At 33.9% G+C, this 57671-nt stretch carries 53 protein-coding genes and 1 tRNA gene (1 of these 54 running past the window's edge); 26 read left to right on the plus strand and 28 right to left on the minus strand.

Annotation, left to right across the window (positions count from 1 at the left end):
• Positions 1-97 precede the first annotated feature (97 nt).
• Positions 98-1276, minus strand: coding sequence for a response regulator (locus tag ACFFVB_RS06665; RefSeq protein WP_382381939.1), 1179 nt, complete (start codon positions 1274-1276; stop codon positions 98-100).
• 170 nt (positions 1277-1446) lie between these two features.
• Between ACFFVB_RS06665 and ACFFVB_RS06670 the strand changes: the two genes are divergently transcribed.
• From ACFFVB_RS06670 to ACFFVB_RS06680, 3 genes are read left to right on the plus strand one after another with little or no spacing between them, the layout of a single operon-like run.
• Positions 1447-4536, plus strand: a complete 3090-nt coding sequence (locus ACFFVB_RS06670; RefSeq protein ID WP_382381940.1) for a putative glycosyltransferase family protein — start codon at positions 1447-1449, stop codon at positions 4534-4536.
• Entirely contained in the window at positions 4536-5753 is a 1218-nt protein-coding gene (locus ACFFVB_RS06675) for a hypothetical protein (RefSeq protein WP_382381941.1), read from the plus strand. Before ACFFVB_RS06670 ends, ACFFVB_RS06675 begins: the two co-directional genes overlap by 1 nt.
• On the plus strand, positions 5747-7264 hold the full coding sequence (locus ACFFVB_RS06680) for a glycoside hydrolase family 2 TIM barrel-domain containing protein (RefSeq protein WP_382381942.1): 1518 nt from the start codon (positions 5747-5749) through the stop codon (positions 7262-7264). The genes ACFFVB_RS06675 and ACFFVB_RS06680 overlap by 7 nt, the downstream gene beginning before the upstream one ends.
• On the opposite strand, the gene ACFFVB_RS06685 is transcribed toward ACFFVB_RS06680, so the two are convergent.
• Together ACFFVB_RS06685 and ACFFVB_RS06690 are read right to left on the minus strand one after the other, a co-directional pair.
• Entirely contained in the window at positions 7254-8471 is a 1218-nt protein-coding gene (locus ACFFVB_RS06685; protein WP_382381943.1) for a glycosyltransferase, read from the minus strand. The two genes, ACFFVB_RS06680 and ACFFVB_RS06685, sit on opposite strands and share 11 nt — an antisense overlap.
• A gap of 110 nt (positions 8472-8581) precedes the next feature.
• Positions 8582-9835 (minus strand): oligosaccharide flippase family protein, encoded by a 1254-nt coding sequence (locus ACFFVB_RS06690; protein ID WP_382381944.1) that lies wholly within the window; start codon positions 9833-9835, stop codon positions 8582-8584.
• A gap of 165 nt (positions 9836-10000) precedes the next feature.
• Here ACFFVB_RS06690 and ACFFVB_RS06695 point away from each other — a divergent pair, with 165 nt between their 5' ends.
• A complete protein-coding gene (locus tag ACFFVB_RS06695) occupies positions 10001-12061 on the plus strand; it encodes a tetratricopeptide repeat protein (protein ID WP_382382232.1) in 2061 nt (686 codons plus the stop codon).
• Between the two features lie 912 nt (positions 12062-12973).
• Here the strand turns inward: ACFFVB_RS06695 and ACFFVB_RS06700 are convergent.
• From ACFFVB_RS06700 to ACFFVB_RS06750, 11 genes are all read right to left on the minus strand, one after another.
• Entirely contained in the window at positions 12974-15559 is a 2586-nt protein-coding gene (locus ACFFVB_RS06700) for a DUF6923 family protein (RefSeq protein ID WP_382381945.1), read from the minus strand.
• Between the two features lie 109 nt (positions 15560-15668).
• Complete coding sequence (locus ACFFVB_RS06705; RefSeq protein ID WP_382381946.1) at positions 15669-16379, minus strand: LytR/AlgR family response regulator transcription factor; 711 nt, start codon at positions 16377-16379, stop codon at positions 15669-15671.
• 9 nt (positions 16380-16388) lie between these two features.
• Positions 16389-16706 (minus strand): Hpt domain-containing protein, encoded by a 318-nt coding sequence (locus ACFFVB_RS06710; RefSeq protein WP_382381947.1) that lies wholly within the window; start codon positions 16704-16706, stop codon positions 16389-16391.
• Positions 16693-17760 (minus strand): sensor histidine kinase, encoded by a 1068-nt coding sequence (locus ACFFVB_RS06715; protein ID WP_382381948.1) that lies wholly within the window; start codon positions 17758-17760, stop codon positions 16693-16695. Before ACFFVB_RS06715 ends, ACFFVB_RS06710 begins: the two co-directional genes overlap by 14 nt.
• Positions 17760-18890, minus strand: coding sequence for an FIST signal transduction protein (locus ACFFVB_RS06720; protein WP_382381949.1), 1131 nt, complete (start codon positions 18888-18890; stop codon positions 17760-17762). Before ACFFVB_RS06720 ends, ACFFVB_RS06715 begins: the two co-directional genes overlap by 1 nt.
• Before the next feature lie 2 nt (positions 18891-18892).
• Positions 18893-20869: a PAS domain-containing sensor histidine kinase gene (locus ACFFVB_RS06725; protein ID WP_382381950.1), complete on the minus strand. Its 1977-nt coding sequence runs from the start codon at positions 20867-20869 to the stop codon at positions 18893-18895.
• Positions 20869-21408, minus strand: coding sequence for a heme NO-binding domain-containing protein (locus ACFFVB_RS06730; RefSeq protein WP_382381951.1), 540 nt, complete (start codon positions 21406-21408; stop codon positions 20869-20871). Before ACFFVB_RS06730 ends, ACFFVB_RS06725 begins: the two co-directional genes overlap by 1 nt.
• Position 21409: 1 nt before the next feature.
• Positions 21410-21820 carry a response regulator gene (locus ACFFVB_RS06735; RefSeq protein WP_382381952.1) on the minus strand — a complete coding sequence of 137 codons (411 nt, stop codon included), beginning with the start codon at positions 21818-21820 and terminating at the stop codon, positions 21410-21412.
• 432 nt (positions 21821-22252) lie between these two features.
• On the minus strand, positions 22253-23191 hold the full coding sequence (locus ACFFVB_RS06740; protein WP_382381953.1) for a C1 family peptidase: 939 nt from the start codon (positions 23189-23191) through the stop codon (positions 22253-22255).
• 104 nt (positions 23192-23295) lie between these two features.
• Positions 23296-23436: a DUF3784 domain-containing protein gene (locus ACFFVB_RS06745; RefSeq protein WP_382381954.1), complete on the minus strand. Its 141-nt coding sequence runs from the start codon at positions 23434-23436 to the stop codon at positions 23296-23298.
• 454 nt (positions 23437-23890) lie between these two features.
• A tRNA-Pro gene (locus tag ACFFVB_RS06750) sits at positions 23891-23965 on the minus strand.
• An 89-nt stretch (positions 23966-24054) separates the two neighbouring features.
• Here ACFFVB_RS06750 and ACFFVB_RS06755 point away from each other — a divergent pair.
• The 12 genes from ACFFVB_RS06755 to ACFFVB_RS06810 all read left to right on the plus strand — a co-directional run bounded on the left by ACFFVB_RS06755 (position 24055) and on the right by ACFFVB_RS06810 (position 35530).
• Positions 24055-25161, plus strand: coding sequence for a PQQ-dependent sugar dehydrogenase (locus ACFFVB_RS06755; protein ID WP_382381955.1), 1107 nt, complete (start codon positions 24055-24057; stop codon positions 25159-25161).
• Between the two features lie 34 nt (positions 25162-25195).
• Positions 25196-25804, plus strand: a complete 609-nt coding sequence (udk, locus tag ACFFVB_RS06760; protein ID WP_382381956.1) for a uridine kinase — start codon at positions 25196-25198, stop codon at positions 25802-25804.
• A gap of 2 nt (positions 25805-25806) precedes the next feature.
• On the plus strand, positions 25807-26130 hold the full coding sequence (locus ACFFVB_RS06765) for an FtsB family cell division protein (RefSeq protein ID WP_382381957.1): 324 nt from the start codon (positions 25807-25809) through the stop codon (positions 26128-26130).
• Positions 26123-27499 (plus strand): methylmalonyl-CoA mutase subunit beta, encoded by a 1377-nt coding sequence (locus ACFFVB_RS06770; RefSeq protein ID WP_382381958.1) that lies wholly within the window; start codon positions 26123-26125, stop codon positions 27497-27499. The genes ACFFVB_RS06765 and ACFFVB_RS06770 overlap by 8 nt, the downstream gene beginning before the upstream one ends.
• A gap of 17 nt (positions 27500-27516) precedes the next feature.
• Entirely contained in the window at positions 27517-28917 is a 1401-nt protein-coding gene (locus ACFFVB_RS06775; protein WP_382381959.1) for a methylmalonyl-CoA mutase family protein, read from the plus strand.
• Between the two features lie 8 nt (positions 28918-28925).
• On the plus strand, positions 28926-29399 hold the full coding sequence (locus tag ACFFVB_RS06780) for a hypothetical protein (protein WP_382381960.1): 474 nt from the start codon (positions 28926-28928) through the stop codon (positions 29397-29399).
• Between the two features lie 131 nt (positions 29400-29530).
• Positions 29531-29953, plus strand: a complete 423-nt coding sequence (locus ACFFVB_RS06785; protein WP_382381961.1) for a DoxX family protein — start codon at positions 29531-29533, stop codon at positions 29951-29953.
• Positions 29954-30306: 353 nt separating this feature from the next.
• Positions 30307-30741: an RrF2 family transcriptional regulator gene (locus ACFFVB_RS06790; protein WP_382381962.1), complete on the plus strand. Its 435-nt coding sequence runs from the start codon at positions 30307-30309 to the stop codon at positions 30739-30741.
• A 78-nt stretch (positions 30742-30819) separates the two neighbouring features.
• On the plus strand, positions 30820-33066 hold the full coding sequence (locus ACFFVB_RS06795) for a nitric-oxide reductase large subunit (protein ID WP_382381963.1): 2247 nt from the start codon (positions 30820-30822) through the stop codon (positions 33064-33066).
• Between the two features lie 12 nt (positions 33067-33078).
• Entirely contained in the window at positions 33079-33801 is a 723-nt protein-coding gene (gene ric, locus ACFFVB_RS06800; RefSeq protein WP_382381964.1) for an iron-sulfur cluster repair di-iron protein, read from the plus strand.
• Between the two features lie 141 nt (positions 33802-33942).
• Entirely contained in the window at positions 33943-35097 is a 1155-nt protein-coding gene (locus tag ACFFVB_RS06805) for a hypothetical protein (protein ID WP_382381965.1), read from the plus strand.
• Positions 35066-35530, plus strand: a complete 465-nt coding sequence (locus tag ACFFVB_RS06810; RefSeq protein WP_382381966.1) for a hemerythrin domain-containing protein — start codon at positions 35066-35068, stop codon at positions 35528-35530. Before ACFFVB_RS06805 ends, ACFFVB_RS06810 begins: the two co-directional genes overlap by 32 nt.
• Positions 35531-35673: 143 nt before the next feature.
• Here ACFFVB_RS06810 and ACFFVB_RS06815 read toward each other — a convergent pair whose 3' ends face one another.
• Genes ACFFVB_RS06815 through nirK form a run of 3 tightly spaced genes read right to left on the minus strand, consistent with a single transcriptional unit; the run spans position 35674 to position 38513 of the window.
• Entirely contained in the window at positions 35674-36291 is a 618-nt protein-coding gene (locus ACFFVB_RS06815) for an SCO family protein (protein ID WP_382381967.1), read from the minus strand.
• 11 nt (positions 36292-36302) lie between these two features.
• Positions 36303-37079 carry a formylglycine-generating enzyme family protein gene (locus tag ACFFVB_RS06820; protein ID WP_382381968.1) on the minus strand — a complete coding sequence of 259 codons (777 nt, stop codon included), beginning with the start codon at positions 37077-37079 and terminating at the stop codon, positions 36303-36305.
• Positions 37080-37094: 15 nt separating this feature from the next.
• Positions 37095-38513, minus strand: a complete 1419-nt coding sequence (gene nirK / locus ACFFVB_RS06825; protein WP_382382233.1) for a copper-containing nitrite reductase — start codon at positions 38511-38513, stop codon at positions 37095-37097.
• A gap of 529 nt (positions 38514-39042) precedes the next feature.
• Between nirK and ACFFVB_RS06830 the strand changes: the two genes are divergently transcribed.
• The 7 genes from ACFFVB_RS06830 (at position 39043) to ACFFVB_RS06860 (ending at position 44707) form a co-directional block, all read left to right on the plus strand.
• Positions 39043-39807, plus strand: coding sequence for a ParA family protein (locus ACFFVB_RS06830; RefSeq protein WP_382381969.1), 765 nt, complete (start codon positions 39043-39045; stop codon positions 39805-39807).
• Between the two features lie 8 nt (positions 39808-39815).
• Positions 39816-40727 carry a ParB/RepB/Spo0J family partition protein gene (locus tag ACFFVB_RS06835; protein WP_382381970.1) on the plus strand — a complete coding sequence of 304 codons (912 nt, stop codon included), beginning with the start codon at positions 39816-39818 and terminating at the stop codon, positions 40725-40727.
• The gene (locus ACFFVB_RS06840) at positions 40717-41376 is read left to right on the plus strand and encodes a DUF5683 domain-containing protein (RefSeq protein WP_382381971.1); all 660 of its coding nucleotides are present in this window, start codon (positions 40717-40719) and stop codon (positions 41374-41376) included. Before ACFFVB_RS06835 ends, ACFFVB_RS06840 begins: the two co-directional genes overlap by 11 nt.
• A gap of 3 nt (positions 41377-41379) precedes the next feature.
• Positions 41380-42084: a 4-hydroxy-tetrahydrodipicolinate reductase gene (gene dapB, locus ACFFVB_RS06845; protein WP_382381972.1), complete on the plus strand. Its 705-nt coding sequence runs from the start codon at positions 41380-41382 to the stop codon at positions 42082-42084.
• Between the two features lie 98 nt (positions 42085-42182).
• Complete coding sequence (gene lepB, locus ACFFVB_RS06850; RefSeq protein ID WP_382381973.1) at positions 42183-43763, plus strand: signal peptidase I; 1581 nt, start codon at positions 42183-42185, stop codon at positions 43761-43763.
• 15 nt (positions 43764-43778) lie between these two features.
• Positions 43779-44399 carry a WbqC family protein gene (locus ACFFVB_RS06855; protein WP_382382234.1) on the plus strand — a complete coding sequence of 207 codons (621 nt, stop codon included), beginning with the start codon at positions 43779-43781 and terminating at the stop codon, positions 44397-44399.
• The gene (locus tag ACFFVB_RS06860; RefSeq protein WP_382381974.1) at positions 44399-44707 is read left to right on the plus strand and encodes a DUF6122 family protein; all 309 of its coding nucleotides are present in this window, start codon (positions 44399-44401) and stop codon (positions 44705-44707) included. Before ACFFVB_RS06855 ends, ACFFVB_RS06860 begins: the two co-directional genes overlap by 1 nt.
• On the opposite strand, the gene ACFFVB_RS06865 is transcribed toward ACFFVB_RS06860, so the two are convergent.
• From ACFFVB_RS06865 to ACFFVB_RS06915, 11 genes are all read right to left on the minus strand, one after another.
• The gene (locus tag ACFFVB_RS06865) at positions 44699-45724 is read right to left on the minus strand and encodes an endonuclease/exonuclease/phosphatase family protein (protein WP_382381975.1); all 1026 of its coding nucleotides are present in this window, start codon (positions 45722-45724) and stop codon (positions 44699-44701) included. The genes ACFFVB_RS06860 and ACFFVB_RS06865 overlap by 9 nt on opposite strands.
• A gap of 2 nt (positions 45725-45726) precedes the next feature.
• Entirely contained in the window at positions 45727-46608 is an 882-nt protein-coding gene (locus ACFFVB_RS06870; RefSeq protein ID WP_382381976.1) for a rhomboid family intramembrane serine protease, read from the minus strand.
• A gap of 3 nt (positions 46609-46611) precedes the next feature.
• Complete coding sequence (locus tag ACFFVB_RS06875) at positions 46612-47370, minus strand: rhomboid family intramembrane serine protease (RefSeq protein ID WP_382381977.1); 759 nt, start codon at positions 47368-47370, stop codon at positions 46612-46614.
• A gap of 21 nt (positions 47371-47391) precedes the next feature.
• A complete protein-coding gene (gene mutL / locus ACFFVB_RS06880; protein WP_382381978.1) occupies positions 47392-49263 on the minus strand; it encodes a DNA mismatch repair endonuclease MutL in 1872 nt (623 codons plus the stop codon).
• On the minus strand, positions 49263-49553 hold the full coding sequence (locus ACFFVB_RS06885; RefSeq protein WP_382381979.1) for a riboflavin synthase subunit beta: 291 nt from the start codon (positions 49551-49553) through the stop codon (positions 49263-49265). The genes mutL and ACFFVB_RS06885 overlap by 1 nt, the downstream gene beginning before the upstream one ends.
• 8 nt (positions 49554-49561) lie before the next feature.
• Entirely contained in the window at positions 49562-49780 is a 219-nt protein-coding gene (locus ACFFVB_RS06890) for a hypothetical protein (RefSeq protein WP_382381980.1), read from the minus strand.
• 521 nt (positions 49781-50301) lie between these two features.
• Complete coding sequence (gene trxA / locus ACFFVB_RS06895; RefSeq protein WP_382381981.1) at positions 50302-50598, minus strand: thioredoxin; 297 nt, start codon at positions 50596-50598, stop codon at positions 50302-50304.
• A 173-nt stretch (positions 50599-50771) separates the two neighbouring features.
• The gene (locus ACFFVB_RS06900; protein WP_382381982.1) at positions 50772-52184 is read right to left on the minus strand and encodes an MBL fold metallo-hydrolase; all 1413 of its coding nucleotides are present in this window, start codon (positions 52182-52184) and stop codon (positions 50772-50774) included.
• Between the two features lie 57 nt (positions 52185-52241).
• Positions 52242-53042 carry a sulfite exporter TauE/SafE family protein gene (locus ACFFVB_RS06905; protein WP_382381983.1) on the minus strand — a complete coding sequence of 267 codons (801 nt, stop codon included), beginning with the start codon at positions 53040-53042 and terminating at the stop codon, positions 52242-52244.
• A gap of 99 nt (positions 53043-53141) precedes the next feature.
• A complete protein-coding gene (locus ACFFVB_RS06910) occupies positions 53142-53774 on the minus strand; it encodes a Crp/Fnr family transcriptional regulator (protein ID WP_382381984.1) in 633 nt (210 codons plus the stop codon).
• A 111-nt stretch (positions 53775-53885) separates the two neighbouring features.
• Positions 53886-54986, minus strand: a complete 1101-nt coding sequence (locus ACFFVB_RS06915) for an aldose epimerase family protein (protein WP_382381985.1) — start codon at positions 54984-54986, stop codon at positions 53886-53888.
• Positions 54987-55345: 359 nt separating this feature from the next.
• On the opposite strand from ACFFVB_RS06915, the gene ACFFVB_RS06920 reads away from it, so the two are divergent.
• The 3 genes in view from ACFFVB_RS06920 to ACFFVB_RS06930 are tightly spaced (at most 22 nt apart) and all read left to right on the plus strand, a layout consistent with a single transcriptional unit that may run on beyond the window.
• A complete protein-coding gene (locus ACFFVB_RS06920) occupies positions 55346-55846 on the plus strand; it encodes a GbsR/MarR family transcriptional regulator (protein ID WP_382381986.1) in 501 nt (166 codons plus the stop codon).
• A gap of 22 nt (positions 55847-55868) precedes the next feature.
• Positions 55869-56999 carry an efflux RND transporter periplasmic adaptor subunit gene (locus ACFFVB_RS06925; protein ID WP_382381987.1) on the plus strand — a complete coding sequence of 377 codons (1131 nt, stop codon included), beginning with the start codon at positions 55869-55871 and terminating at the stop codon, positions 56997-56999.
• Between the two features lie 13 nt (positions 57000-57012).
• On the plus strand, positions 57013-57671 hold the 5' portion of the coding sequence (locus ACFFVB_RS06930) for an efflux RND transporter permease subunit (protein ID WP_382381988.1). The gene runs 2485 nt beyond the window's last position; only the first 659 of its 3144 coding nucleotides appear in the window; the start codon lies at positions 57013-57015; the stop codon falls past the right edge of the window.

Genomic DNA, 57671 nt, shown 5'->3' on the forward strand with positions numbered 1-57671 from the left:
ATTAAAGTAGTCTTGAATGTTTAGATTCGACATAAATATATGCCCCCTAAAACAACTACTCATCCTCTTTCCAAATCACGTCTATTAATCTTAGGGATTAAGTCGTTTGTAATACTGTTTTTTTAGAAATTGGAGTCTTAACTTTTCGGTATACCCAAGCTATTTCTCCCAATTGAAATATAATTTTCACAGAATCTTTCATAGATAATTTAGAACCATCGGCATGAATCCAGCGCTTAAGCGGTTGCTCACACAGCATGGCCTTCGCTTGTTGTAATCCGAAATACTGACTCATACGTTTAAAGATTTCGACATCGAAAATCCACTGCGTAACAAATTTTTCGCCGAAAGCGACTTCTATAACATCTTTACTAAAGATTTTAGCACCACATTGCGTGTCTTTAAAATCCATCTTTAATATGTTCCTGATGATGAAATTAATGCTTAAGCTAATTATTTTTCGAGCAGATTCTTTGGTAATATTCGCACCCATTCTAGAAATTCTAGAGCCACTTACAATTTTAAAATCGGAGGTTTCAATGGTTTTCACTAAATCATCAAAATCGGCTAAGTCTGTAGACAAATCAGCATCTAAAAAACCGATATAATCTAAATCTGCTTTCTTAGCCATAAACAACATTCCTAGACGCACAGCTTCTGCTTTTCCGCCGTTCTTTTCGCAATCGTACACCGTTATAAAATCTTCTCTCCCTTTTTGCAAGTTATAAAGGACTTCTAGAGTTTTATCTTTACTGCCATCGTTTACAAAGCATAAATGATATCCAGAATGCTTATCTATATAGTTAGTAAATTCTTCACTTAATAACCGTTCTTCCTCATTATAACACGGAATAACAACACCTACACAACGCTCCTGAATGACAACATTGCTTACAGATACCGTGTCTTGGACTTCTGGAGCTCCAATTAAACGTTTTACACGCGCGCTGATTTCATTAAGACTTAGCGGTTTTTTCATATAATCGTTTATCCCTAAATCGAAACCTTCTGTAATCGTATCATCTGTAGTATTTCCGGACAACACCATTATGGGTGTCTCGGCATTATTAGATTGTCTTATATGTTTTACAATATCCAATCCAGAAACAAAAGGCATATTAATATCTACAATAACTAAATCTGGAATAAATATATTATAAGCGGCTATTCCCTTTTGTCCATCGACTTCTATTTTCACCTCATAACCCAATTCAGTTAAGCGCTTTTGCAATGGAAGTAAAACGAGTTGCTGATCGTCTATGGCTAAAATTTTCATAATACCTTGTTTTATTAATTTTTGATACTCCAAAAGTACCTTAGAAGTTACCCTGAAAAATCTATTTTAGTTTAACCGATGCTCTTGTATCGATGAATGGTAGATTGCTATAGATAATTAAAAAAGAAAGCCCTACTTAATTTATTTATCTTTACCGTACTGATAATTCAATGAAAGAAACCTCAAACAAATACTTAATTGTAGCCATCCTTTTAGGACTTGCTTTTCATGGTAGTGCCATATTTTTCACATTGGAAACCACTTATGATGCGTTAATACATCTGTTTTTTGCAGATCATTATGCACACAGTTGGTTTGAACCCTGGAATTATAAGTGGTACACCGGATTTACAGTACAGAGCTATCCGCCTTTAGTACATCAATCTATAGCGCTATTGTCTTTAATTGGAGGTTTAAAATTTGGGATGTTTAGTGTAGCACTAATAGCTATTGTCTTATTTATTACTGGTGTTTATCGTTTTTCTTTAATGATGACAGCTAACAAAACGATAGCTGGTTATGCCACTATTCTGGCTGTATTTTCATCGTCATTTATAGAAACCCTACACCTTTTTGGTCAACTACCTAGTATTATTGGTGTTTCCGTATTAATGCATTCCTTGCCAGAGATTTACCTTTGGCTAAAAACGGGTAAACGCTGGTACTTAGCAACCTCACTATCTTTAATTGCTGTTACCGTGACGTCTCACCATGTCACTCCCATTTTTGGAATGATATTTTTCATCTTCCCTTTAATTGGGATGGTCATTATGGATGTATCTCGCGAGCAGGTTGATAGTATGAAAGCGGTGACTTTTAAATTGTTTTTAAATAGTTTTTTAAAGCTCGTTAAACGCATTTTAAGCTTTGGTCTTTTATCACTGGTTTTAATTATAGGATGTATTCTGCCGTATTGGTTAAACTCGAAAGCAAACCCCATTACTCAAGTGCCTATTCCGCATGGATCGCGAGACAATTTTCTTGAGGTTACATCCTCTGGATTGGTTTTCTTTTTAATTCCTTGGGGTATTTTATTGGTGCTATTACCTTATATATTTTACAGGTATTATAGTAAACGTTATCTCTTTTTCGGATTATCGGTTACCATTTGCACCATATTAGGTACCGGAGGAACCACATCTATTCCGTTAAAAATGTTAGGAGAAACCGCTTTTAATATATTAACATTAGACCGGTTTACACTTTGGGCCTCAATCTTATCTATTCCCATGATGGGAGAATTTGCCTATCGCTTTGTAGAAGGCGATTTAAAAACGTTAATTCAAGCAAAATTCGGAGCTATTTACCACAGGATTGCTGGTGGTATTCTAGCAGGACTTATGGTTTTTATGGTGGTATTTACTATGAGTTTAAATTATTTTAGACCCTCACAGCCACAGAAAATAAAAATGCTTCCTATCGTGAATTTCTTAAATCAAGACGATCATGATAAATGGCGCTTTTTAACGCTTGGTTTTGGTGACCAAATGGCGTGGTTAAGTGCACAAACAAATGCGATGACAGTAGATGGTAATTACCATTCGGCACGACGCCTTCCGGAGTTAACCACCCGCCCCATAGAACGCTTAGAGAATTCAAAATTTAAAGGTGTTGCTGGGATTGGTTCCCTACAGCAGTTTTTAACCACACCAGAAAAATACAATCTCAAATACATTTTTTCTAACGATAAATTTTACGATCCTATTTTATATTTCTGTGGGTGGCAACGCTTGCGACAATTAGAAAATGGCATTATGGTTTGGGAACGTTTAAATATTCCTCCAGTATCCTCTATATTACCAAAAGAAGATGTGGCGCAATGGTTAAAAATCCACTGGGGCATCGTTCCTTTTTTAACCGTTCTGATAGCCTTTATTTTAAACATACAGATGTTTTGGATAAACATGCTAAAAACACGTTTTAAACCCCTTCCTGATTTTTTAAAATTCCCTATATCCTATACTAAATTTAATAGGACAGTGCTACGCATAACACACTTATGGTCTCTGTTATTAGCCAGTGTAGTTTGTTATGGCCTCTATATATTTTACTTAAAGAATGACACCCAACGCAGTCCTGAACAAGCCATTATAACCTATTATGATGCCCTCGATTTTAAAAATTTCGAAAAAGCGCACAATTTAATCGATCCCGAAAACGACATGCCAATAGCACAATATATGCTAGAAATCTCGGTTACAGATGGCTTACTTAGTAGTTATGCGAAAATGGACGCTATTACAACTGAAATCACCCCGCTAAACGATAGTACCGTGTCTGCAAAAGTAATCACGCAATGGATTACACCACTAGAAAAGATTGAAAAAGTAGATTATAAATCCTTATCCAAACGTAAAGGCAAATGGTATTTACATGCCGACGATTTAAATCATGATTTGCCACCAGATCAATTGTATTCAGATCAAGCTACAACCTATTACAATCAGGGTAGGCGCCGTATTACCACAGAACAAACGCATCACGAAGACATATTAAAACAACCCGTTTTAGAAGTCGTTTCGGCTAAATTGGTACATTACAACGGGAGTTATGCCATTATTGGAGAAATTCAGAATATAGATAACGTCCCTGCCGATGTGGTTTTAAAAGGAACGTTATACAACAACGCTAATAAACAACTGGCAACCTACAATGCAAAATATCATGTTAAACATAAATTAATGCCAAAAGAGTCAAGTAGTTTCCGAATTAACTTTGAAGGAATTGCTTGGTCCAAAACACAAGATTCTATTCCAGAAACCTTTAATCCTGATGAATTTACGCCCGTAGCGTTTGAAGAGCAACCTACCAAATTTAACCTGCAAGTGGCTGGAAATGTTACAGGATCTGATTTATATAAAAAAGGCGTACTTAGTGCACTAACAGTTAATAATGAAACCATACACGGTAACCTCTTTAATAGTGGGATTCAGGAAATAACAATACCTCAGCTTCTAATTACCTATTACGACGCCAACAAAAACATGGTTTGGGTCGATCACTTATTTGTAAAAGCAGGCATAAGACAGCAACGAAAACAAGATTTTGAGTACCACATCTTAAAAGCAGGACCAACAGAAATAATAAATACAGACATGTCTAATATTTTTGTAAATGGTTTGCCCAATGCTGCAATAGCTTCTAAAATTGTACCTCAAAGAATTATAAATCATAATAACGAACACTTACAACCGATAAATCATCCAGATTTTAGTTATATTAAAATAGAATTGAACACCTATTTAGGAAACCCCCATTAATGCTTTTGAAACGGACATACATACTCTTTTTAGGACTGATATTATTATCATCGTTCGCTATAGTGCAAGAACAAGCGACCGATACAATTATGCGCCTATTAACAACATCTACACAGTATGAAGTAGGCACACCTGTAATTCTAGAATTCACAGCTTCACGACAAAAAACACCACTACTCTATTGTACAAGCAGTTTTGGATCGACGTTGGTATCTTCTCGTTTTAAAGACGACAAGCTTCAGTATATAATTCCGAAAAACATATGTAATAAAATTGGTGTGGTGCAATGGACCTTATTGACAGATCACGATTCAATATCTGGGCAATTTCATGTAAATCCGAAAGCCGAAGTCGCTACTATGGAGACCTATATTGGTCCGCCGAGTATTGAGGCTGGAGGTACAGATTATGCCATGTTGGTTATTATTCCAACAGACTCTTTAGACAACCCTGTGCCGAAAAACACGGTAGTTAATGCAAAATATCAATTTTTAAACACCGAGGAACAAGACCCCATTTTTACAAATAATATAATCGCTTATAAAAATATATATTCTAAAAATGACAGTGGACGGATTTTAGTTTCTTCGGAAAGTTTAGGCATTAACAGTAAAGAATTCACCATTAATGTTTGGGCTGCTATTCCTACAGATTTCACCATTTCTGCCAAACGCCCACATGTTTATGCCGATGGCAATCAGATTACAACATTTAGTACGTCCGTATTAAAAGACAAACACGATAATCTGGTTAGCGATGGGACTTTTGTCACCTTTTTTATTACCAACGACGCTGGAAATATTCTTAAAACTACAGGAACTACAATTTCAGGTGTTGCACATGCTAAGATGATTCATCCAGATTTTAAAGACCAGTGGCAGGTCAAAGCAGCTGTAGATGGCATGTCCGAAAGTCAGACATTAACCGTAAACTACCAAAGTGTTATCGAAGATTTTGAAGTTGCATTTTCCAATCATAATCGCGATATTTTAGTTGGTCCTTTACAAAGTTTTATGCAACAAATGATTCCTGATGGATTACAAGTTAATTTATTAATTTATAAAGAGGATACGCTTGTACATCGCATCACTAAAACATCGTTTAATGGTTATATTAATTTTCATTTAAAACCCGCAATCTATGCCAACGAAACGTATACATTCCGAGTTGAAACCGCAGGAATAGACAAAACATTTAATGACAAAAAACTATGGTAGGTCTTAACAAAAACATACTCCGATCCATTATAATCCTCTCATACATTATGATTATTGCTTTAATACTTTCTGGCATAAGCGCCCTTTTTAGTTATCTAAATACGGGTGCCGACAGAAGTAGCATGCTACATACCGAAATACAAAAGGTAGCACAATACACACCAAAACTAACTTGGACTCCCTTACAAAACGAAGGACGGCACATGGATAGCCAGAATTTAATAGCCTTACAAAACGATTATTTAGACGCTTGGTATGTAAAACACATAGCTTATAAAACCAATAAAACAGCTGGCATAAAAGATTATTATACAGACAGTGCCAGAACACATTTGTGCGATTTTATAGCGTTAAATAAAGACCAAAATATTACGATTGAAGCGACAACATTAAGCCATAATCCAACCTTAGATTTTTTTAGTGAAGACGGGCAATTAGCAGTGATTACAGACCGGGATGTTGTGGAATATAAGCGGATATTTAAAGACAATGAACCTATTTTAGAAACTACAGAAACCGCTACTTATAAAATCGTGTTTTTGTTAGAAGATGGCTTTTGGCGCATTCGCCATTTGATTAAAGAAAGCCAAATGCCTTTTAAAGCAAAAATATCAAAAATTGAAACAAATAACCTGAGTATTAAGGGCATTAACTACTATCCTAAAGATACACCATGGAATATGTTTGGCGATAAATTCTCTAAAGACATTATTACAAATGACTTTAAAATTATAAAACAGGCAGGTTTAAATACAGTCCGAATATTTGTTCAGTATGAAGATTTTGGAAAAGCAGAAGTAAAACCCAAGAAACTAGAAAAATTAAAACAGACGTTAGATATAGCAGAAGCTCAGCGTTTGAAAGTAGTACTCACACTGTTTGATTTCTATGGAGATTATTCCGTTATGGATTGGACCTTAAACCAACGCCATGCCAGTACTATTGTAGATACATTTAAAAATCACAATGCTATTGTTGCTTGGGATATTAAAAACGAGCCTAATCTCGATTTTGAATCGCGAGGTAAATCCAATGTCGTGGCTTGGCTAGATGCCATGATTCATTTAGTGAGGTCTACCGACTCTATACACCCGGTAACTATCGGGTGGTCTAACACAGCAAGTGCTTCTATTTTAAAAGATAAAGTCGACTTGGTTTCCTTTCATTATTACGAAGATATAAATGAGTTGGATACAGCCATAAAAACGTTAAAAAAGAACATCCCTAACAAAAAATTAGTATTACAAGAATATGGCATATCTTCTTATAGCGGACTCTGGAAACCCTTCGGATCTTCGGAAGAAGACCAAGCAAATTATCATAAAAAAATCCAGGATATTATTGCAGACAATAACCTAGAATTTATGTCTTGGACGCTTTACGACTTTACAGAAATACCAAAAGAAGTCGTTGGACGACTTCCTTGGAGAAAAAATATTCAGGAACATTTTGGTTTTATTAAGCAAAACGGAGAACGAAAACCCGCTTTTAGATACATGGCTAAACCATAATTTTTTCGGCTTTGTTATCTTTTAAAATATTCTTTTGTTCGATTATCGTTTTAAAAGTATCTAAATACATATCTGCTATTTGCGACATCGGATGCGCCGTGGCAGCTTTGTAATTTATTTGTCCCAAACCGATTCTATAATTGCTATTTGTTACTATCGCTTCAATAGCATTCGCTAAACTTATTATACTATTGGGATCAAAAAACTCACCATCATAACCTTCGTCTTGAACCAACAGCGCTAAATCTCCCAAATCTGGCATTACCACTGCCTTACCATAACTTCCTGCCTGATGCAATACCCCTGAACTCCCCGTAGTTGATGTATATGGAAAAACAACTACTGCACTTTCATTAAATAATTTTGGCACCTCATGCTCTTCTACATAACCCGTAAATCTTACTTTAGGAACGTGTTTATACGTTTTTTGCACTTGGTCTAAATAACCTGGTACATTCGGATTATCTGTTCCTGCAATAACGACTTCTAAATCTAAACCCGTTTTTGCTCTCACCAATTCCACTGCTTCAATCATGCCTTCTACTTTCTTATAGGTTCCAAACTTTCCAAAGGTCATAATTTGCATAGGCCCTTCTGGCAGTCTATAATTAGGTTCTTCCGGAATCTCGAAAGTACCATGCGGTATTAATTTTATATTCAATGACAAATATTTAATTTCCAAAATATCAACATACTTCTGCATGGTTACAGCAACCATATCGCTTTGCAGTATTAACTTGGTTAACGAAGTCCCAATAGAGCCATAAATCTTTTGCATTATTTTATTTGATGTAAAACCAGCACTTCCCAAATCGACTTCTTCCAAAATATTATGAAGCAACACGATATTAGGTATCTTTTTTATTTTACAAACCAAAGGCAACATCAACCCCAAAGCAGCTGCAATTTTTTTGTCACCAAATTTCATAAACTGTAAATTAAACAAAACAGCATCTGGCTTGGTCGAATTAATAGCTTTAGTCACGTTAATTAGGTTTGTATAACTATTAAATTTCCAGCACTCTTTTACCGTTATTTTACAACCGGCCTCTGTAAACTCTAAATCTTTTTTACCCTCAGTTTTATCTGTTAGTAAAACCAGTTCAGTAATCATTTCCTTTTGTCTGAATTGTTTCACTAAATGAAATGCATATTCATTTAAGGTGACTTTACTTGGAGGATACGCGGTTACTATTGCTAATTTCATGAGACTAGTTAATTTTAATTATATCACAAATTTGAGATTATTTTATGTAGATTTTGTTGAATTACGGTTGGCGGGCTAATTACTGTAGACGAATGGTAACTTACTATAGATTAACCCTTTCTAACACTTAAAACCTTGTAATCCAGAACAAACCACACCAATTGGATACCTAATAACAATGCCATCGCTATTATTTGCATATGTACCACTTGCTCTAAACTTTCGTGAAACCAAACCACTAAAAACATTTGTAAAAGCCCGAATAATCCAGAGATCACAACCGGGATATATTGCGCTAAAGACAAATAATAATATGCAAAAATATTAGACACCGCGAATAGACCCGTGGCTAAGGCATATTTCCATAATAAAGGTGCAACTGATAAATAACTTTTACCAAACAATAGAGTAATTGCCGTTTCTGGGAATAAAGCGGTTACACATACAATACCAAAAGCTATTGCGGCGATATACCCCACGTATTTAAATAAAATAGGAGCCGTTTGCTTACCTTCTTTTTTTAACTGAACAACGGTTGGTAACAAGAGCATGACAAACATCCAAGCTATAAAATAAACGATGCGACCAATTAAAGCTAAAGAAGCATATAGGCCAGCTTCGTAAGATTCGAAATAATGTTTTACCAATAAAATATCACTATTGTTTATAATGATTTGTGTGAGTTCGTAAAACGCAGTTAAGATAAAAAAGCGTCTTATTTGTTTGCTATGCTCATTATTTACAAAAGTCTTTTTAAAAGATATATGTTCGGTTTTAAATGGAAATAACCCAATGATAAAGGATACAAATATACCGATAGCTATAGTGATTGAAGATTGTAAATTAAATAGAAAAATAAGCCCCAATGTAATAACTAATCGGCTTAACATTTCACCTTGATATGTAAGCGATAACGCTTTAAAATCTTGCTTACCTTGAAAAACACCTCTATTTACACTCATTACAAAATATAGCGGTACTCCTAATCCAAAAACAACAAACATACTAGACGACGTGGTATGAAACAGCTGCTGTAATTGTTTTGAAAATAGCACCGTAAGCACACCTAAAATAACACCAACCCACGTGGCATTTTTATAAATTCTAGCAATAAAGCCACTAAACACATCTGTTTCTAATTCCACCGAAAATTTAGCGGTGACCAACTGAAAAGTCATCGCAACAAAAGACAACACCAATAACAACGTAATTAGTACCGCAGCATCTGCGAACTGGGCAGGACCTAATAATCGACCAAGAATAAGATTGTAAAAATAATTCCCGCCATTTACAGCCAATACACTAAGCATAAATAGTTGTTTTGGTTCTAATTTCTTACCTTTTAAAATTGAAATGACTTGCATGCTCTGTTACAAAATTTGAGTTAACTAATTCGTTATCGTTTTTAATTTCTGCTACAAATATCTTCCTATAATCAGTCAATGGTAGATCAATTTCGATGAATGGACAGTTGCTATAGATGAATAATGCAACCTCTATGCTTAACTTGCAATATGAAAAATCACGAAATGAAACTCACATATTATTTAACGTTATGTCTGGCTTTTTTCACCCTTTTGGGATTCTCTCAAAATATGCAAGAAGGCTTTACTTATTTAGAAACTGGAAAATACGAAGCTGCCGAATCTTTTTTTAAAACGGTATTAGAAGACCATCCTAATAATAAAACGGCCCGTTTATGTTACGGCCGCGCTATTGGTTTACACAACAACCCAGAACAGGCAGAAACTTTATTTGAGAATCTTTTGAATGATTTCCCTAATGATTTTGAAGTCAAACTAAATTATGGTGAATCCTTATTATGGAACAGTAAATTTGAAGAAGCTAAAAGTTATTTCAAGACGCTTATTATAGAAGATCCTAAAAGTTTTCCTGCTTTATTAAGTTATGCCAATACCTTATCTAATTTAAAATTGTACGAAGACGCTTTAACTTATGTAAACAAGGCCTTAGCTGTTTCTCCTGGCAATCCCAATGCATTAACATCTAAAAAATATATCTACTTGGGGTATGCCTACCAGCAACAGCAAGCTCAGAATTACGATAAAGCAGAACATTTACTTTTAGAAAATCTTACTCTTTTTAAGGAAGATGCAGACACCCAAATAAATTTAGCCAACTTATACCTTATTGCAAACAGGTTGGAGGATGCTACTGCCGTATACCAAACCTTAGAAGCAAAACCGCAATACAATATAACGGGTTTAAACGGACTGGCTTTAGTCGCGCATTTAAATGAAAAAGATGCCGAGGCCTTAGAGTTTAGCAAACAGGCATTCTCTAAATTAAATTCAGATAGCGATGTTAAAATAAAACAGGCAACGACAGAACGCTATATCCAAGCCTTAATTTGGAACCGAAAGTATACTGAAGCAGACACTAATATTTCAAGCTTAATAGAAACGCATCCTAACGAAAATTGGGTTCTTGCCTTAAGAGCCACATTAAATATTTATAAAAGTGATTTTAAAAAGAGTGTAACAGATTATAACCGAATTTTAGTAAACGATAGTACTTCGTTCGATGGAAACTTAGGAAAAGCCAATGCTTTAAAAGCCTTGGGATATTATGATGATGCTTATATCTCGGCAGAAAACACCTTGTCTTTCTATAAGAATCAAAAAGATGCGTCTCAATTTATAAAGACTTTAAACACCACTTTTACGCCATCTTGGGAGACTAAATCCTACTATTCTTTCGATAATGGAGATAATAAAGCATACGCCATACAAACAGGTTTAGAAATTCCAACCTCGACAAAACTAAAGTGGTTAGCGACTTACGGTTTTCGTTCTACCAGCAATAAGGTTACAGATAACGAAGCTCAGTCTAACAATTTTGCATTGGGATTAAGCTATCAAATCTTACCCAATATCACATTTAAAGGTTTAGGAGGTATCACCGATGCCAAAGCTAGCACGAATGACTATACCCATTTTGTGACCGATGTATCTTTAAATATAAAACCTTATAAATTACAAGTCTTAGATTTAGGTTACAAAAGAGAAATACAGAATTTTAACGCCGAATTATTAGATCGTGAAATTGTAATGAATCATGCATATGCGAATTACAATTTAAGTACTAATTTTAAATTGGGCTGGTTTACGCAGTATTTTTACACGTGGCAAAGCGACGAGAATACAAGAAACTTATTATTCACATCGTTGTACTACAACTTGTTTAATAAACCAGCTTTAAAAGTAGGATTAAACTATCAATACATCACCTTTAAAAACCAGGTACCAGATATTTATTTTAGTCCAGAATCATTTAACGCCTTCGAAATCTTTGCGAACGTGATAAAAAACGAAGAGACTACCAAGCCAAAATCATGGTTTTACGAACTTACTGCGGCTACAGGTTTGCAATATATTGAAGACGATAGTAGCCAGATAACTTATCGTATTCAAGGAAAACTAGGTTACAAATTCACCGACCGTGCGTTGATAAACCTTTATGGTACTCAGAGTAATATTGCTTCGGCAACGGCTGCTGGGTTTAATTATACTGAAATTGGACTGCGTTTTAAATGGTATTTGTTCGACAAACCTTTATTTAGAAAATAGTTGACTCCGTTAACCGGGACAAAGACACAACTCCTTAAAAACACACGAGTTACAATAAAATAAATTCAATCTTTAAAAGTATTCCTAAAAGTCTATCAAAGATCCTACTAAAAAGAAGCCACATGTATCATATAACATGTGGCTTTTATGGTTTCTTATATTAAGAAGTCTACTTCTCTGCCTACTCATATTCAGTCAACGATGTGTCATAGGTAAACAAATAACGATTAGGCTTATCTGATTTATAGTATTAAATTTACTAGTCATAATTATGACTAACAACAGGTTTATGGTTTATAATATTGACATAAATCTGGAGTACTCCACCTCTATCTCGCACTATATTTTTCTTCTAAAGAACTCTGGTCTTTCTTGTATTCTTAAGCGTTAAAAAACTATATACTTATTGCGCTTATTATAGTATATTGATAGCGCTTCTAAGTTAAGCATCCTATATTAATATGGCCATCATATACAAACAAAAGCGGCTTAGACTTACCGTATTACAGTGTTAGATTTACAACACTTAAATAAGACCAACAGCAGATATCCGATTTCTAGTATTGATATAAATATCAAGCACCTCATTATCCCTTGCAAGCTATCTTTCTTTTCTCAGAGCATATATTAGCGAATTTTAAACAATCTTATCAAACTCATTGGGTTTCTGTCTACGCTATTTCACGAAACGCGATAACAAAAACGCTAACGACTATTAGTTTTATCTTTTATTTCATGCCCATCGCAATACTAGGGTTAACTTTTAGAACTTAGTGTTTGAAACCACTTATAACACCTCAACAAAAATGTTTTATGAAATAGATTTATGAAGCCTAAACACTGAAAATTAGAAATAAAAAAAGGCAAAAAACATATGTTTTTTGCCTTACCACTAAAATAATCAGCTATTAATTAATTTACAAGTAGTTTTGTGGTTTTATACTGTGTAATCTTACTTTGTACTTTACATAAATATAATCCTGAGGCCAAATTAGATCTGTTTAACAGTATTTCATTTTTACCGGCTTTAGCTTGAAATGGAATTTCTCTTACAAGTGCTCCCATCTGATTATACACCGCTAATGTTACACTTTCAGATTGCTGGGCTGTAAAATGTATGATTGTTCTTGTCTGCATAGGATTTGGTACTGCAATAGGATTTAATAATTCATCCTGATTAACACTACTTACACTTAAAGTTTCACTAGTTGAGAATCTAAGCTGTTGTAAATCCATTATTTTTGTTTCTTCAGTACCATTTTCAGCAAGCATTGTAAACACTAAAGAGGTAATATCTGTAACTTCCAGAGGAGAACCGTTACTCGATTCAAATTCAGAAAAAGGCAAACTAAATTCGCTAAAATCAGCTGATAAAGAAACACTTGTTTTGTATTGTGTTTCCCAATTCTCAACACTTTCTTTTACCAATCTCACGATAAGCGTTCCTGTTCCTTTGGCTTTAAATTTCAAGCTGTTGTAAGCTGTTAAATCTATCGGATTAAACTTTGGTGTCAAGGCTCTATAAGCCGCAATATATTCGCTGGTCGTTGCTTCTAGACTTATATTACGTTCTACTGGATATTCGTCGCTTTCAAATGCATCGTAATTCGTCTCGACAGTATACTTTGTAACCTCTGTAGATGGTGCAGCATCGTCGTATCCCCAAGGTCCATCGGACATAAATAAATCGTCTGGTGTTTCAACCCCATCGCCTATTCTAAATCCGATATCGAATAAATTTCCAGCATCAACATCGATAGTAGAAATATAGTTTCCGTTTAAATCGATCCGTGTCGATACATAATCTAAAACATCGGTTTCTGTGGTTCTTAATCCCCCATCGAAAGATACAGAAGCACTTTTATTTGTATTTACAATTTCTAAATTTAATAGACCATTGTGATACGTTCCTTTTTTCACAAATACTGTAGGAGCTGTAGAATTATTATAGTTAGAAATCGGTTTTACAATCTCCATCAATCGGATGGTTTCTTCTCCTAGTAATATTAAATCGTCTAAAGAGTTAGACCAAATTTGAAAATTATAGAATCCAACATTATCTTCGTATTTATCTAAATTCCAATGACTCTCTACGCCATATTCATTACCGTTATTAATAGTTTTTACAGAAAAGCTTAAAACAAACTCCAGAGAACCATCGATATTTTTAATTAATGCTTTTATAAATTGTTGCTCATTAATTTCTATAGTCGATACCGATAACAATTCGGCGCCTAATAACCTGTCGCATATATATTTGGTATGCTCGTAAACACCACTGGTTGTTTCTAAGACTAATACCGAAGCTACAGCTTCATCTTTTCTAATATAATCTACAGAATACACATTGGTTGCATTAGTAATTCCTACTAAATCTGATGGAGAAGATTCGATCACCACATCTTCGTTTATAACTTCTAAAGGCACAAAATCTGATAATTGTAAAGCTCCCCTTGATGTTGCCATATTACCATATAGTGACGTTTTTGACACTAATTTCGCTGTTGACTTATCGAATTTATAACTGCTTTTAGTTCTATTAAAATTTCGTTTACTAATCTTATCTGCCAATCTATTATTACTTTCTAATCCGCCTGCATTACCACTAGACGCTGTACTTTGCTCTAAAACTGGACATCCAGAATATCCCGAACAAGAAGGATCTTCACAATCTATTAATCCATCGCCATCATCATCAATTCCGTTATCACAAATTTCTTGAGCCACTGGAGCAGTAGGACAACGTGCACCGTCATTACTAGCACTAGATGGTCCAAAGGCAAACAAATTAGACTCCATTGCATTTGCCCCCGTTAAGTCTTGCACTTTCTGAATCATGTAAATAGTTCCTGTTTGATTTGCCGACACATAGAAGCGTCCGCTAGCATCAAAATACACAGCGCCATAGGTGTAATTTAATCCGGCTAAAGTAGGTATAACGCCTAAAGACAAAACATTACCATTTTCAGGATTTATTCTATATAAAATATTGGTCTTTTTCTCTACAGCGTATAAGTTTCCATCTACAGCATTAAAAGCCCAGTCATGAATATTAATATTTTCGGATAAATTATCTGTTCCTAAATATTGGGTATAGTTTTTAGATTCTGGATTTAAATCTATTGTATAATATGTCTTTCCACCTCCTTTTAAATAATAAATACCATCTGTATTTATATCGCCTACATAACGATTGGATTCGGGTAATTCATTAATAGTATAGATTGTAGTGTTGAAGTTTTTCCCGATGCGAACAATAGATTTCTGAGGACTTGTTAACGAACCCCAAATAAACCCATCTGCAGGATTGTATCCCGCTGCATTAATATTGCCTTCCGTAATATCTGTTGCCACAGTATAAGAATTCCCAGAAGCTAAATCGACAGCATACACATCATTATACTGAAACAAATACGCACTGTAGTCACAATTAAAAGGCACATCTTGTGCATAGGTGCTTATACCTAATAGAAGAAAAATATGTAGTAATTTTTTCATGATATAATAATTTATATCACAAATGTATAGGGTGAAGCGTGTTAAATATTTAATTTTCGCCTGATGAAAACGAAGTGTAGACGAATGGTTTATTAAGCCCGTTAAGTGTTTACAACAAGTTTAAACGTTTCATTAATTCTGGACGATTTGATCGACTTACAGGAATTACATCTTTTTTAATAAGCACACTATTATCCTCAATGTCAACTATTTTCTTCACATTGATAATAAACGAACGATGTACTTTTAGAAACAAATCTTCAGGTAATTTTTCAGACATTTTCTTTAAGGTAGAATGAACCGTATAGTTTTTATCTTCGGTTTTAACATGAATATAATCGCCTTTGGCTTCAACTAAATAGATACTTGGAATATCAATCTTAATAAGTCGTCTATCTATATTAACGTATAAATGATTTCCAGAAGCCGCCACGTCCTTTTCAGAATTTGGAATCTCGACTACTGTTCTCGTCATGTTCTCGGCTTTCGCAATGGCTTTTTGAAAACGATCAGGGGTAATAGGTTTTACAAGATAATCTACTATACAATCATATTCAAAGGCCTGAATAGCAAAATTAGCATCGGAAGTAGTTAGTATTATTTTTGGCGGATTTTTAATAGTTTCTATAAAATCGAAACCTGTAAAATCTGGCATATGAATATCTAAAAATATTAAATCGACATCATTCTGATTTAAAAATTTTATAGCCTGGAGCGCATTAGGAAATTCCTCTAAAACATTCAGACTGTTTAAACTCGTGCATAACTGACCAATTATAGCTCTAGCTGTGGCTTCATCATCAATAATAATACAATTCATAAATACCAATTATAACTTTTGTAGGTAATTAGTTATGGTATTTAATATAGATTCAAATTGATCGTTTAGGGTTGTATTACCCTGAAGTAAATTTTCTTCAAACGCTACAGCAATCTCATAACTTTTCTCAAGCCCTAAAATACTAATTTTATGCTTAAGTTTATGAACATTCTCTGCTGTTAATTTAAAATTTCGGGCATTTAAATTTACGTAGTATACCGTTTTCTCCTCAGGAAACTCTAATTTTATAATGTCTATAAGTTTCTGTTCGAAGGCTAAATCGCCACCAGACATACTTTTAATGTAAGATAAGTTAGGCTGTTCCATGAGGTTCTTTTTTTAAAGTGAAGTAAAATGTAGTGCCTTTACCAACGGTAGATTCTAACCAAATTTCGCCTTCGAATAGGAGCACTATTTTCTTGACAATAGATAAACCTATCCCTGTAGATGTGGGGGTGTTTTCTAGTTTTTTAAAGGTTTCAAAAATCTTTTCAAAATAGATCTTGTCTATTCCTTTACCATTATCTTGTATGTAGAATTGCCAGTACTTATCTTTATCTTCAAACCCAACTTCGATACGTCCTTTCTCTTTATCGTTATATGTTATGGCATTGGTAATTAAATTCTGAAACAATTGTTGCAATCTATATTTATCTCCTTTTACTACTGGTAAACGTTGCTTTTTTTGAATTGAAATATGCTCTGGAATTTCTATAATATCCAATATATCGTAATAGAGTTTATCGACATCGACTCTATAAAACTCTACCTTATTTTTACTTATGGTTGAATATTCTAAAATACCATTAATTAGTAAGTCCATTTTTTCGACATTATTCCTAATTAAGTCTAAATTCTCTTTTCCTTTGGTATCTACAACAGCCTCATAATCTTCTTTTAACCATGCCGTTAACGCATCAATACTACGTAATGGCGATTTTAAATCGTGAGAGACCATGTGCGCATAATCGCTAAGCTCCTGATTTTGGTATGCGAGTTCGCTAAATAATTCTTCGCGTTCTTTGTTTATTAAAATGATTTCGTTTGTCTGGTTTTCAATAAACTCAACCAATTTTATACCATCTAATTCCTTATTATCTGCACTTTTTTGTTCTGGAAGTTCGTAAAATTTCAAGGTTTCAATAACACGCTTTAGCTTCTTAATAACGTCTTGTTGTGCTTGAGCCTCTTGTCGCAATTGTAGATTAGCATCAAACAATTCATCCGAACTCAATCCCATAGCCCGTTGTTGCATGCCATATTGCTCATCGAAATTATTGTACGAGCGATTAACAGCATCTAGAAATGGCTCTAAATCCTTATCGGATGCCTGCACATCGCTTAAATATTTCCGTATTTGTCTTTTTAATAAAGAATTCATTATTCGCTTATTAGCGTTATGGTCATGGTTTGATTATGTAACTGACAGTTGTTTTCACCATGAAATGGGGCAATTTCACCATAAGAATAGAATCCAGAAATAGTGGTATCGTTGCCTACAACAGCCACAACTTCGTCTATTTCTTCTTCTACGCGCTGATCTAAAATTAATTTTCTACCAATACAACTTACCAAAAGCGCCAACTCTGGTTTATTTTTTCTTAATTCTAAAGCTTGTCTCGCAGCCCGTTCTGAAGCATTGGCAATATTATCTACATTTGTCATCATTAACTGCACTTTAGCATTTTGGGTGATATCACCTGCTAAAACAATGGCATTTTCAGCTTCATTAATATTTAAAATACTTCTAACTATAGATTGATTTTCATCTTCTGTGGTTACATTAAGTGGATATAACAAGGCCGCTCCAGGCAACGCTTTAGATTTTTCGCCTAAATATTTCTTATACAAATCTAAAGCCGGTAAGTTGTCTAACTCGTATAAGACATTCCCTTCAGATTTTGTTACGGTACGCTCTGGCCCAAAAGGTGTCCAGCCGCCATGAATTGAGAATGTAACTTCTAAAGTTTCACCATAAAAACCAACAGCTACAATTTCTCCAGGTTTAGGATTCTCGTTATAAGCGGCAAGGGTTTTCTCGAATCTGGCTTCGTCACCACAAAGTCCACCAGTGATTAAAACATTATTTTCGGTCCCGGCATTCATCCCCTTTGTTAACTGACTACCGTTAATAAAACTGCCTTCGGAAATAACATAAATAAATTTTAAACCTGCTTGCGGAAACTGTTTAACAAGTTCTTTACCTGTTTTAAAACTATCTAAATCCGCATGTAAAACATTACTTGTTTTTATTAAAAAATGACTTTTTTCTAACTCTAATGCTGTAAGTGAAATACTTTCGTCATCTACCGTACCACCAGCTATATCGCCACAAGTCGATCCGAAAACAATATGTCCGTCAGGAAAAAGATTTTTAATATCGCTATAAATACTGGGATCTTCTAATTGGAATCTATTTCCGAAAGCCAATACCAATGGATTTTTTAAATCTTGTTTAGGCGATAAATACTCCCACGTATCTCCTTTCTTTTTTAATTGAACCGTTTTCATTTTTATTTTTTTAATGTAAAATAGAATGTTGTACCCGCTTCAACCTGACTATCTAACCAAATTTCACCCTCGTGTAACTCGACAATTTTTTTAACTATAGACAATCCTATTCCTGTAGATTCTTTACTTTTATTTAAAGCGTGAAAGATTTTAAATATTTTATGATGGAATTTTTTATCGATTCCAACCCCATTATCTTTTATAGAAAATTTATAATGGGTGTCTATGTCTTCAAAATCAATCTCGATATACCCAGTCTCCTTTTCAATAAATTTGATGGCATTACTTATTAGGTTTTGAAAAACCTGTTGCAGTTTCGTTTTATTACCAACTACAATGGGTAAAGTATTTAATACCCGCACCTGGATATGCTCTGGCACGTAAAATAATTGAATGACATCTGCGACCATTTTTTCGAGATCGACATGGGTTGTAAGATTTTCCTCGGAACCAATACTAGAATATTCCAAAACATCTGTAATTAGTTGTTCCATTTTTTCTAAAGTATCTTCTATAAGCGCAAAATTTTGCAGACTCATATCATCCAGCTTTCCTACATTATCGGACTTTAACCATGAGACTAATGCATTTATACTACGTAAAGGCGATTTTAAATCGTGAGAGACCACATGGGCATATTCATGTAACTCATCATTACTTTTTTCTATTTTTTTTAATAAGTGTTCTTTTTGGAGTTGCAGGTTTTTAATATCTGTAAAATCAAAATTCACACCAATTGACCCAGATATATTACCTTTTAAATCGTAATTGGGTGCTGCACTTACCAGCCAATATTTAATTTTGCCTTGTTTATTTTTAATTCGCAATTCGTAAGAATCTGTTTTACCTTGTTTTCGTTCAGAAACTTTAGTTTTCAAAATATCTCTATCGGCTTGAGAAGGCAATAAATCTTTCCCCTTAACACCTATAAGCTCTTCTTTGGAATAACCAGTCATATCTATAAAACTCTGATTCACCATTAAAATCCGATCTTGTTTATCGAGCTCTACCAACCCTAAATTCATATTAGAAATTATGCTGGAATACTTTTGTTTTTCGGCTTCTAAACTTTTACTATATGTTCGGTTTAAGGTGACATCTTTAAAGGTCCACAGATATCCTTTCGACACACCTTCTTCTACAATTGGCAGGTAATCACGTTCTAAAATCTTGCCATCAATCATTTCTAATTCATCGCCTAAAACGGTTTCCTTTTTATCGTCTATATCACGCATACGTTTTAAAAACGCTTCCGGATCCTTAAATGAAACACTATTTTGTTCGGCAGCTGTTTTACAGTTCTTCCCAATTAAATCTGTAGGCGACACATCGATATTAAATAGTTGTGTAAACTTTTTATTAGTCAGCACAATGCGTCTATTTTCATCTTCCAAAACAACACCACTGTCTAAATTAAGAATTAATGTGGCTAATCTATTTTCGGACTCTCTAAGCCTGTTTTCACTCGCTTTCTGCTTAGTTATATCCCTAACAATTCCTTGTGCAGCAACCGCAACGCCTTGATCGTAAATTACACTAGCATTAATATGCACTAAAATATGCCTATTATTTCCCGTTATAATCTTAACATGAAAGTCCGTTAAAATACCATCTCTAAATAAGTTTTCAAACGATATTTTAACCCGTTCGATTTCACTAGGATGCACCATCTTAATCAGATTAAAATACTCATCTTTATATGTATAACCAAGTAAATCTTCTGCGGCATCATTCATTTTCAAAATATTACCTACCAAATCGATAATGACATAAGAGTCTACAATATTTTCGAAAACCCCTTGCAACTGAGAATCTGTTCTGGTTAATAATGCTTCTAAATCTTTATTAGATTTTTGTAATTTTTGATTGACCTCGTAAAGTTCGGCTGCTTTATTTTCTAATATTTTCTCCGCTTGTTTTCTCGCAGCACGTTCCCGTTCAAGCGCACGTTTTAATATATCGATTTGCTGCTGACTCATTAGTTCTTCTGAATTATAAACTTAACTTCGGTACCATCTTTTTTAATTTTTTCAAGCTGAATTGTAGCAGTTGAATTAAAATGCTCAAAAGTTTTATTCATTAATCCCAATCCGAAATAATGCATAGATTTGCTAGATTTATAAATCATTACCAGCGAATTTTCTGTTTTCTCTATCACTTCAAAATTAGGTAATTCTGCATCTGGATAGATTTTTCTAACTTCTATATGAATATGATTTTCTATAGAGGCTAACATCTCTATAGGGTCTTTGTAAGAATCAATTAACCCTGGATAACTTTCTGCTAATACAGCAAAAAAATGTTCAGCATATACGAGTAATAAATCGTCTATAGAAATATTTGTATTTTGACTTAAATGCTGTAAAAGTTGAAGCATTTCTGAAAACTGATATGTACCTACAGAGGTGTAAACACCATTAGACTCTAAATTAGATTCGGTTATAATTTTATCGACCATTTCTAATCCAAATTTAGCCTCTACTAAATCCAAAAACTCAGTAAATACGATACCTTTCATATTACATTTTCTTTAATTCATTAATACTCCAATATCCTAATAATTTTTCAATTTTTGAAACATATTCCTCATATTTTAAAGGCTTAAGCACATAACCTGCTATGCCAATTTCGTAACATGCTAATAAATCACGCTGATTGCTTGACGTGGTCAGGATTATTGTAGGAACATATTTTAAAGTAGGATCGTTTTTTAGAATACCCAAGAATTCGATACCATTTATTTTTGGCATATTTAAATCCAGTAATATAATGTCGGGTATATTATCTTTTTGTGCGAGTAAGTTTAACGCATCTTCACCATTATTGGCTTCTATAATTTTATGAGGTAATTCTAGCGATGAAATTGCCCTGTTTAATTTCATGACTTCAATCATGTCATCTTCTATTAATAATATTTTAAGCGTTTTCATTAACATACCATTTTTCTTAAAAAAAATAAAGATATTACTATTGCTTCAAACTGATTTGTCTTTTAGATAAGCTTTGTATTAATGTAGATGAATGGTCACTAAGTATAGACGAATGGTTTTATAGAAATATGCTAGTGTTCCATTTTGGACTAAAAACAATAAAAGAAGGCCCTAGATTATGCCCTTTTTTAATTCTCACAGACTTTTTACGTGAAGGCTTTAAAGTAGTGCCTATCCGTGTTTTCAAGAGTTTTACACGAGGTTATTGGCAATAAATTATTTTCAGAATGCGTTAATCATTAATCGATTTTAAAAACGAATAAAAAGGGAGAATTTAAAATCTATGCATACGAATTTCAGTCTCCATTTACCTTAGAGACAAAACTTTATACAAAAGCAAAACTCATTTAAGTCTAGTGTACTAAAATGAGTTTATAAATCGTAGGCCACAATCGCCGAACTAATTACACGAAACCCAGCTGTATCATCAGTCACATTATCAAATGCAGCATAATCAATCCAAACAAATCCGTTGTCTCCCCAAGCTTGCCCCCAAGAATTCACAACTTTAAAGGCATTATTTTCGTTTGAATATCCTACAACTAACATGGCGTGGCAAACGCCTTCTACATCATAATCGACGTCATGCTCTTGGTATTTTGTTAGGCCATTTTCATCTGTTTTACCGAATTCAGAATCTAAAAAGGTTGAAATTAAGACAGGAGTTTGATTATTTAGCAAGGTTTTCATTTCTAATACCATATTATCGCCACTTAAATACTTATAATCACTCATTTTATTTGGTTCGGCTTCTAAATCTTGATTTCCCGTAGGCTGAATATTACATGAACTATCTGAATAAGGAAATGATTCTAACGAAATTGCCCCCTTATCAATTAATAAATCTAAGGTGTTTTCGAATGAAGTACCTTCGCAAGTCCCCATCGTAATTTGATTATACGTATAAGCAGGACTCATGATATTATCCGGATTATAAGATAAATCACCTGATTCTAGATGCTCTTGAAATGATTTTAAATAGTAAGTTGCTGCCCAAGACACACAAGATCCTTGTCTCCCCTGGTCTCCTATTGGAGGAAGAAACGACGACAAATCTAAAACTTCGGGTAGAGTTGTTGGAATTACCAGTGCCTCTAACACTTTATCTTCATCAAAAACATAACTTCCATCTCCTGTACAATTAGAAGCTCCTGTAAAATATACCGTGCCATCTTCCGATGTAAATTGGGTCTCGGTAGACTCATAATCTATCGGATTTTGTTGCTCTACCGATAAATTATCATTAAAATCTGTAGCACAAGATGCCAATAAACAGGTTAATATTATACATATAAAGATTTGATTTTTCATGTTATGATATTTTTTAGCGTCTTGATTAGACAACGTATTTTTTAACTGAATTATTATACTTTCGTTAGCGCTCTCTTATGCCGAACAATAGATTTATGCAACATCTATTTTAATAATACGGAATGTAAGATGATAGGTCTACTTTTTTTTTGAGTGTCATCGCTCATGGTGTTATAACCAGAAAGTAAATATTTTGCATTATTTTCTGTAACAATAAACTCTATTATTATAAAAAGGATACTCATTCCAATTAAAAGATAAATCCTAGATAATGTTGTAGAAGCGTATTAGATCAGCCTATTTAACACCCTAAATTAGCAATTATTTTTCGATTATTCTCAAACTTTATTAATGTGCATTACGTAATAAAGAAGTCGCCTTAAACTAATTTCTGATTGTTTATCACCTATTGTATCAAATACAGAGATAGAAAATGAATTAAATTTAAGCCTTGATTTACTGGAAGAGAAATTACTGTAAATGGGTTTGAAAATTTCATATCAAACTGACTTGAAATAAACATAACGTGTTAATTGAAACTCAAATCTGACTAGAAAGTGCTTTAAACAACAACACAATATACGACCTATTGCACACCCAAATTTAGTTAAAAATGAACATTACAGAATGTGTTAAAAACAAAAAACACTGAAAATCAAAAGATTAACAGTGTTTTTGTTTAACCTAAAACTAGGTTAGTCGGGGTGGCAGGATTCGAACCTGCGGCCTCCACGTCCCAAACGTGGCGCGATAACCGGGCTACGCTACACCCCGAAAAATTATCGAGGTGCAAATATACATGTTTTATTCAAAAATCAACTATATTTTTTAGTAAATTGTAACTAAATTTTAAAATAATTATCATGACCTACATAAAGCGCTTGTTATCAATAGTTTTATTTCTTCATTTTACAGCTTGTGCCCAAGATAAAAAATCATCTTTAAACGATTATGCCTTCGAAACTATAGTTTCCGACCTAAATAATCCTTGGGGGTTTGTGTTTCTTCCTGACTCGTCTATGCTTATAACAGAGAAATCTGGTGAATTAATTCATTTTAAAGATGGTAAGAACATTAATATTTCAGGATTACCTGCAATTAAACAATTAGGACAAGGTGGATTATTAGATATTGCTTTACACCCTAATTATAAAGATAATGGTTGGATTTATTTCACTTACGCTTCTGCAGAAGGAGCAGGTTCTGGTGCAAATACGGCACTTATGCGAGCAAAAATCAGTAATAACACTCTAACTAATAAAGAACTCCTTTATAAGGCAACTCCAAACTTTAGCGGTGGTAATCATTTTGGTTCTCGTATTATTTTCGATAAAAACAATTACCTATTCTTTAGTATTGGAGAACGTGGTGAGCGCGACGAAAATCCTCAGGACATCACCAAAGATGGTGGTAAAATCTACCGCTTAAACGACGATGGATCTATTCCGAAAGATAATCCATTCGTAAATTCTCCAAATGCTAAAACAGCCATTTATTCTTACGGACATAGAAATCCGCAAGGCATGATTATGAATCCGGTAACAAACAAAATTTGGGCACACGAACATGGTCCAAAAGGCGGAGATGAAATTAATATTATATCGGCTGGAAAAAATTATGGTTGGCCATTAGTCACTTTTGGTATTAATTATTGGGGAACTTCGATTACAGATTACACAGAAAAAGAAGGTATGGAATCACCAATTCATCACTGGACACCGTCTATTGCGCCTTCAGGGATGTGTTATGTAACCAGTGATAAATATGCCGACTGGAAAGGAAATGTATTAGTAGGCTCTTTAAAATTTCAATATGTAAACCGTTGTATTTTAAAAGGAAATAAAGTTGTAAAAGAAGAAAAACTATTACAAGATATCGGGCGTGTTCGCTCTATTGTCCAAGGTCCTGACGGTTATATTTACGTAGGTGTAGAAAATCTTGGAATAGTTAAAATTATTCCGAAGAATTAGCCTTAAATTTGTCCATTCATAAAACAAAAAATCAATGCTCATTATAGGCCTTACAGGAGGAACAGGTTGTGGAAAAACAACTGTTGTAAATCAAATTTTAAATGAACTTCCAGACGCGGAAGTTGGTATCATATCACAAGATTCCTATTATAGCGAGACCTCTCACCTATCCTATGATGAACGAAAATTAATAAATTTTGACCACCCAAAATCTATCGATTTCGATTTATTAGTCAAACATTTAAAACAACTTAAGGCAGGAAAACCAATCGAGCAACCCGTCTATTCTTTTGTAAAACACAACAGGACTGGCGATACCATTTTAACACATCCTAGAAAAGTAATGATTGTCGAGGGGATTTTAATATTTACACACCCCGACATTCGTGATTTATTCGATATTAAAATATTTGTTCATGCCGATAGTGACGAACGATTAATTCGTAGATTAAAGCGGGATATTGCTGAACGTGGCCGTGATATGGATGAAGTTTTAAACCGTTACCTGACCACTTTAAAACCCATGCACCAACAATTTATCGAACCTATGAAAGAGTATGCGGACATTATAATTCCGAATAATAAATTCAATACGGTTGCTATAAATATCGTTCGTACCATTATTAATGAAAAACTATTATAACGTTGAAATTTTTCAATAATAAATATATAAAACCCTTTAAAAATCCCTTTGTTATTCCAGGGATTGGCTTTGCTATTTGGATGTTATTCTTCGATAGTAATTCGTATTTAATTCATAACGAATTGAATAACGACATCGACGATCTTAACAAGCAAAAAGAGTATTATATAAACGAAATTACGAAGGATCGCAAAGCGTATAAAAAACTAAATACCGAAGACGGTCTTGAAAAATTCGCTCGCGAAACCTATTATTTAAAGCGTGAAAAAGAGGATATTTACATTATAGAATACGAAGACAGTTTAAATATAGAATCTGATGAGTAACACAAATTTGTTTGAAGAATTTAATTCGGTATCGGCAAAAGCGTGGAAACAAAAGATTCAATTCGATTTAAATGGAGCCGACTATAACAAGACGCTTATTTGGCATTCGAACGAAGACATTAACGTTAAGCCTTTTTACAGCAAAGAAGATTTAAAAGCGATTCCATTCAATTTTAAATCTCCTTCAAACACGTTTAAAATTACGCAAACGATCTATGTTAATTCGGAAGAGAAGTCTAATGATTTAGCTCTAATTGCATTAAAAGATGGTGCCGAGGCTCTAGCTTTTAATATTGCTACCGAACACTGTGATTTAAGCAAATTATTTCAAAACATAGATCTACATCTTGTACCAATCTATTTCGATTTACAATTCTGTTCTTCAAAATTTATTGAGCAATTAGAATTAATGGCCTCTGAAATTAAGGCTTCTTTTTATGTGAATTTCGATATTATCGGACATCTTACTGAAGATGGAAATTGGTACGCTACTCTTAACGCCGATCATAAAGCATTGGAAACTGTTTTAAAAAATAGCGCCCATTTAAAAAGTAGTGTGAGTGTAAATCTTGGTCTTTATCAAAATGCAGGAGCTACAATTACACAGCAACTCGCCTATGGTTTGGCACACGCCAACGAATATTTAAATCGTTTTTCAGATGTGTTTAAAACTGAAATAACGTTTAAAGTTGCCCTGGGTCCTAATTACTTTTTCGAAATCGCGAAGCTTCGTGCTTTGCGTATATTATGGCATACACTGGCTTCAGAATATAACGTGAATACCAAATGCCATATTATTGCTAGTCCATCGCAACGTAACAAAACAATTTACGATAGTAAAACAAACATGTTACGAACGTCTACAGAATGTATGAGTGCTATTTTAGGTGGCGCAGATAGTATTTGCAATATAGCATTCGATTCGCTCTTTCATAAAAACCATACGTCTGGAGAACAAAAAGCAAGACAGCAATTGGTGATTCTAAAAAACGAAACTGATTACAGCAAAATAAATAATCCTGTTGATGGTTCTTATTACATAGAAACCTTAACCCATCAATTGTCAGAAAAATCCTTAGACTTGTTTAAAGATTTGGAAGCTCAAGGTGGATTTTTAAAACTATTGAAAGCCGGTTTAATTCAGAAGAAAATTAAAGAGAGTGCGCAAAAAGAACAGGACCAGTTTGATGCTGGGCAGATATCTTTAATCGGGACCAATTCACATATAAATTCTGAAAACCGCATAAAAGATCAATTGGATTTATATCCTTTTGTAAAACAAAACCCGAGGAAAACGTTATTAGAACCAATAATCCCGAAACGTTTAGCAGAAAACTTAGAACAATACAGATTGAAATCTGAAAAATAGTATATCCAAAATTTAACATGAGTAGAAAAGATCTACAACATATCACTTTAAATTACGCAGAAAATCAAGCTATCCATATTAATAATGAAGCTAATTTTTGTGCAGAACCACATACTAAAATTTCAAGCGATTCTGAATCTGATTTTGAGTCTGGAGCTGGTTTTGCACCTTTTTTACGAGGTGTTTCATCTACGATGTACATTAGAGCACCTTGGGATATACAGCAATCGGCACGCCTAAATACAATTACAGAATACAACGCTTTTTATAAACGTAATTTCAAAGCAGGACAGCGTCATTTTTCATTAGACTTTAATTGTAATCGTAATGAAACGCTTCGCGTGGACACTCTCGATCAATTTAAATCCGTTTTTAAAGATATTCCTTTAAACGCCATTACTATTTCTCTTAAGAACGATGCAAATGTATTGGCTAATTTGGCTTTTTATTTTGCAACTGTAGAAACTCAAGGCCTGGATCTTAATAACGTAAAGGGGACTTTTGAAGTTGATGTTTTAGAAAATTTGAATCTTCTAAATAACACCGAAAATTCTGAACATTCCATTTCAGACATCTTAGAACTTACTAAAACAGAGGCTCCTCATTTTAACGTCATTTGTATTTGTAACGATTCTTCAAAACATTTAAGCTTAGAAACAGAACTAGCATTAATGCTGATTTCAGGAAATAATATACTAAAAAAAGGAATAGATTCTGGCTTAAAAATAGATCACATCACCCCTAGCCTATCTTTCAATTTTGAGATTGGTTTGAATCATTTTAATGAAATTTCGAAACTTCGAGCTGCTCGATTGTTATGGGCAAAAATTGTAAAATCGTATCATCCTAAAGACGAGAAATCGCTTGCATTACATATACATTGCAAAACAAAAACCACTGATCCCAAGAATTTAAATTCAGAAAATGCGGTGACTAAAGCGACTATCGGAGCGCTTGCTTCTATCTTTGGAGGCACGCAAAGTTTAAAAACACAATCTGTAATTTCGTCAACTTTAGAATCCGAACGTTTGGATAAAAACATACAGCTGTTTTTACAAAAAGAAACACAAATCACAAAAACGGTCGATCCTTGGGCAGGCAGTTTTTATGTTGAAAAACAAACTCAAGAACTCGCTAAAAAAGCGTGGTCTATTTTTGAAGCGTATCAAAACACAAATAAAATTCCTGAAGACATACAATCAGCATTACTTCAATTTGAGGCACATGATTTAGAATACGCAAATGTAATTCAGACTTTGAATCCATTACCAATGAACCGAGATGACGATACGGTTGCAGATTTACTTTCAAAATTAACAGAAGCTTCTAAAAACAATGATAAAAATCGATTAACTTTAGCTATTAAAGCCGTAAAATCTAATGCTACTTTTAGTGAGATTTGTAAAGATATAAATTAAGTTTCGGTATGAAAAGTGAGGCAAATGTAGAAATCACATCCGTTTTAAAAGCAAAAACTCTTGCAAATACCTTTGCAGCACAAGAAGGTAGACGTCCGCGATTATTACTTTCTAAAATCGGACAAAATAATCATGAACAAGACACCAAAATTATTGCGGTTGCCTACGCCGATATAGGTTTCGATGTAGATCTAGGTCCGTCATTCCAATCGGCTACAGACATTTCAAAACAAGCCATAGAAAACGATGTACATGCACTTCATTTATCCTCATTAACCCACGAAACCATTCATACGGTTTCAGAAATTATTGCATCACTTTCACATTACGGTTGCGAGTATATTTTACTGATTGTAGATGGAGATCAACTAACTGATTTAGATTACAAAACCTTAACTGATATTGGAGTACATATTATTATGAAATCTAGCGATAACATAAGTGATACTGCGATACAAATGCTAACACTCCTAATTACATAAAACAAATATCTTACGGTTTCTTAAATAAATTTTCAGACACTATTTCTAACGAAGCATTCCTGTTAATTTATATAGTATTATAGTTAATTTGAAACCCAATTTTAGATACTTTTATTTTAAATTACGCAAACATGGACAATCAAACCGTTTCAACATCACGAACTCAAACTATTTTTAGAATTATTTTAGGGTCTATTATGGTTTTAGCAGCAATTGGACACCTAACATTTCAACGTGACGAATTCCAAGCTCAAGTCCCAAATTGGATTCCATTAAGTAAGGATTTAGTCGTTATATTATCTGGATTGGTTGAACTTGGTTTTGGACTCTCCATGATATTTTGGAAAAAAGAACGTGTAAAAATTGGTATCGCTTTGGCACTGTTTTACATTTTAATTTTCCCCGGGAATATAGCACAATACATGAATGGAACAGATGCTTTTGGCTTAGATACAGATACTAAAAGACTAGTGAGGTTGTTTTTTCAGCCCGTATTAGTAATTTGGGCATTATGGTCCACAGATGCCTTAAGGTATCTCAAGAATAAATTTTAATCTATTATATATCTAGTTTCATCACCAATACATCTTTTATAAAATTGGTTTTACACTTCTAAAAAAGCTGTATTCTCAAGCTTGTCACACAACTGAATCTGATTGAAGAGCATCAATAGAAGTGGAACTTAAAGAGCACAACCTAACATTTAGTTAAATTGAGTACCGAAAATAAATCCGTAATAAAAGGGTTCATCTACATCTATAATTCTTTATCTTTAAAACAAAAATATCGGTCTATTTATTAGGGCTGAGCACTTAATTTTAATCATTCAAATATAAGTAGATTTTAATTCGGATAAATTTGTCCTTATTAAAATTTGTATCTATATTTGCATTATAAATAATATTTTATGTTTTCAAAAGCATGTGAATACGGTATTAGAGCTTCAATTTTTATAGCATTAAATTCTTTGGAAGAAAGACGCGTAAGTCCGAAAGAAATTGCGAAGGAAATTAACTCGCCGGAAGCTTTTACAGCAAAGATTTTACAAGCTTTAGCCAGAAACAATGTAATTAACTCTATTAAAGGTGCCCACGGTGGTTTTGAAATTACTAAAAGCAAAATTAAAACCATAAAATTAGCTGACATTGTAAACGCTATTGATGGAGACAATATATACAAAGGTTGCGGCTTAGGTTTGCATGAATGTAATGAGGATAAACCTTGCCCTATGCATGATAAATTTAAATCGGTGAGAGACCAATTAAGAGAGATGTTAGAATCTACAGACTTAGAATCTTTAGCACTAGATATAAAATTAGGGGAGACCTTTTTAAAACGATAAAAAAAATTTGCCTATAATTCGGACAAATTTATCCGAATTAAAAAATTAATTAAAAACAACTAACTATTAATTTGAATTATGAACAAAGAAAAAAAACTATGGATTCTTTTTGCAGCGGTTGTAATCTGCTCGTTTAGTGTCTTGGGATACTATGGATTTGAAATCTACCAACAATCTCCTCCAATTCCTAAGGCAATAGTCTCGGATACTGGAGAAACAATCTTTACGGAAGCAGATATACAAGACGGACAAAATATTTGGCAAAGTATTGGTGGTCAAGAACTCGGTTCTATTTGGGGTCACGGTGCTTATGTTGCGCCAGATTGGACAGCAGATTGGTTACACAGAGAGGCTGTTTATATTCTAGATGTTTATGCTGAAAATGATTTTAACAAACAATTCACCGACATTACAGATGAACAACAAGCTGCACTAAAAATTAGACTACAAAACGATGTTCGAAAAAACACGTTTAATGCGTCGTCTAATACCATTACCATCAGTCAGAATCGTGTTGCTGCTATTAACTATTTAAGTAATTACTACAAAGGATTATTCACTAACGATCCCGCTTTCGATAAATTAAGAGCAGATTATGCCATCCCTAAAAACACGGTTAAGGATGATGCGAAAATGCAGAAAATGAATGCCTTTTTCTTTTGGGCAACATGGGCAACAGTTACAGAAAGACCAAACAGTAACGTATCTTATACACATAACTGGCCAGCAGACGAACTTGTTGGAAATGCTCCAACTATGGATTTAATGGTATGGTCTGGAGTAAGTATTATTTTATTAATTCTATGTATTGGTGTTCTTGTATTCTATCATGTAAAATCTGGTGAAGATGAAGAAATGCCTCCTCCTGCCGAAGACCCTTTACTAAAACAAGGCATGACGCCAAGTATGCACCTAATTAAGAAATACTTTTGGGTGGTGACTTTATTAATGGTTTTACAAATGCTATTAGGTATTGTTACTGCACATTATGGTGTGGAAGGCGACGGGTTCTACGGCTTTGCTTTAGATCAGATTTTACCATATTCGGTAACACGAACTTGGCATACACAATTAGCTATTTTCTGGATTGCAACTGCATGGTTAGCCACTGGATTATACATTGCTCCTGCTGTCGCAGGGAAAGATCCTAAATTTCAAAAATTTGGAGTTAACTTCTTATTCTTTGCGCTACTTATTATCGTCCTTGGTTCTATGATTGGCCAATGGTTTGGAGTAATGCAAAAACTAAACTATTTAGAAAACTTCTGGTTCGGTCATCAAGGTTACGAATATGTAGACTTAGGTCGTTTCTGGCAAATATTCCTTTTTGTTGGCCTTATATTATGGTTAGCGTTAATGGTAAGACCTTTACTTCCGGTACTAAAACGTAAAACAGAAGAAAAGAATCTTATTATCATGTTCTTAATTTCTTGTACGGCTATTGCTTTATTTTATGCTTCAGGATTAATGTGGGGACAACACACAAACCTTGCGATTGCAGAATACTGGAGATGGTGGGTAGTTCACTTATGGGTTGAAGGATTCTTTGAAGTTTTCGCCACTGTAGTAATTGCATTCCTATTTGTGAGATTAGGTTTATTAAAAACCAAAACAGCGACTTTAAATGTGTTACTAGCAACTATTGTATTTATGTCTGGTGGTATCTTAGGAACCTTCCACCACTTATATTTCTCTGGAACACCAAAAGCAATTATGGCATTAGGAGCAACATTTAGTGCTCTTGAAGTTGTACCGTTAACCCTAATCGGATACGAAGCTTATCACAATTATAAATTATCGAAAGCCACAAAATGGATTGAAGATTATAAATGGCCCATTTACTTTATGATTGCTGTTGCATTCTGGAATTTCTTAGGCGCGGGAATCTTTGGTTTCATTATTAATCCGCCGATTGCACTATACTACATTCAAGGTTTAAATACTACGGCATTACACGCTCACACCGCATTATTCGGAGTTTACGGTATGTTAGGAATAGGATTAATGTTGTTTGTATTACGAAGCTTATACAGAAATGTAAAATGGAATAACAAGCTTATTAAAGTGTCATTCTGGTCGTTAAATATCGGATTATTAGCCATGGCCTTATTAAGCTTACTTCCAATGGGTGTTTGGCAGGCTATCGAAAGTATTGAACACGGTATGTGGTACGCACGTTCTTCGGAATTAATGCAAAACCCAAACATGATTACCTTAAAATGGATGAGAACCATAGGAGATGTGATCTTCGCAGTAGGAATAGTTTCTATATGTTGGTTCGTATTTGATTTAACACTAAAAAATAAAATAACACAAAACAATTAAAGCATAAGTATTATGGAAGATATAAAACAAAAACACATCGGAGCATTTGTTGCTGAAGATTTTAGAACTGCAGCTGTATTTACAAAATATGGAATCGATTTTTGCTGTAGAGGAAACAGATCTTTAGAAGATGTTTGTGAGAAAAACGGGATTTTAACGAGTGAATTAGTAGATAATTTAGAACACGTACTTAATTCTAAAACGGACCAATCTATAGATTATAAATCTTGGCCTTTAGATTTATTAATTGATTATATCGAGAAAAAACACCACCGTTATGTGGAAGAAAAATCGCCTATTATAAAACAATTTCTAGATAAGTTATGTAACGTTCACGGAGAAAGACATCCTGAATTATTTGAAATTAATGAGTTATTTACAGCTTCAGCAGGAGAGTTAGCTCAGCATTTAAAAAAAGAAGAAATTATTTTGTTCCCTTTTGTTAAGCGTTTAATAAAAGCTAAAGCAACAAACACACCTATTGAAGCCCCAGGGTTTGGAACCGTTAAAAATCCGATTGCAATGATGATGCAAGAGCACGATAACGAAGGTGTAAGATTCAGACAAATTGATGCTATTACAAACGGCTATACACCTCCTGCAGATGGATGTAATACCTATAAAGTAACCTTTGCAATGCTTCAAGAATTTGAGCAAGATTTGCATTTGCATATTCATTTAGAAAACAATATCCTTTTCCCTGCTGCAGAGAAATTGGAAAGTGAATTCTGTTAATATCTCAATTTAATATTTTAAATTCCGAAACATTAATTTTAATGATGTTTCGGAATTTCTATTGTATATAAAATGATTTCAAAAAAACTGGTCTTAGTTTGCCTTTTTAATTTCCTAGTTGCTGCTTTAATGGGGCTAACTATGCGATTTGCATTTGTTTCCTCTTTCGAATTTAACTACAGAAATTTAACTCATGCACATTCTCATGTTGCCATGCTTGGTTGGGTATATTTAATGCTTTATGTTTTTATAGTACACCATTTTATACCTAAAAAACAAAAGGTCTTTAATCGCCTATTTTGGATTACCGAAGTTGCCGTAATTGGTATGATGATAAGTTTTCCGCTACAAGGTTATGCCCTTTTTTCTATTAGTTTTTCTACACTGCATATTTTCTGTAGTTATTATTTTGCCTATCTCGTTTTTAAACATCAAAATATAGCCTCCAAACCTACTCGTGTATTATTAAAAACGGCGGTTATTTTTATGCTGATATCAACGCTTGGAGTCTGGTGTTTAGGGCCTGCAGTTGGATTATTAGGACAAGCCTCTGCCTTCTACCAGATCGCTATACAGTTCTTTTTACATTTTCAATTTAATGGATGGTTTTTAATAGGGCTATTGGGATTGTTTTTTCATTTTTTCAAGATAAAAGACAATACTATATTTAAGCCTTTTTATATTACATTGGTACTATCTACAGTTGGGACATTAGCATTGCCAATTAGTTGGTTTGCTCCTTTTCCTATTTTAAATTGGATAAATGGTTTTGCTATTATTTGCCAGATTACATGTTTTATTCTTTTTATTAAAATGTCTAACACAGGTATTCAAAAGCATTTAAAAGCGGTTCCTAAAGAAGCTAAATACTTATATTATTTTGCACTTATTTCGTTTGCAATAAAAATAGGTTTTCAAAGTGCATCCCTCTTCCCTTACATAGGTCTTATCGCGAAGCAAAATCATAATTTTGTTATTGGCTTTATTCATTTAACGATGTTAGGTGTTGTAACTGGGTTCCTATTCGCATATATCATTCAATCTAAAACAAGCTATAAAACATCCGTTTTTAATTATGGAGTTTACAGTTTTATTATAGGTTTTTTAGGTTCAGAATTCATATTGTTCTTTCAAGGCTTACGTTTTGTGTTCGGTATAGGACTGATTCCTAATTATTATCTTTTATTATTTATACTTAGTTGTTTTTTAGTCATAGGAATATCCTTTATCTTTATGAGTATATTATGCTCAAAAACAAACTATTATGACAACCAAAAAACCACTAAAGCGCCATAAATCTTTACAACCCCTAAGTAGGGATCACCATCATGGCTTATTGTTATCCTGGAAAATCAGAACAGGATTTAAGAAAGAAATTGAAATTGAACGTATAAAAGTGTATGCAGATTGGTTCTATATATCTCATTTAGTACCACATTTTGAAATGGAAGAGGCTCATGTCTTTTCTATTTTACCCGAAGATCATCCCTTAAGAAAACAAGCAATCAACGAACACAAAGAAATTAAAGAATTAGTAAGTAAAACAACTGATTTAGAATATAATTTGAACACGCTTGCAGATGTTTTAGAAGGACATATACGTTTTGAAGAACGTGTACTATTCCCAGAAATTCAATCTATTGCGACACCTGAAGAGATGGAGCATATTGATGACATACATTACGAACAAAATCTTAAGGAAAACACCACAGATCAATTCTGGAAGTAAATAATCAGTTAAAGACGTAGAATAATAATAGTTTCCAGAATATAAAATTGATGAAAAGTCCAGTACAATTCTGGCCTATTTAAATAGAAAAAGCGCTTCTAAGACTTAAGTTTTAGAAGCGCTTTCATTCGATATACGACACATTACATTTCGCTAACCGCTTGTTCTATATTTTCAACGGTTTCATCGGAGTTTACACCTAAACCTTCTTGTTGAAACACCAATTCGCCAGCCTCATTAAACACACTAATAATATTTGAGTGAGAGAAATCCATAGGCGTTATCTCTTTATATTTCACAGCTAAAACAGCGGCAAATTCTCGTGTATTTTGTGCTGTAGAACGTAAGAATATCCATGGTGCTTCATCCATGAAATTTTCCTTGGCAAAGGCTTTTAAACGTTCTGGAGTATCTGTTTCGGGGTCTATACTTACAAAAATCATTTTGACTTTACCTTTTGTATCCTCTGGTAACCGTTTTTCTATATTTCGCATATCGGCAACCAATCTTGGACAAGCAGCTTTGCAGGTGGTATAAATCATGACCATGACCAATACATCTCCTTTTAAATCTTTAAGTTGAATATCCTCACCATCTTGATTAGTCCAAGTAGATGGTAAATTATAAATAGACATGTCTGAAATCACATCCGATTTCTCAACCTTTTCTGCAGTCTCTGTTGTTGCTTCTGACTTCGTATTATTTTTACAAGACACGAATCCAAACACTAGTAAGCCAAAAATTAAAAATACTTTTCTCATAATTATATGTTTTAAGGTAAAGGCACATCTTTAACGCATCTAAAACCTAAATTTTTAATACTATATCTCGCAGTAATACTTCCTCTAAAAGCATAACGCATAAACGCAGCATAGTTCATTAAATCGGTTGCTCCAATAGCAGCACTTCCACAAAATAAATTCGAATCCTTATCGACATCTTTTCTAGATTCACCAGTAATTAAAATGGAATTAAAATCGGATGTCCATTCCCAAACCAATCCGTGTAAATCTGAAACGCCCCAATAATTCTTAGGGTTTCGTCCCACTTCATACATACTTGTACCGGGCGCTTCATACCAAGACAAAATCTTCTGATTATACGTTTCTTTTACACGAGCATCTGCTAATTCTTCATCAGACATCGCGACATACTCCCACTCATCAACCGTTGGCAATCGCTTCCCCTGACATTCGCAATATTTACTCGCGGCAAACCAAGATATATAGGTTATAGGACTTTTAAGTTTTTCAGAATCATTTAAAGTAGTATCGTTCTTCCAGTTTCTTAAATAAGTGCCATCTGCGAACAGTTTTTTAGCTTTAGATTTTTGCCATTCAGGATATTTTTTAACAAAATCGACATACTGCTCGTTAGTTACAGGAAGCTTATCCATTAAAAAATCGGTGACTTTAACTAATGAAGAATCACGACCATAAAGGGGAATATAATTCCCCCCCTTAATCATAACCATATCTGTTGTTTGCGCAAGCATTATGGATTGCACAAGAAATGCCATACAAAACAATATAGATGTTCTTTTTAGCATAATTTTATTTTTAAATTATTTCTGATTTCTAACTTTATTAACCATCTCTGTAGTCACCACTTTTTTAGAATTCCCCCAACTATTATACACGTACGTTAATACATTTGCAATCTCGCTAGGTGATAAACTTTGTCTAGTCATAACACTGTTATATTTCTCTCCATTTACGGTAATTTCTCCCGTTAAGCCATGAAGTACAACCCCAATAGCACGATCCACATCTGCATTCAAATAATCGGATTTTGCTAAAGGTGGAAATGCGCCAGTTATACCTTGTCCTTCTGCTTGATGACAAGCGAAACATGTTTGCATATAGGCTTGTTTACCACGTTCAAGTTGTTCATCTAAAGATTCTACAGGCGTTTCTTCCACAACATTATTATTTTCAGGCATAGACTGGATACCACCACCTTCAGGCAAGTAAATATCGTCTCTTAATTCTCCTGAATAAATTTTCTTATCCTCTTCTCCTTCTACCTTAAGCATTCCTAAAGCCCCTTTATTAAAGGCTCTAAAAATAGAGTGATCTACCAGAATAAATGTCCCTGGAACATCTACTTTAAGCTCCACTATTGCAGCGCCTCCTGCAGGGATTAATGTGGTTTGTACATTATCGTTAATAAGGTCGCCGCCTTCCACATGCACACGATCAAATATTTCTCCAATTACGTGGAAAGACGATACTAAATTCGGTCCGCCGTTACCCACAAACAATCTAACCGTTTCTCCTACATTTGCAGTAATCGCATTATCTCCCGTTAGCGCACCAACTTTACCATTAAATACCACATAGTCTGCTCTCTCATCTATCGCTTTCTGCATATCGAAAGGTTGTAAACCACGATCACCATGGGCTCCTTTAGTATAGAAATCTCCTTGCATTAAGTAGTATTCTTTATCTACTGGTGCCAAACCACCTTCCGGTTCTACTAAAATAAGACCATACATTCCATTTGCAATATGCATTCCTACAGGTGCTGTTGCACAGTGGTACACATATAACCCTGGATTTAAAACTTTAAATGAAAAGACTTTTTCGTGTCCTGGTGCTACAAATGACGATTCTGCACCTCCACCTGGTCCATTTACAGCATGTAAATCGATGTTATGAGGTAATTTATTATCTGGATGATTTTTTAAATGAAATTCAACTTCATCTCCAACGCGAGTTCTAATGAAACTTCCTGGTACCGAACCACCAAAAGTCCAATACACATAGCTTACACCATTTGTCATTTCACCTTCCTGTTCAAGAATTTCCATATCTACTATAAGCTTCTTAGCTTTCCGAGAACCTACTGGTGTTGGCACGTGTGGTGGAGCTGTTAATTCTGCAATCATTTCCTGACTGACAGTAATATCTGCACTATTTTTTTGTTCGTTTTTTTCTTTTTTTGAACAAGATGCTAAAACGATACAAGTCAAGGCCAGCATGGCATGTCTCCAATTGAAGCATTGTTTTAAAAAATTTAGGTTAGTTTTCATGTGTTTTAATATTGATTGATTATTACTCGTTTTAAACATAAAAGACAAATTTGTCTTTTATAGTATCAAAAATAATATTTATTGCAAATATTAAATATGATAATTATCAGCTTATAAAGAATTGGTGCATAATTCATCTATGCTTTATAAATATTACATAATAGTAAACAAATAATAGTTATTTATTGATTCTATATTCAAAATAGATTTAATTTATAATTAGTATAACATAGGCCGAGTGCTATTCTTCAAAAAAATCAATTAATCTAGAATACAGTTATGCGGTATTTAGTTGATAATATTAAATCAGCATTTAAACTTTAAATTTAGTATGTAACACATTAATTATTAGCAACTGATAATCAATAACAAAGCAAACCAAATTAAAAAAGAAAAGGCACTTAACATTTGTTAACAAGTAACATTTTTAAAACTCATAAATAGTTGTATTTTTACATCTCATAAATTCAAATCATTAATGGGTAAAATCATTGCAATTGCAAATCAAAAAGGAGGTGTTGGAAAAACAACCACTTCCATTAATTTAGCAGCCTCTTTAGGGGTGCTTGAAAAGAAAGTATTGCTGATTGATGCCGATCCTCAAGCCAATGCCACTTCGGGATTAGGTATAGATGTTGAAACTGTAGAAATTGGAACCTACCAATTATTAGAACATACTAATACCGCTAAAGAAGCTATTCTGCAAACAGAAACTCCTAATTTAGATATTATTGCTTCCCACATTGACTTGGTTGCTATTGAAATTGAACTTGTAGATAAGGACGATAGAGAATATATGCTAAAACGTGCTTTAGCCGAAGTTAAAGACGATTACGATTTTATTATTATTGATTGCGCACCATCACTGGGCTTATTAACGCTAAATGCGTTAACTGCTGCAGATGCCGTAATTATTCCTATTCAGTGTGAATATTTTGCACTTGAAGGTTTAGGAAAATTGTTAAACACCGTAAAAAGTGTTCAGAAAATACATAATCCAGATTTAGATATCGAAGGCCTTTTATTAACCATGTACGACTCTCGCTTAAGACTTTCTAACCAAGTGGTAGAGGAAGTTCAAAAGCACTTTAACGATATGGTTTTTAAAACAATTATACAGCGAAATGTACGCTTAAGTGAAGCTCCAAGTTTTGGAGAAAGCATTATTAATTTTGATGCAAGCAGTAGAGGTGCTATTAACTATTTAAGTTTAGCCAAAGAAGTAATTAATAAAAACGCTTAGAAAAAACTATGGCGAAGGCAGTTAGAAAACAAGCATTAGGAAGAGGATTATCTGCATTATTAAAGGATCCGAGTAACGATATTAATTCGGTACAAGATAAAAATGCCGATAAAGTTATAGGAAATATAGTGGAACTAGAATTAAGTACAATTGAAATGAATCCGTTTCAACCGCGTACTAATTTTAACGAAGAATCACTGCGCGAATTGGCCTCTTCTATTAAGGAACTAGGAGTTATTCAGCCTATAACAGTACGTAAATTAAATTTTAACACCTACCAATTGGTATCTGGAGAACGTCGTATGAGGGCTTCAGAATCTTTAGGGTTAAAAACCATTCCGGCTTATATTCGTATTGCCAACGATCAGGAATCTCTAGAAATGGCTTTGGTTGAAAACATTCAACGCCAAGATTTAGATCCGATAGAAATCGCATTATCATACCAACGTTTAATCGACGAGATTAATCTAACGCAAGAACAAATGAGTGAACGCGTTGGTAAAAAACGTTCTACCATTGCAAATTATTTACGCCTTTTAAAACTAGATCCAATTATTCAAACAGGTATGCGCGATGGATTTATTTCTATGGGACATGGGCGAGCCATAATAAATATTGAAGATCAAAGTATACAATTAGATATTTACACTCGTATTTTACAACATAAACTATCGGTTAGAGATACCGAAAATTTGGTTCGCGATTATAACGAAACCAAAGCATTAGGAGATCAAAAACCAGAAAAAGCAGCACCGGAAACGCCTGTATTTGTTAAGAAAAGTATTCAAGACTTTTCAGATTACTTCGGACATAAAATTGATATTAAAGTCGCTAAAAATGGTAAAGGAAAAATCACGATCCCTTTTCATTCTGAAGAGGATTTTAATCGTATAAAAAAACTTGTACAGAGTGCAAAGTAAATTTTTAATATCTACCCTACTCTCATTTTTTTTCTGCTTAAATAGCCTCGCGCAAGAAAAGAGTAAAGAAGAAACCGCAGCTACAATTAAAACTGCGGACACTTTGGTTGTGGACTCCTCGGAGATTGTTGTCGCTACTGTAGACACGATTAATGCAACCGACTCACTAGCACTAAAAGAACCTGTAATAGAATCTCGTTTTATAGACCCTTTAGCGCCTGCACGTGCCGCATTTTATTCGGCCATTCTTCCTGGTTTAGGACAAGCATACAACAAAAAATATTGGAAAATCCCTATCGTATATGCCGCTATTGGTACAGGGGTTTATTTCTATATTGATAACAACAACGCGTATAACCGCTATCGCGATGCCTACAAACGTAGATTAGCAGGTTTTACAGACGATGAATATTATGGTCGTGTTTCTGATGACGGTTTAATAAACGCACAGGAACAATTACGAAGTAATAAAGAGTTGTCTTTGTTAATTACCATAGGTTTATATGTGTTAAATATTGTAGATGCGAACGTAGATGCGCACTTATTACAATTTAATATAGATGATAATTTATCGCTGGCACCACAATTTAATTACAACGAGATACAAGGCACCACAAATCTCGAACTTTCCCTTAACTTTAAATTTTAAAACATGAAGATTGCATTACTTGGATACGGTAAAATGGGTAAAACCATAGAACAAATTGCCCTTAAACGTGGCCATGAGATCGTAATTAAAGCGAGTATAGAAAATCCTGAATACGACATTACCAAAGCAGATATTGCAATCGATTTTAGTATGCCAAGTGCTGCTGTAGGTAATATCTCTAATTGTTTTAACAACGGCGTTCCTGTTATTTCTGGAACCACCGGTTGGCTAGAAGATTACGATAAGATGACGGCACTTTGTAATGAGAAACAAGGTGGTTTTATCTATGCTTCAAATTTCAGTTTAGGTGTAAATATCTTTTTTGAATTGAATAAAACACTAGCAAAAATGATGAGTAGCCTAGATCAGTACAACATATCTATGGAAGAAGTACATCATACTCAAAAATTAGATGAGCCTAGTGGAACAGCTATTTCCCTAGCAAACGATATTATTTCCGAACATAAAAGTTACGAAAAATGGGCCTTAAACACGCCTGAAACAGATACCATTCCCATTATTGCAAAACGTATTCCTGAAGTTCCAGGAACACATATTGTAACCTATAACAGTAGTGTCGACGCCATAACTATAGAACATAAAGCACATAACAGAGAAGGTTTCGCCTTAGGCGCTGTGGTTGCTGCCGAATGGTTACAAGGAAAAACAGGTGTTTTCAGTATGAAAGATGTGTTAAATATTGGTTAATAGCTTAAATTGCTGTTACATTATAAGCGCAATACATACTTATTAAAATATTCAGATTAATTCTTGTCACGAAGACACTAAGCAATACAAAGTAGATTATGACTCTAACTCAACTTTTCATTTTTTTTATAATTATCCAAATCTTACACGGATTAGGAACTTGGAAACTTTATGTAAAAGCAGGTAGACAAGCATGGGAAGCCTTTACCCCTGTTTACAACGCTATCGTTTTAATGAAAATTATAAAAAGACCTTGGTGGTGGACTATTTTACTCTTTTTACCCATTGTAAACTTAATTATGTTTCCTGTTGTTTGGGTAGAAACCGCTAGAAGTTTTGGCAAGAATAAGACAACAGATACGGTATTAGCCATAGTATCTTTTGGTTTCTATAATTTCTATTTAAACTATGTCGCAGATATAAAATATGTTGAAGATCGTAGCTTAGAACCTAGCACAAGTGCAGGCGATTGGATAAGCTCAATTTTATTTGCCATCGTTGCGGCAACTATTGTACATACGTATGTTATTCAACCATTTACGATTCCTACATCTTCTTTAGAAAAAACATTACTTATTGGTGATTTCCTTTTTGTAAGTAAATTAAATTACGGTCCGCGTATACCACAAACCACTTTGGCCTTACCAATGGTTCACGATTCGATTCCGAAGACTAAAATGAAATCTTATGTCGCCGACGATAATTTAGAAACTAAGGAACATTCTTGGAAAAACAAAACCTTATTGCCTTACTTAAGATTTCCTGGATTTCAAGACATAAAACACAATGATATTGTTGTATTTAACTGGCCTGTAGATACCGTTACAGACTTTTTTAGCACACCCGATCGTAATCATTGGAAACCAGTAGACAAAAAATCGAATTATGTAAAACGTTGTGTAGGTTTACCAGGAGACTCTCTTGAAGTTAGAAATGGTTTCGTATATATTAACGGCAAACAAAACGAATTACCCGACCGCGCGAAGCTTCAGTTTAGTTATTTAGTACAACCTAAAACACATCAATTTAATGCTAAGGAATTAGCCGATCGTTATGGTATTACAGATCGTTTTGGAATTATTAATGACAAGAACACTTATATGTTTATGTCGATTACAGACGAAGCGGCAGAACAATTTAAGAATCATCCTAACGTAGAAAGCATCACGCCTCTTAAGGAAGAAAAAGGCGTTAGAGATTCTAGAATTTTCCCTCAGAATCCAAATTACAATTGGAATAACGATTTCTTCGGACCTTTATATATTCCAGAAGCAGGAAAAACTATTCCTTTAAATGTAGACATGTTGCCACTTTACAAACGTGTAATTTCAGAATACGAAGGGAATACACTACAAGTTAAAGGGAATCAAATCCTTGTTAATGGTGTTGTTTCTGACACCTATACATTTAAGCAAGATTACTATTGGATGATGGGAGATAACAGACACAACTCGCAAGATGCTAGAGCTTGGGGATTTGTACCTTTCGACCATGTTGTAGGTAAACCTGTATTTATTTGGATGAGTTGGGACCAATACGGAAAACCACGTTGGGACCGTTTCTTTACGACTGTTGGAGGTAGCGGAGAGCCTGTATCTTACTTAATTCCTTCTCTAATTTTAATTGCGGGATTATTTGGATACAATACGTATAGAAAACGTAAAAAAGCAAATGCATAATCGGATTTCATGAGTTTGAATAGCCTTCTACATCCTACATATTTCCCTGATGTTGCACATATGGCTGCTATTGCGCAGTCCGATGTCGTGACCTTCGAAATGGATGATAATTTTGCAAAACAAACCTATAGAACGCGAACGTATATTTACGCTGCAAACGGAAAATTACTATTAAATATTCCTGTAATTTATACTCAAAAGAATCGTCAGAAATATCGTGATGTAAAAATTTCGAACACCGATAATTGGCAAAGTTTGCATTGGAAGTCTTTACTTTCTGCTTATAAAACCTCTCCTTTCTTCGAATATTATGAAGATGATTTACGTCCGTTGTTTGAAACCAAAGCAGACTTTATTTTAGATTTTAATTTGAAATGTTTCGAGACTATTTCTGAATGTCTTCAATTAGAAAAATCAATTCAGAAAACGGAAGAATTTAAACACGACATTGTTGATGCTTCAGATTTACGGTTTTTGGTTAATCCGAAATCAGATGTGAATTTTCAGAACGAAAAATATACGCAAGTCTTCGACGATAAGCATGGATTTATAAACAATTTAAGTGTTTTAGATTTATTATTTAATGAAGGACCAAACGCCTTAGATTATTTAGAAAGTCAAGATCTATCTTTATAATGTTACAGCCCGTTATACATTATGGCATTCACTTTTTAGGGCCATTAGCTATTGCATTATGGTTTTATAAACCACGATGGAAATACGCCTATCTTATCATGATTTGTGGTATGCTAATAGATTTAGATCATCTTTTAGCGACTCCAATATTTAGTCCAGGACGTTGTAGCATCAATTTTCATCCGCTCCACTCCTATTGGGCTATTGCAGTTTATATATTACTTTTACTTCCAAAGAAAACCCGACTTATCGGATTAGGACTAGTTATTCATATTATAGCAGATACTGTAGATTGTAGTTTAATGTAAACTCACTTTCGTCATTATAGGATAATGATCTGAATACTCTTCTTTAAAGGTTTTAAAACCGTTTATTTTAAAATCTTCATCTGCGAAAATAAAATCAATACGCACAGGGAAAAACTTAAAATTAAACGTCTTTCCAAAGCCAGAACCAGCCTCTCTAAACGTATCATTTAAATCGCCTTTAATTTTACGATACACGTACGAACTCGCTGTATTATTTAAATCTCCTGTAATAATCATTTTATAAGGGCAGCTGTTTTTATGCTCTAAAAACAGTTCGGTTTGATCTTGTTGCACTGCAAAAGATTTACCAATGCTTTTAAATAAGCGTTCCGAATCTTGTTTCTTTAAGGCTTCAACTTCTGTGTTTATTTTAAGAGATTGTAAATGTATATTGTAAATTCTAATGGTATCTTTTTCCTTAACAACATCTACATAAATAGCATTGTTTGTTGTATTTGGAAACCGAATAGAACCTTTATTTACAATAGGAAAATTTGAATATATGGCTTGACCAAGTTGCTTCTTTTCTCCAGCTAATTGTATGTAGTTATATTTATAAAATGAAAAATCGGCACTTTTATTATTCGGATGATATTCTTGTAAACATAAAATATCAGGCTGTTGTGAAGCCACAAACTTCGAAATCTCTAAGGCTGTATCTGTATTCGGAATCCAATCGTAAATATTAAAAAGCCTTACATTATAGCTCATAATAGACAAGTTAGCATCATTATCTACGGCTGTAGAACTTGAAAACCGATAGAGCGATCCCAAATAAAAATAGCCTATAACCACAACAATAATGGAAAGTATCATTTGTCGTTTTAGCTTTAACATCCAATATAGAGCGAACACCGCATTCACTATAATTAGGAAAGGAACAGTAAGACTTAAAACGGATAATATTGAGAATTTTTTAGGCGGAAAGAAAGGTAAAACATAGGATAATAGTAGTAAAGTCGCAAAAACCGAATTGATTAAAAAGATAAGTTTATCAATACCATTTAGCTTCTTCATACTTATTTTCCTGCTTTAAATAAAAAAGCCTTTTCCTCTTTTGTTAGACTATCATAACCGCTTTTACTAATCTTATCTAAGATAAGGTCGATACGTTTTTGCTTATTAAAAGCATCGAATTCATCCTTTTTAAAACCAGCCATATCTTTATTCGGACGTTGTTTATGAACTGTTTTCAACGGGGATTTCTTTGTTTTAGAAAACCATCCTGTAACTTGATCTGCTAAAGCTTCGAAACCTTTTCCGATATCATTTCCTTTTTTGTATTGTACGGCATAGAAATAACCTAAAATAGCACCTCCAATATGTGCCAAATTACCACCAGCATTAGGACCTAATAACCCCAAAACATCCATACCAACTATAGCGGCACCTACAATCCATAACTTAATATTAAAAGTAAAAAAACGCAAATCCATTTGTGGCGTATAGGCACACATAAAAATTAATAAGGCCCGGACAGCAGCCGAAGCACCAACTAATCGACCTCCAGAACTAAATACATTAGGAATTAAATTATAGCCTAATAAAAATACGACAGCACCACCTATAGCACCTAAAAAATACACATTTATGGCTAGTTTTTTACTGAACAAACTTAAAAACCATTGTCCAATAAAATACAACCACAACATATTAAAAAGCATATGTATAAAGTCATAATGTACAAACGCATAGGTAATAAACGTCCATGGCGCTACTAAAAGTTCAGATAACTGGCTTGGTAATTCAAACCACTTAAGACTCGCATGCGAGGGTAATGTAGACGTTACAGCTTGCAGTATAAAGCCTATAAAAAAGACAGCAACGTTTATTGCTATTATCTTTTCTAACACATTTAAATGCGTTAATTTTTGTTTAATATCGTTATTGAGTGTATTCATAGGTTAGTCCCAACGATTTTTGTTGAATTGTGTTTTTTTCCAATACCACATAATTAAAAACCCTGTTAAAGCGCCTCCAATATGTGCTACATAAGCGGTATTACTCGGACTGAAAAAAGATTGACCTGTAACTGCCGAAATAATATCTAAAGCGATAATTCCAGGAATAAAGTATTTGGCTTTTATAGGAATAGGTAGGAAAATCATCATTAATTTAGACTCTGGATATAACATCCCAAATGCAACCAAGATGCCCATAATAGCCCCAGAAGCACCTACCATAGTTCCATTAAATACACTAACAAACTTCCCTAATTGATCTGTATTTAATACGTTAGACCAACGGGAATCGTACATCGCATATCCTGAACGTAACGTTTCTAATGTTTCTGTTTGAGAAAATCCTGCTCCTGTTAAAGCAGACATTCCTGTAGAATATTGATAATAATAATATCCTAACATTAAAAGCGCCGCGCCTAACCCCGAGGAAATATAAAAAAACAAAAACTTTTTTGTCCCAAATTGTTGTTCTACTGGAGATCCAAACATCCAAAGCGCTAACATATTAAACCCGATATGCATAAAACCACCATGCATAAACATATGTGTTAGGATTTGCCAAGGTTGGAAGGCTTCATTTTTAGGAAAATGCAGCGCAAACCAATCGTAAAACAAGGTGCCACCACCAACGGCCATAGTCCCGATAAACATAATAACATTTATGATTATAAGGTGTTTAACTGTATCGGTTATTCTATTCATAATATCTTTTTTTCTATGAAATTACATAAATTTTTTATCCAATTCATCTACCGTCATGGTGATAAATGTAGGCCTATTTGCTGGCGAAACATTGGGATCTTTACAAGCAAACAAGCTATTTACTAAGTGGTCTTGTTCGGTCTGATTAAGCGATTGTCCAGATTTAATGGCTAAACTTTTTGCCAGAGATTTTGCTAACAAATCGGCGGCACTAAAATTAGCATCTGGCACCTCATGTTCCACATCGCTTATTAATTGCTCTAATATAATACTTACTTCGCTTTCAGGAACATTTATTGGCAAACCAATTATTTCGACCATTTGATCTTCAAAATTCTGAAACACAAAACCAGCATATTCTAAATCATTTTTTAGGTTTAAAATAATATCATGTTCTTGCTTAGAGAATTGAATTTGTAAAGGAAATAACAACTGCTGACTCACAGTATCTTTCCCAGTGATATATTTTAAAAAATCTTCGTATAAAATTCGTTGGTGCGCACGGTGTTGATCGATAACTAACATCCCCGATTTAATAGCGCTTAACACATATTTATTCTGAAGTTGATATGAACTTTGTTTAGAAGTCATCTGAGTATCATCGAACAAAGAGGCTGTACTCTCTACACTTTCAAACTGAATTTCACTAAAATCTTGTGTCGACTTTGTTCCTTTAGACTCCATGCCAACATACAGACCTTCCCAACTTGAGGTTGAAGCCGGTTTTCGTCCAGAAAATGATGATGACCCCATGTTTGATCTTGAAGGTGCTATTGATTTTTCAGCATCAAAAGGGTTAAAAGAACGATCTACTTCAATTGTGGGTGTACTTGCCGATTTATTAGAATAATCGTAAGGCGTATCTAAATTCGCATCGCGATCAAAATCTAATACGGGAGCAATATTAAATTGCCCTAAACTATGTTTAACTGAAGCTCTTAAAATAGCATATAATGTATGCTCGTCGTCGAACTTGATCTCTGTTTTTGTAGGATGAATGTTAATATCTATAGTTTGCGGATTTACCTCTAAATTCAAGAAATAACTCGCATGCGTGCCATCTTTAATCAGTCCATCGAAAGCGGCCGTAATCGCATGATTTAAATACGCACTTTTTATAAATCTATTGTTTACAAAAAAGAATTGCTCGCCTCTAGATTTCTTAGCATATTCAGGTTTACCTACAAATCCCGAGATTTTTAACACATCGGTATCTTCATTTACGGGTACCAATTTTTCATTGGTTTTTGGACCAAAAATATTAACAATACGCTGTCTATAATTACTTTGTGGTAAATTAAAAACTTCCGATCCATTATGGTACATCACAAAGCTAATGCTTGGATGCGCCAAGGCAACACGCTGAAATTCGTCAATAATATGGCGTGTTTCAACCGTATTAGACTTTAAGAAATTACGTCGTGCAGGAATATTAAAAAACAAGTGTTTCACTGCAATAGATGTTCCTGTTGGAGTTACCACTACATCCTGATCTACAATCTCACTCCCTTCAATAGTTATGGTTGTACCAACTTCTTCATGCTCTTGTTTTGTTTTTAACTCTACATGAGCAATGGCCGCGATACTCGCTAAAGCTTCTCCACGAAACCCTTTGGTATTAAGCTGAAATAAATCTTCGGCAGACCGTATTTTTGAAGTCGCATGACGCTCGAAACTTAAGCGTGCATCGGTAACACTCATCCCTACACCATCGTCGATAACTTGAACCAAAGTTTTACCGGCGTCTTTTACCAATAATTTTATGGTTTCGGCTTGTGCATCTATTGCATTTTCTAATAATTCTTTAACTACTGAAGCTGGCCGTTGTACCACCTCGCCCGCTGCAATTTGATTTGCAACATGGTCCGGTAAAAGTTGAATAATATCTGCCATTATGTATTTGGAAGGAATATTGATAAATCGAATTCTATAATAAATAGAAATATAAAAATAAGAATAGCGATAATAATTAGTATACGGCGATTAGCAGAACGATCTGGCGATTCTTTTAACTCGTCAAAAGCATTTTGGAATTTAGATTTTATACCTCCAGTAGATCCAACAGTCTTTCTATAATCGTCGAACTTATGTTTCATTTCAAACGGACTCCCCTCCCCATCATTTTTAAAATGTCGAGGTGTGTACGAAAACTTTTTATTTTTTTTGCTTTTAAAAATCCCCATAATACGTGCTATAATTCATAATTATTTAAAACATACCATAAAACAATCACCAAAACAAATATAATGAGCCACCCCGATAAACGGACGCCTTTTTTACCTTGGTGCTTTCGTGTTTGTTTAAGCTCATCCCATTTAGACGACATTTCGCTAGAAGGCTTCTGCTCTTCTTTCTGAAATTTAGACTTATAACTAAACGCTTTATTTTTTCGCTGATTAAATAAATTCACTATTTAAAAACTAATCTGTGTTAATCACCAAATGTACTTAAAATTGAGAAGAAACTCGAATTGGGATTCTAAAAAAATGTTAACAAAAGCAAGGGAAGATTGTTTGTTGGCTTGAAGATTATTAGAATCAACTCTCGACTTTTCTCGAATACCGTTTAAATTTCAATATTTAATCTTTTAACGTCTTTTCAGGATTATATCTAAGCCATAAAACACCATGTTTTACTAGGGTGTTCGAGCATTAGTGAGAAATAACAGTAAGAATTTGACGAAACTAGCAAACGAAGTTTGTCGAGAACGGAATGATATAGAATCATCCAATTTTACAGCTTTTAGAAGTCAGCTTATAGATGTTAAGACTATAGAATTCTTTACTTTTCGATAAACCACACTATTGACACAGATACAAAAATTGGTAATGATGCATAATATATACTAAAATTTAGAATTAGCTATAAAATCAAAAAGCACCCCGTTACGGATGCTTTTCTCATTAATTAACACAATTAAAACATTACATATTAATTGCTTCCCTTTATTATTTGAAGTAAGTACGTTTTTTGAACCACTCCCGATTGTCTCCATACTTGTGTTCCCGATTTATACAAAATTAAAGTCGGTACACCTCTTACATTTAATTGTGCTGCTAGTTCTTGATTTTTATCGACATCAATTTTTAAAATTGAAACCGAATCGCCAAGACTATCTTTCACCGCTTTTAAAACAGGAGCCATGGCCTTACATGGACCACACCATTCGGCGAAAAAATCGACCAATACAGGTTTATCTTGCTTAATTAGTTCTGAAAATCGACTCATACCTTATCGTTTTTATAAATTTAAATTTACTACGCTTTCATCAACAAACAGTTAATCTACATCCAAAAAATTTTACTTCTTTTTAGAACATTTTGATTAAAAAAAACGCTAAAAACTTAGATTTTTTATTTGAATTAGAAATGAGATCTTAATTTATCCTAATTCAAAATTTTCTATTTTTTTAATGTCGAAGGACATACATAATTTGTTAAAGGTACACCTGCTTCTCGAATCGCTTTCATACCTCCTGCAATATCAATCAGATTATGATATCCTCTACTTTTTAATATCGAAGCTGCTATTACCGAACGATATCCTCCAGCACAATGCACGTAAAAAGGTTCGTCTTTCGGAATTTCCGACAAATGCTCGTTAATAAATTCTAATGATGCATTTTTAGCAGAATCGATATGCTCTGAAATATATTCCGTATCTTTTCTAACATCGAAAACATGTAAGGTTTCTGCTTCTAACCGTGATTTAAACGTTTCTGCTGAAATAGACGAAATAGTATCGAATTCCTTACCTTCATTTTTCCAAGACTCGAAACCGCCATTTAAATACCCCAAAGTATTATCGAATCCTACGCGAGATAAACGGATTACCGCTTCTTCTTCCATTCCCGGATCTGTAACCAATAAAATAGGCTGTTTGGTATCTTTAATTAATGCACCAACCCAAGGTGCAAATCCGCCATCCAATCCAATAAAAATAGATCGCGGAATATGACCTTTTATAAAATCGTTTTGATGGCGTACATCTAAAACTAAAGCCTCTACAGTATTGGCAACCGTTTCAAATTCATCTGGATTTAAGGCTTTTGTCCCTTTTTCAATAACAGTGTCGATATTATCGTAACCTTCTTTATTCATTTTTACATTTAGCGGAAAATATGACGGTGGTGGCGCTAAACCATCAGTAACTTCTTTAACAAATTCAGCTTTTGTCATGTCTTCACGTAAGGCATAATTCATTTTTTTTTGATTTCCTAAAGTATCGACTGTTTCCTTCATCATGTTCTTCCCACAAGCAGAACCTGCTCCATGCCCAGGATACACAATCACATCGTTTGCTAACGGCATAATTTTGGTTCGTAAACTATCATATAAATACCCCGCCAAATCGTCTTGTGTTATATCCGATTTTTGCGCTAAATCTGGACGACCAACATCGCCAAGAAACAAGGTATCTCCACTAAAAATAGCATAATCTTTTCCATTTTTATCCTTTAACAAAAACGTTGCACTTTCCATAGTATGTCCTGGTGTGTGCAGCACTTTAATAATAACATCACCCAACTTAAACTCCTGACCGTCTTCTGCGATTATGGCCTCGAACAACGGATTTGCTGTTGGTCCAAAAACAATTGGAGCCGCTGTTAATTCTGATAACGTAACATGACCACTAACAAAATCGGCATGAAAATGAGTTTCAAAAATATATTTAATCTTGGCGCCTTCTTTCTCGGCACGAGTTATATAAGGTTCTACCTCACGTAACGGATCGATTATTGCAACTTCCCCCTTACTTTCTATATAATAAGCGCCTTGCGCCAAACAACCTGTATATATTTGATCTACTTTCATAACGTTTTAATTGTACTTAAAATTACTACTCTTTTTAATATTTTACAGTAACACATGTTACATAATAAGTTCTTTAATAATGATATAACATCCCATAATTAACACAAACCAACCGAATCCTTTTTTAAGTTTTTTTCCAGGAATATAATTAGATAAATAGGTTCCCAAGTATATACCTACGACGGCTATAGCTGTAAAACTCAATAAAAAGGTCCAATCGATATCTACATTTCCTATATCACCAATAAAACCAATTAAAGAGTTAATGGCGATAATAAATAGCGACGTTCCCACCGCTTTTTTCATAGATAAATTTCCTAAAATTATTAATGCAGGAATAATTATAAAGCCACCACCTGCTCCAACAATTCCAGTAAAGAAACCAATTACAATAGCCTGATTAAAAATTAAAAGATTACTTAATTTTCTTGGTGCATGTTTATCCAATTCATCCTTTTTAGGTTTTAACATGCTTATTGATGCAATAACCATCATGACCGCAAACATAACCATTATGAAAATGTCTTTTGTCACGATAAAGCTTCCAATTTTAAATATCGATTCTGGTATCGCAGGAATAATAAATTTTCGTGTAATAAAGACCATTGTAAACGCTGGAATAGCAAAAACAGCAGCAATTTTTATATCGACTAAGCCTTTCTGGAAATTTTTATATGCACCAAAACAAGAAGACACACCAACGATAAATAAGGAATAGGCAGTTGCTGTTACAGGATTTAACAACAGGAGATACACTAAAATGGGCACCGTTAAGATAGACCCACCACCTCCGGTTAATCCTAAAACCAAACCGACAACCAATGCGCCAAAAAAACCAATAATTTGAGTAATATCCATGACTTTAATTTGGACAAATGTACTCTATCAAGAAACCTTTAGGAGTAACTTAGGTTACACAGAGTTTTGTATATTTTGTACAAAAAAAAATTTAAAGTGTTACAGGTCCAACATATGAATCTGATTGCGATGAAGTTTTAATCGGCCTTCGTTTTCTAATTTTTTAAGTAATCTTGAAATCACAACACGCGAAGTATGCAGGTCGTGAGCTATGTCTTGATGCGTTACGCTAATCATTTCGTTATGGTTAACCATTGCTTTATCCTTTAAATACTTTAGCAAGCGTTCGTCCATTTTTAAAAAGGCAATAGCATCTATAGATTCTAAAAGTTCTACAGTACGCTCATGGTAACTTTGTAATATAAAATTTTGCCAACTGCGATACTTAGACATCCACTCCCCCATTTTCTGAACAGGCACCATAATTAAAGTAGCAGGTGTTTCGGCAATTGCTCTAATTTCACTTTTAGAATTCCCCATACAACACGAAATACTCATCGTACACGTGTCGCCCTGTTCTATAAAATACAAAAGTAACTCGTCTCCTTTGTCATCTTCTCTTAAGATCTTAAGCGCACCACTAATTAATAAGGGCATATGCGAAATAGTCTGACCAATATCCATAAGCGTAAATCCTTCCGGAACCTCCTTATAGAGACCGCATTGGTTGACCTCTTCAAGCAATTCATCTTCAAACAAATAACCGTAATGTTGCTTTAGTTCTTCAATCATAATTTAGATAATAAGAGTTTAAAGATAAGTATAACTAACGATTCTTATTTTAAAATGAAACGAAATTCATCCAAAAGATATATCCTAAATTAAATAATATACAAATGGATTCTACCTAACAGAAAACGTATAATGTGTTTCCGTTTTATAAGTTTCACCAGGATTTAAAACTGTTGAAGGAAAGGCATCTTGATTTGGTGAATCTGGATAATGCTGTGTTTCTAAACATAAAGCAGAACGGTCTGCATAGCGCATTCCTCCTCCATAAGAAAAAGCTCCATCAAGAAAATTCCCCGTATAAAACTGCACTCCTGGCTGATCTGTATAAACCTCCATATAGCGACTGCTATCTTTGTCTAGAACTGAAGCAACTAAATTTACGTTCTCTTCAGGATGATTTAAAACCCATGTATGATCGTAACCTGATCCATTTTTTATTTGCGGATGATCTGCATCAATATCCTGACCTACACGTTTAGATGTGGTAAAATCGAAAGGTGTATTTTTAACAGATTCTAATCCTCCAAGCGGTATGGCTGATTTGTCTATAGGCACAAAGAAATCGGCATCAATCATAACCTCTTCATTACTTATCGTTTTTGTAAAATCTCCAGATAAATTAAAATACGAATGTTGCGTTAAATTTACTAATGTGGTTTTATCTGTCGTGGCCTGGTAAGCAATCTCCAAAGTATTATTTTCTGTAAGCGTATATATTACAGTCACATTCAGATTACCAGGATAACCTTCTTCCATATCTGCACTTAGGTAGGTTAATTTTAAGGCGACTTTATCATCATTTTCAAGAGTCTGTGCTTTCCAAATGACTTTATCAAAGCCTTTAATTCCGCCATGTAAATGGTTTGGACCGTTATTTATTGCTAATGGATAATCTATTCCGTTTAAAGAAAATTTACCTTTAGAAATTCGGTTTCCGTAACGTCCAATTATAGCACCAAAATAGGTAGGGTTACTTAAATAAGATTCCAAATTATCGTACCCTAACACAACATTTTCAAACTTTCCCGCTTTATCAGATACACTTAATTTGGTTATAATGCCTCCAAAAGTAATCACATCGACTTCCATGCCTTTTGCATTCTTAAGCGTAAAAAGATCTACTTGATCTCCTTCAGGTGTTGTGCCGTAAACTGATTGATTAATTGATACCTTTCCCATCTTAAATTTTACATTGTATTTAATGCCTGCCATAACAGCCTAACATATTTAAAGTAATCATTTTGAGGTTAAAATTAACAAAAATGAAACCAATCGCTTATAATTTTCAATTCTAAATTTATAGATTTTAGGTTTTCATTTAAATTACCTAAAACTTAATGTAAGAGATTTGGTATTTAAACGACCTCTTAACCATTCGTTTCCTTTTTATAGGTTTTATAATTTTAATAGAATAAAACAGGAATATCCCAAGTTTACGATTCGATTCCTATATCATTTATAACGTATTTAATCAACTTAAAAACTGTGCTAAATTCATTTAACTTTCTTTTAACTTCTTTTGGTTCGGTATTTTCCGAACCAACACTATATTTGCGCAAAATTAAATACTAATGGAAAATCAACTTCTTGAAGAAAAGGAAAGACTTGTAGAGAAATTAGGAGTTATCATAGAAAATAAAAATAAGTTAGCACCTGTTGCAAGCCGCATTATTTCTTATGTGATTTTAACAGGAAAAAGCGGAACCACTTTTGAAGACTTAGTGATAAACCTATGTGCAAGTAAAAGTACTATTTCTACGCACTTAAATCATTTAGTAGATTTAAAGCAACTAGAATATTTCACAAAACAAGGTGATAGAAAACGCTATTACACGGTAAGTCAATGCCACATTTTTACACACATGGAAAACATGGTTAACGCATGGACTTCTGAAAAGGAATTGCATTTTGAAATGAAATCGTATAAGAAAAAAATGAATGAATTAATTACTGATGATTCTGAAAAATTCAGTTTAGAATTTCACAACAACTACATTAGCTTCTTAGATGAAGTCACAAAATCAGTTTTAAAACTGAGAGAAAAAATAGAACACAATCAATCCAAATTATAGTATTCAAATCAAAAACAGTCATATGAAAATTAAACATTACATGATCTTATCGCTAGCTATTTTAGCGGTAACTTTTATAAGTTGTGGAGATAGTAAATCGGAACAACCACAACAAGCGCCACCAGCACCAACCTTTCCTGTTACCGTTTTACAGAATAAAACAGTAACGGCTTATCAGAATTACCCTACAAGTATTAAAGGTATTGTAAGTAGTCAGGTTAGAGCTAAAGTAAGTGGGTATATTCAGAAAGTACTTGTCGATGAAGGTGAGCCAGTAAAAAAAGGACAAATCCTTTTTAAATTAGAAACGCAATCTTTAAGTCAGGATGCAGGAGCAGCAAAAGCCCGTGTAAATGTAGCTAAAGTTGAAGTTGACAAATTGGTTCCTTTAGTAGAACAAGGTATTATTAGTTCCGTACAACTAGAAACTGCAAAAGCTAATTTAGCGCAAGCGCAAGCAAACTATAGCAGTGTAAATGCAAGTATTGGCTATGCGACAATTAAAAGTCCTGTAGATGGTTTTGTAGGTGCTATTAATTATAGAGAAGGATCTTTAATTAGTCCTAGCGATCCTACGCCATTAACAACTGTAAGTGATATTAGTAAAGTGTATGCCTTCTTTAGTTTAAACGAAACGCAATATTTAGATTTTCTAGAAAATGCAGAAGGAAAAACCTTAGAGGAAAAACTTTCTCACTACCCAGATGTAAACTTAATTTTAGCAAACGGTAGTATGTATTCTGAAAAAGGGAAAATACAAACCAGTTCTGGTCAGGTTAATCAAAACACAGGAACAGTTAGTCTTAGAGCGGTATTCGATAACCCAAATCGTTTAATTACGAATGGAAGTAGTGGTCAAATTCAGATTCCTGTAATTTACGAAGATGCTATTGTAGTACCACAAAAATCGACTTACGAGCAACAAGGAAATGTTATGCTTTACAAATTAGCAGAAGGAAACAAAACCGTAAACACTTTAATAAAAATTAAAGCTGCTATTGATGGTCTATATGTTTTAGAATCTGGAGTAAATGAAAACGATAAAATTATAGCTTCAGGAGTAGGTAAAGTTAAGAACGACATGGTTATTACGCCTCAAGAAGTTCCTTTTAGTGAAGTCACTAAGCCTATAGAAACCTTATTTAAAAACTAGAAATTCAGAACACATGTTAAAAACATTTATTGAAAGACCCGTGCTTTCAACGGTAATTTCTATTATTATAGTGATACTTGGTATCATTAGTATCAATAGTTTACCTATAGAAGAATATCCAGATATAGCACCTCCAACCATTAAGGTGACAGCATCTTATACTGGAGCCAATGCCGAAACGGTATTAGAAAGTGTTATTATTCCTATCGAGGAACAAATAAATGGTGTAGAAGGTATGACGTATATTACCTCTACAGCATCAAATAACGGTACTGCCGAAATCACTGTGTATTTTGATCAGGAGATGGATGCAGATATCGCAGCGGTAAACGTACAAAACCGTGTATCGAGAGCAAATCCTTTATTACCTTCAGAAGTAATTGCTACGGGTGTTACCACTCAGAAGCAAGAAACAAGTGCATTGATGTTTATTTCGATGTATTCTGAGAATGAAGATTACGATGCTACATTTATTCAGAATTACTTAAAAATTAACGTGATTCCTGCAATGCAACGTATTAGTGGTGTTGGGGATGTTAGTGTATTCTCTCAGCAAGATTATGCGATGCGTGTGTGGTTAAAACCTGAAAAATTAGCCGCTTATAATTTAATTCCATCAGATATTACTGCGGCTTTAGCCGAACAAAACTTAGAAGCAGCTGCGGGTGCCTT

The organism is Formosa undariae, assembly GCF_042427615.1.
Taxonomy (GTDB): Bacteria; Bacteroidota; Bacteroidia; order Flavobacteriales; family Flavobacteriaceae; genus Formosa; species Formosa undariae.

Bases quoted from the DNA above. Each gene is read 5' to 3' on its own strand.
- ACFFVB_RS06665 (WP_382381939.1), bottom strand. From the start codon at position 1,276: ATGAAAATTTTAGCCATAGACGATCAGCAACTCGTTTTACTTCCATTG.
- ACFFVB_RS06670 (WP_382381940.1), top strand. From the start codon at position 1,447: ATGAAAGAAACCTCAAACAAATACTTAATTGTAGCCATCCTTTTAGGA.
- ACFFVB_RS06675 (WP_382381941.1), top strand. From the start codon at position 4,536: ATGCTTTTGAAACGGACATACATACTCTTTTTAGGACTGATATTATTA.
- ACFFVB_RS06680 (WP_382381942.1), top strand. From the start codon at position 5,747: ATGGTAGGTCTTAACAAAAACATACTCCGATCCATTATAATCCTCTCA.
- ACFFVB_RS06685 (WP_382381943.1), bottom strand. From the start codon at position 8,471: ATGAAATTAGCAATAGTAACCGCGTATCCTCCAAGTAAAGTCACCTTA.
- ACFFVB_RS06690 (WP_382381944.1), bottom strand. From the start codon at position 9,835: ATGCAAGTCATTTCAATTTTAAAAGGTAAGAAATTAGAACCAAAACAA.
- ACFFVB_RS06695 (WP_382382232.1), top strand. From the start codon at position 10,001: ATGAAACTCACATATTATTTAACGTTATGTCTGGCTTTTTTCACCCTT.
- ACFFVB_RS06700 (WP_382381945.1), bottom strand. From the start codon at position 15,559: ATGAAAAAATTACTACATATTTTTCTTCTATTAGGTATAAGCACCTAT.
- ACFFVB_RS06705 (WP_382381946.1), bottom strand. From the start codon at position 16,379: ATGAATTGTATTATTATTGATGATGAAGCCACAGCTAGAGCTATAATT.
- ACFFVB_RS06710 (WP_382381947.1), bottom strand. From the start codon at position 16,706: ATGGAACAGCCTAACTTATCTTACATTAAAAGTATGTCTGGTGGCGAT.
- ACFFVB_RS06715 (WP_382381948.1), bottom strand. From the start codon at position 17,760: ATGAATTCTTTATTAAAAAGACAAATACGGAAATATTTAAGCGATGTG.
- ACFFVB_RS06720 (WP_382381949.1), bottom strand. From the start codon at position 18,890: ATGAAAACGGTTCAATTAAAAAAGAAAGGAGATACGTGGGAGTATTTA.
- ACFFVB_RS06725 (WP_382381950.1), bottom strand. From the start codon at position 20,869: ATGAGTCAGCAGCAAATCGATATATTAAAACGTGCGCTTGAACGGGAA.
- ACFFVB_RS06730 (WP_382381951.1), bottom strand. From the start codon at position 21,408: ATGAAAGGTATCGTATTTACTGAGTTTTTGGATTTAGTAGAGGCTAAA.
- ACFFVB_RS06735 (WP_382381952.1), bottom strand. From the start codon at position 21,820: ATGAAAACGCTTAAAATATTATTAATAGAAGATGACATGATTGAAGTC.
- ACFFVB_RS06740 (WP_382381953.1), bottom strand. From the start codon at position 23,191: ATGAAAAATCAAATCTTTATATGTATAATATTAACCTGTTTATTGGCA.
- ACFFVB_RS06745 (WP_382381954.1), bottom strand. From the start codon at position 23,436: ATGAGTATCCTTTTTATAATAATAGAGTTTATTGTTACAGAAAATAAT.
- ACFFVB_RS06755 (WP_382381955.1), top strand. From the start codon at position 24,055: ATGACCTACATAAAGCGCTTGTTATCAATAGTTTTATTTCTTCATTTT.
- udk (WP_382381956.1), top strand. From the start codon at position 25,196: ATGCTCATTATAGGCCTTACAGGAGGAACAGGTTGTGGAAAAACAACT.
- ACFFVB_RS06770 (WP_382381958.1), top strand. From the start codon at position 26,123: ATGAGTAACACAAATTTGTTTGAAGAATTTAATTCGGTATCGGCAAAA.
- ACFFVB_RS06775 (WP_382381959.1), top strand. From the start codon at position 27,517: ATGAGTAGAAAAGATCTACAACATATCACTTTAAATTACGCAGAAAAT.
- ACFFVB_RS06780 (WP_382381960.1), top strand. From the start codon at position 28,926: ATGAAAAGTGAGGCAAATGTAGAAATCACATCCGTTTTAAAAGCAAAA.
- ACFFVB_RS06785 (WP_382381961.1), top strand. From the start codon at position 29,531: ATGGACAATCAAACCGTTTCAACATCACGAACTCAAACTATTTTTAGA.
- ACFFVB_RS06790 (WP_382381962.1), top strand. From the start codon at position 30,307: ATGTTTTCAAAAGCATGTGAATACGGTATTAGAGCTTCAATTTTTATA.
- ACFFVB_RS06795 (WP_382381963.1), top strand. From the start codon at position 30,820: ATGAACAAAGAAAAAAAACTATGGATTCTTTTTGCAGCGGTTGTAATC.
- ric (WP_382381964.1), top strand. From the start codon at position 33,079: ATGGAAGATATAAAACAAAAACACATCGGAGCATTTGTTGCTGAAGAT.
- ACFFVB_RS06805 (WP_382381965.1), top strand. From the start codon at position 33,943: ATGCGATTTGCATTTGTTTCCTCTTTCGAATTTAACTACAGAAATTTA.
- ACFFVB_RS06810 (WP_382381966.1), top strand. From the start codon at position 35,066: ATGACAACCAAAAAACCACTAAAGCGCCATAAATCTTTACAACCCCTA.
- ACFFVB_RS06815 (WP_382381967.1), bottom strand. From the start codon at position 36,291: ATGAGAAAAGTATTTTTAATTTTTGGCTTACTAGTGTTTGGATTCGTG.
- ACFFVB_RS06820 (WP_382381968.1), bottom strand. From the start codon at position 37,079: ATGCTAAAAAGAACATCTATATTGTTTTGTATGGCATTTCTTGTGCAA.
- nirK (WP_382382233.1), bottom strand. From the start codon at position 38,513: ATGCTGGCCTTGACTTGTATCGTTTTAGCATCTTGTTCAAAAAAAGAA.
- ACFFVB_RS06830 (WP_382381969.1), top strand. From the start codon at position 39,043: ATGGGTAAAATCATTGCAATTGCAAATCAAAAAGGAGGTGTTGGAAAA.
- ACFFVB_RS06835 (WP_382381970.1), top strand. From the start codon at position 39,816: ATGGCGAAGGCAGTTAGAAAACAAGCATTAGGAAGAGGATTATCTGCA.
- dapB (WP_382381972.1), top strand. From the start codon at position 41,380: ATGAAGATTGCATTACTTGGATACGGTAAAATGGGTAAAACCATAGAA.
- lepB (WP_382381973.1), top strand. From the start codon at position 42,183: ATGACTCTAACTCAACTTTTCATTTTTTTTATAATTATCCAAATCTTA.
- ACFFVB_RS06860 (WP_382381974.1), top strand. From the start codon at position 44,399: ATGTTACAGCCCGTTATACATTATGGCATTCACTTTTTAGGGCCATTA.
- ACFFVB_RS06865 (WP_382381975.1), bottom strand. From the start codon at position 45,724: ATGAAGAAGCTAAATGGTATTGATAAACTTATCTTTTTAATCAATTCG.
- ACFFVB_RS06870 (WP_382381976.1), bottom strand. From the start codon at position 46,608: ATGAATACACTCAATAACGATATTAAACAAAAATTAACGCATTTAAAT.
- ACFFVB_RS06875 (WP_382381977.1), bottom strand. From the start codon at position 47,370: ATGAATAGAATAACCGATACAGTTAAACACCTTATAATCATAAATGTT.
- mutL (WP_382381978.1), bottom strand. From the start codon at position 49,263: ATGGCAGATATTATTCAACTTTTACCGGACCATGTTGCAAATCAAATT.
- ACFFVB_RS06885 (WP_382381979.1), bottom strand. From the start codon at position 49,553: ATGGGGATTTTTAAAAGCAAAAAAAATAAAAAGTTTTCGTACACACCT.
- trxA (WP_382381981.1), bottom strand. From the start codon at position 50,598: ATGAGTCGATTTTCAGAACTAATTAAGCAAGATAAACCTGTATTGGTC.
- ACFFVB_RS06900 (WP_382381982.1), bottom strand. From the start codon at position 52,184: ATGAAAGTAGATCAAATATATACAGGTTGTTTGGCGCAAGGCGCTTAT.
- ACFFVB_RS06905 (WP_382381983.1), bottom strand. From the start codon at position 53,042: ATGGATATTACTCAAATTATTGGTTTTTTTGGCGCATTGGTTGTCGGT.
- ACFFVB_RS06910 (WP_382381984.1), bottom strand. From the start codon at position 53,774: ATGATTGAAGAACTAAAGCAACATTACGGTTATTTGTTTGAAGATGAA.
- ACFFVB_RS06915 (WP_382381985.1), bottom strand. From the start codon at position 54,986: ATGGCAGGCATTAAATACAATGTAAAATTTAAGATGGGAAAGGTATCA.
- ACFFVB_RS06920 (WP_382381986.1), top strand. From the start codon at position 55,346: ATGGAAAATCAACTTCTTGAAGAAAAGGAAAGACTTGTAGAGAAATTA.
- ACFFVB_RS06925 (WP_382381987.1), top strand. From the start codon at position 55,869: ATGAAAATTAAACATTACATGATCTTATCGCTAGCTATTTTAGCGGTA.